Annotated in this window: 52 protein-coding genes and 1 pseudogene (2 of these 53 running past the window's edge); 26 read left to right on the top strand and 27 right to left on the bottom strand. The window is 33.3% G+C overall.

Annotation, left to right across the window (positions count from 1 at the left end):
• On the bottom strand, positions 1-1,465 hold the 5' portion of the coding sequence (locus JE46_RS05710; protein WP_031454298.1) for a TonB-dependent receptor plug domain-containing protein. Its footprint begins 1,379 nt before the window's first position; 1,465 of the gene's 2,844 nt are visible here — the first part of the coding sequence; its start codon is at positions 1,463-1,465; its stop codon lies beyond the left edge, outside the window.
• 533 nt (positions 1,466-1,998) lie between these two features.
• Here JE46_RS05710 and metK point away from each other — a divergent pair.
• A complete protein-coding gene (gene metK / locus JE46_RS05705; protein ID WP_031454297.1) occupies positions 1,999-3,249 on the top strand; it encodes a methionine adenosyltransferase in 1,251 nt (416 codons plus the stop codon).
• Positions 3,250-3,367: 118 nt separating this feature from the next.
• Here the strand turns inward: metK and JE46_RS05700 are convergent, their stop codons facing one another.
• The 3 genes from JE46_RS05700 to JE46_RS05690 form a co-directional block, all read right to left on the bottom strand.
• Positions 3,368-4,840, bottom strand: coding sequence for a M28 family metallopeptidase (locus JE46_RS05700; RefSeq protein ID WP_031454296.1), 1,473 nt, complete (start codon positions 4,838-4,840; stop codon positions 3,368-3,370).
• Between the two features lie 265 nt (positions 4,841-5,105).
• Entirely contained in the window at positions 5,106-7,793 is a 2,688-nt protein-coding gene (locus JE46_RS05695; protein ID WP_031454295.1) for a carboxypeptidase-like regulatory domain-containing protein, read from the bottom strand.
• 43 nt (positions 7,794-7,836) lie between these two features.
• A complete protein-coding gene (locus JE46_RS05690) occupies positions 7,837-8,733 on the bottom strand; it encodes a GLPGLI family protein (RefSeq protein ID WP_031454294.1) in 897 nt (298 codons plus the stop codon).
• Between the two features lie 231 nt (positions 8,734-8,964).
• Here JE46_RS05690 and JE46_RS05685 point away from each other — a divergent pair, with 231 nt between their 5' ends.
• Complete coding sequence (locus tag JE46_RS05685) at positions 8,965-9,780, top strand: hypothetical protein (protein WP_031454293.1); 816 nt, start codon at positions 8,965-8,967, stop codon at positions 9,778-9,780.
• On the top strand, positions 9,780-10,394 hold the full coding sequence (locus tag JE46_RS05680; RefSeq protein ID WP_031454292.1) for a deoxynucleoside kinase: 615 nt from the start codon (positions 9,780-9,782) through the stop codon (positions 10,392-10,394). Before JE46_RS05685 ends, JE46_RS05680 begins: the two co-directional genes overlap by 1 nt.
• 60 nt (positions 10,395-10,454) lie before the next feature.
• Here JE46_RS05680 and JE46_RS05675 read toward each other — a convergent pair whose 3' ends face one another.
• The 10 genes and pseudogenes from JE46_RS05675 to JE46_RS05635 all read right to left on the bottom strand — a co-directional run bounded on the left by JE46_RS05675 (position 10,455) and on the right by JE46_RS05635 (position 24,360).
• Complete coding sequence (locus JE46_RS05675) at positions 10,455-11,633, bottom strand: DUF2931 family protein (RefSeq protein WP_083480859.1); 1,179 nt, start codon at positions 11,631-11,633, stop codon at positions 10,455-10,457.
• A gap of 10 nt (positions 11,634-11,643) precedes the next feature.
• Positions 11,644-12,840, bottom strand: coding sequence for a DUF2931 family protein (locus JE46_RS05670; protein ID WP_167343419.1), 1,197 nt, complete (start codon positions 12,838-12,840; stop codon positions 11,644-11,646).
• Positions 12,797-14,731 carry a phospholipase effector Tle1 domain-containing protein gene (locus JE46_RS05665; protein ID WP_031454289.1) on the bottom strand — a complete coding sequence of 645 codons (1,935 nt, stop codon included), beginning with the start codon at positions 14,729-14,731 and terminating at the stop codon, positions 12,797-12,799. Before JE46_RS05665 ends, JE46_RS05670 begins: the two co-directional genes overlap by 44 nt.
• A 1-nt stretch (position 14,732) precedes the next feature.
• Positions 14,733-15,377: pseudogene (locus tag JE46_RS24785) on the bottom strand (phage baseplate assembly protein V); the annotation flags it as partial.
• A gap of 41 nt (positions 15,378-15,418) precedes the next feature.
• A complete protein-coding gene (locus JE46_RS24665) occupies positions 15,419-16,375 on the bottom strand; it encodes a contractile injection system protein, VgrG/Pvc8 family (protein WP_317041401.1) in 957 nt (318 codons plus the stop codon).
• Positions 16,376-16,628: 253 nt separating this feature from the next.
• Positions 16,629-19,178: a sodium-translocating pyrophosphatase gene (locus JE46_RS05655; RefSeq protein ID WP_031454288.1), complete on the bottom strand. Its 2,550-nt coding sequence runs from the start codon at positions 19,176-19,178 to the stop codon at positions 16,629-16,631.
• A gap of 109 nt (positions 19,179-19,287) precedes the next feature.
• Positions 19,288-19,818, bottom strand: a complete 531-nt coding sequence (locus tag JE46_RS05650; RefSeq protein WP_031454287.1) for an inorganic diphosphatase — start codon at positions 19,816-19,818, stop codon at positions 19,288-19,290.
• Between the two features lie 133 nt (positions 19,819-19,951).
• Positions 19,952-20,551, bottom strand: a complete 600-nt coding sequence (locus JE46_RS05645; protein ID WP_031454286.1) for a DNA-3-methyladenine glycosylase family protein — start codon at positions 20,549-20,551, stop codon at positions 19,952-19,954.
• Between the two features lie 260 nt (positions 20,552-20,811).
• The gene (locus JE46_RS05640; protein WP_031454285.1) at positions 20,812-23,313 is read right to left on the bottom strand and encodes a DUF5686 family protein; all 2,502 of its coding nucleotides are present in this window, start codon (positions 23,311-23,313) and stop codon (positions 20,812-20,814) included.
• Between the two features lie 69 nt (positions 23,314-23,382).
• Positions 23,383-24,360, bottom strand: coding sequence for a pyruvate dehydrogenase complex E1 component subunit beta (locus JE46_RS05635; protein ID WP_031454284.1), 978 nt, complete (start codon positions 24,358-24,360; stop codon positions 23,383-23,385).
• A gap of 536 nt (positions 24,361-24,896) precedes the next feature.
• Between JE46_RS05635 and JE46_RS05630 the strand changes: the two genes are divergently transcribed.
• From JE46_RS05630 to JE46_RS05615, 4 genes are all read left to right on the top strand, one after another.
• Positions 24,897-25,643 (top strand): electron transfer flavoprotein subunit beta/FixA family protein, encoded by a 747-nt coding sequence (locus tag JE46_RS05630; protein ID WP_031454283.1) that lies wholly within the window; start codon positions 24,897-24,899, stop codon positions 25,641-25,643.
• A gap of 133 nt (positions 25,644-25,776) precedes the next feature.
• The gene (locus JE46_RS05625) at positions 25,777-26,745 is read left to right on the top strand and encodes an electron transfer flavoprotein subunit alpha/FixB family protein (protein WP_031454282.1); all 969 of its coding nucleotides are present in this window, start codon (positions 25,777-25,779) and stop codon (positions 26,743-26,745) included.
• Between the two features lie 162 nt (positions 26,746-26,907).
• The gene (locus JE46_RS05620) at positions 26,908-27,531 is read left to right on the top strand and encodes a bifunctional nuclease family protein (protein ID WP_031454281.1); all 624 of its coding nucleotides are present in this window, start codon (positions 26,908-26,910) and stop codon (positions 27,529-27,531) included.
• A 118-nt stretch (positions 27,532-27,649) separates the two neighbouring features.
• The gene (locus tag JE46_RS05615; protein ID WP_031454280.1) at positions 27,650-28,501 is read left to right on the top strand and encodes a thymidylate synthase; all 852 of its coding nucleotides are present in this window, start codon (positions 27,650-27,652) and stop codon (positions 28,499-28,501) included.
• 38 nt (positions 28,502-28,539) lie between these two features.
• Here JE46_RS05615 and JE46_RS05610 read toward each other — a convergent pair whose 3' ends face one another.
• Positions 28,540-28,836 (bottom strand): isoamylase early set domain-containing protein, encoded by a 297-nt coding sequence (locus JE46_RS05610; protein ID WP_031454279.1) that lies wholly within the window; start codon positions 28,834-28,836, stop codon positions 28,540-28,542.
• A gap of 238 nt (positions 28,837-29,074) precedes the next feature.
• Between JE46_RS05610 and JE46_RS05605 the strand changes: the two genes are divergently transcribed.
• The 4 genes from JE46_RS05605 (at position 29,075) to porT (ending at position 31,911) form a co-directional block, all read left to right on the top strand.
• Entirely contained in the window at positions 29,075-29,419 is a 345-nt protein-coding gene (locus JE46_RS05605) for a 2TM domain-containing protein (RefSeq protein WP_031454278.1), read from the top strand.
• Between the two features lie 12 nt (positions 29,420-29,431).
• The gene (locus JE46_RS05600; RefSeq protein ID WP_031454277.1) at positions 29,432-29,914 is read left to right on the top strand and encodes a dihydrofolate reductase; all 483 of its coding nucleotides are present in this window, start codon (positions 29,432-29,434) and stop codon (positions 29,912-29,914) included.
• A 547-nt stretch (positions 29,915-30,461) separates the two neighbouring features.
• Positions 30,462-31,193 (top strand): bifunctional demethylmenaquinone methyltransferase/2-methoxy-6-polyprenyl-1,4-benzoquinol methylase UbiE, encoded by a 732-nt coding sequence (gene ubiE / locus JE46_RS05590; protein ID WP_031454275.1) that lies wholly within the window; start codon positions 30,462-30,464, stop codon positions 31,191-31,193.
• Position 31,194: 1 nt separating this feature from the next.
• Positions 31,195-31,911 carry a type IX secretion/gliding motility protein PorT/SprT gene (porT, locus tag JE46_RS05585; protein ID WP_031454274.1) on the top strand — a complete coding sequence of 239 codons (717 nt, stop codon included), beginning with the start codon at positions 31,195-31,197 and terminating at the stop codon, positions 31,909-31,911.
• Between the two features lie 9 nt (positions 31,912-31,920).
• Here the strand turns inward: porT and JE46_RS05580 are convergent, their stop codons facing one another.
• A complete protein-coding gene (locus JE46_RS05580; RefSeq protein WP_031454273.1) occupies positions 31,921-32,649 on the bottom strand; it encodes a TrmH family RNA methyltransferase in 729 nt (242 codons plus the stop codon).
• 37 nt (positions 32,650-32,686) lie between these two features.
• Here JE46_RS05580 and tamL point away from each other — a divergent pair, with 37 nt between their 5' ends.
• From tamL to JE46_RS05560, 4 genes are all read left to right on the top strand, one after another.
• Complete coding sequence (gene tamL / locus JE46_RS05575; protein WP_031454272.1) at positions 32,687-35,242, top strand: translocation and assembly module lipoprotein TamL; 2,556 nt, start codon at positions 32,687-32,689, stop codon at positions 35,240-35,242.
• Positions 35,243-35,301: 59 nt separating this feature from the next.
• A complete protein-coding gene (gene fbaA, locus JE46_RS05570) occupies positions 35,302-36,369 on the top strand; it encodes a class II fructose-bisphosphate aldolase (RefSeq protein WP_031454271.1) in 1,068 nt (355 codons plus the stop codon).
• A gap of 109 nt (positions 36,370-36,478) precedes the next feature.
• Complete coding sequence (accD, locus tag JE46_RS05565) at positions 36,479-37,333, top strand: acetyl-CoA carboxylase, carboxyltransferase subunit beta (RefSeq protein ID WP_031454270.1); 855 nt, start codon at positions 36,479-36,481, stop codon at positions 37,331-37,333.
• A gap of 82 nt (positions 37,334-37,415) precedes the next feature.
• Entirely contained in the window at positions 37,416-38,081 is a 666-nt protein-coding gene (locus JE46_RS05560) for a hypothetical protein (protein ID WP_031454269.1), read from the top strand.
• A gap of 24 nt (positions 38,082-38,105) precedes the next feature.
• Here the strand turns inward: JE46_RS05560 and JE46_RS05555 are convergent, their stop codons facing one another.
• Complete coding sequence (locus tag JE46_RS05555; RefSeq protein WP_031454268.1) at positions 38,106-39,353, bottom strand: ABC transporter permease; 1,248 nt, start codon at positions 39,351-39,353, stop codon at positions 38,106-38,108.
• A 165-nt stretch (positions 39,354-39,518) separates the two neighbouring features.
• On the opposite strand from JE46_RS05555, the gene purH reads away from it, so the two are divergent.
• From purH to rodA, 6 genes are all read left to right on the top strand, one after another.
• Complete coding sequence (purH, locus tag JE46_RS05550) at positions 39,519-41,045, top strand: bifunctional phosphoribosylaminoimidazolecarboxamide formyltransferase/IMP cyclohydrolase (RefSeq protein WP_031454267.1); 1,527 nt, start codon at positions 39,519-39,521, stop codon at positions 41,043-41,045.
• A 55-nt stretch (positions 41,046-41,100) separates the two neighbouring features.
• A complete protein-coding gene (locus JE46_RS05545) occupies positions 41,101-42,129 on the top strand; it encodes a rod shape-determining protein (protein ID WP_031454266.1) in 1,029 nt (342 codons plus the stop codon).
• 107 nt (positions 42,130-42,236) lie between these two features.
• Positions 42,237-43,067 (top strand): rod shape-determining protein MreC, encoded by an 831-nt coding sequence (mreC, locus tag JE46_RS05540; RefSeq protein ID WP_031454265.1) that lies wholly within the window; start codon positions 42,237-42,239, stop codon positions 43,065-43,067.
• Positions 43,060-43,566, top strand: coding sequence for a rod shape-determining protein MreD (locus JE46_RS24475; RefSeq protein ID WP_083480847.1), 507 nt, complete (start codon positions 43,060-43,062; stop codon positions 43,564-43,566). Before mreC ends, JE46_RS24475 begins: the two co-directional genes overlap by 8 nt.
• Positions 43,563-45,539 (top strand): penicillin-binding protein 2, encoded by a 1,977-nt coding sequence (gene mrdA, locus JE46_RS05535; protein WP_031454264.1) that lies wholly within the window; start codon positions 43,563-43,565, stop codon positions 45,537-45,539. Before JE46_RS24475 ends, mrdA begins: the two co-directional genes overlap by 4 nt.
• A gap of 18 nt (positions 45,540-45,557) precedes the next feature.
• A complete protein-coding gene (rodA, locus tag JE46_RS05530) occupies positions 45,558-46,793 on the top strand; it encodes a rod shape-determining protein RodA (RefSeq protein WP_031454263.1) in 1,236 nt (411 codons plus the stop codon).
• A gap of 44 nt (positions 46,794-46,837) precedes the next feature.
• Here the strand turns inward: rodA and JE46_RS05525 are convergent, their stop codons facing one another.
• The 6 genes from JE46_RS05525 to hemW all read right to left on the bottom strand — a co-directional run bounded on the left by JE46_RS05525 (position 46,838) and on the right by hemW (position 50,837).
• Positions 46,838-47,551, bottom strand: coding sequence for a PH domain-containing protein (locus JE46_RS05525; RefSeq protein WP_031454262.1), 714 nt, complete (start codon positions 47,549-47,551; stop codon positions 46,838-46,840).
• A gap of 105 nt (positions 47,552-47,656) precedes the next feature.
• Positions 47,657-48,025, bottom strand: coding sequence for an MmcQ/YjbR family DNA-binding protein (locus JE46_RS05520; protein ID WP_031454261.1), 369 nt, complete (start codon positions 48,023-48,025; stop codon positions 47,657-47,659).
• A gap of 6 nt (positions 48,026-48,031) precedes the next feature.
• Complete coding sequence (locus JE46_RS05515) at positions 48,032-48,382, bottom strand: DUF4260 domain-containing protein (protein ID WP_031454260.1); 351 nt, start codon at positions 48,380-48,382, stop codon at positions 48,032-48,034.
• Positions 48,382-48,786 carry a GNAT family N-acetyltransferase gene (locus JE46_RS05510; RefSeq protein ID WP_031454259.1) on the bottom strand — a complete coding sequence of 135 codons (405 nt, stop codon included), beginning with the start codon at positions 48,784-48,786 and terminating at the stop codon, positions 48,382-48,384. Before JE46_RS05510 ends, JE46_RS05515 begins: the two co-directional genes overlap by 1 nt.
• Positions 48,787-48,902: 116 nt before the next feature.
• Positions 48,903-49,679, bottom strand: coding sequence for a cyclase family protein (locus JE46_RS05505; protein ID WP_031454258.1), 777 nt, complete (start codon positions 49,677-49,679; stop codon positions 48,903-48,905).
• Positions 49,680-49,700: 21 nt separating this feature from the next.
• A complete protein-coding gene (hemW, locus tag JE46_RS05500) occupies positions 49,701-50,837 on the bottom strand; it encodes a radical SAM family heme chaperone HemW (RefSeq protein WP_031454257.1) in 1,137 nt (378 codons plus the stop codon).
• Positions 50,838-50,918: 81 nt separating this feature from the next.
• Here hemW and JE46_RS05495 point away from each other — a divergent pair, with 81 nt between their 5' ends.
• Positions 50,919-51,467 (top strand): DUF6252 family protein, encoded by a 549-nt coding sequence (locus JE46_RS05495; protein ID WP_031454256.1) that lies wholly within the window; start codon positions 50,919-50,921, stop codon positions 51,465-51,467.
• Between the two features lie 47 nt (positions 51,468-51,514).
• On the opposite strand, the gene ruvC is transcribed toward JE46_RS05495, so the two are convergent.
• Entirely contained in the window at positions 51,515-52,069 is a 555-nt protein-coding gene (ruvC, locus tag JE46_RS05490; protein WP_031454255.1) for a crossover junction endodeoxyribonuclease RuvC, read from the bottom strand.
• Between the two features lie 146 nt (positions 52,070-52,215).
• Here ruvC and JE46_RS05485 point away from each other — a divergent pair, with 146 nt between their 5' ends.
• Positions 52,216-53,160 (top strand): lysylphosphatidylglycerol synthase domain-containing protein, encoded by a 945-nt coding sequence (locus JE46_RS05485; RefSeq protein WP_031454254.1) that lies wholly within the window; start codon positions 52,216-52,218, stop codon positions 53,158-53,160.
• On the top strand, positions 53,157-54,260 hold the full coding sequence (locus JE46_RS05480; protein WP_031454253.1) for a glycosyltransferase family 2 protein: 1,104 nt from the start codon (positions 53,157-53,159) through the stop codon (positions 54,258-54,260). Before JE46_RS05485 ends, JE46_RS05480 begins: the two co-directional genes overlap by 4 nt.
• A 104-nt stretch (positions 54,261-54,364) precedes the next feature.
• On the opposite strand, the gene JE46_RS05475 is transcribed toward JE46_RS05480, so the two are convergent.
• Complete coding sequence (locus JE46_RS05475) at positions 54,365-54,850, bottom strand: hypothetical protein (protein ID WP_031454252.1); 486 nt, start codon at positions 54,848-54,850, stop codon at positions 54,365-54,367.
• Between the two features lie 347 nt (positions 54,851-55,197).
• On the opposite strand from JE46_RS05475, the gene JE46_RS05470 reads away from it, so the two are divergent.
• Together JE46_RS05470 and JE46_RS05465 are read left to right on the top strand one after the other, a co-directional pair.
• Complete coding sequence (locus JE46_RS05470; RefSeq protein ID WP_031454251.1) at positions 55,198-55,698, top strand: DUF456 domain-containing protein; 501 nt, start codon at positions 55,198-55,200, stop codon at positions 55,696-55,698.
• Between the two features lie 278 nt (positions 55,699-55,976).
• Positions 55,977-56,564: a DUF937 domain-containing protein gene (locus JE46_RS05465; RefSeq protein WP_031454250.1), complete on the top strand. Its 588-nt coding sequence runs from the start codon at positions 55,977-55,979 to the stop codon at positions 56,562-56,564.
• 15 nt (positions 56,565-56,579) lie between these two features.
• On the opposite strand, the gene JE46_RS05460 is transcribed toward JE46_RS05465, so the two are convergent.
• Both JE46_RS05460 and JE46_RS05455 read right to left on the bottom strand, forming a co-directional pair.
• Positions 56,580-57,260: a DedA family protein gene (locus JE46_RS05460; protein ID WP_031454249.1), complete on the bottom strand. Its 681-nt coding sequence runs from the start codon at positions 57,258-57,260 to the stop codon at positions 56,580-56,582.
• Between the two features lie 137 nt (positions 57,261-57,397).
• Positions 57,398-57,671, bottom strand: partial view of a heavy-metal-associated domain-containing protein gene (locus JE46_RS05455; RefSeq protein ID WP_031454248.1) — the 3' portion only. 68 nt of this gene lie beyond the right edge of the window; only the last 274 of its 342 coding nucleotides appear in the window; its start codon lies off the right edge, out of view; it ends in the stop codon at positions 57,398-57,400.

Genomic DNA, 57,671 nt, shown 5'->3' with positions numbered 1-57,671 from the left:
ATTCTCCTCCAAAAGCTACATTTAATCCCGCCAGGACATCATATTTTCTACTAAAATCTAAATTTGTCGTACTTTGTAAAAAAGAAACTTTTCCAGCATCAAAACTTGTTGGAGAATTTACTCCCAAAGTCGCATTTATGGTATTATTTACATCATACTGAAAAGAATTTGTTCCCAGATTAGTACTCAAATCTGTATCAAAACCAAATATTTCTGTAGTAATTCCAAGTGCAGCCGAAGCATCTGTTATTTTAGATTCAATTTCCGGCAAAAAGCCATTTTGATAAACTTGCGTAAAAGTACTTCCACCATTTGGCAATCTGTTAAAAGCATACGACTGACCATTTCTATAAGAGAATCCACCAAAAGAATACAAGGAAGTATTTTCTGTTAATGAATATTTGGCATTATAATAAGCTTGTCCAGAAACCAGTTCTGACTGTCCCACACTCATGTTGTAATCACTTCTTTCCTGACCTCTATAGGCTAGCTCATTATTAGTTACATCAAAACTTAACGCTGATTGTAACTGCGTGATTGTAGTTGCTGATGCAATAGCATTTTGTTGCGCAGTTGTAAAATAACTTACCTCTGGTGCATATTGCTGCAGAGTACTAATAATTTGTGCCGAATTTGGAGTATTACTAATATTACTGAACAACGAATTGATTTCAACGCCATTTTGCGCTGCTCTGTTTTCGACAGCATTGTATGCGTTAAAAATATTGTTGTTTCTAATTCCTGCCCTGCTGGTTGCCTGTCTGGTTACAGCACTACCTGTTATATTTAGAAAACTTCCTTCTTTGCCCAAAGAAGTTCCGTAATTTAAATCCACCTGTAACGTTTCTCCATCAGCACCACCCTTAAAATTATTCGATCCTGACGACAAATTAGCCCCATATTGAATGTTCCCTGAAATATAATTGGCATTCTTTTTAAGTACGATATTAATAACCCCTGCAATCGCATCAGAACCATATTGTGCCGCAGCACCATCTCGTAAAACCTCGATTCTTTCGATAGCAAAAGACGGAATTGCATTTAAATCCGTTCCAACAGATCCCCTTCCCGGTGAACCGTTTATGTTTACCAAAGCACTTGTATGTCTGCGTTTTCCATTTACTAAAATCAAAACCTGATCTGGGCCTAATCCTCTTAATTGCGCAGGATCAACGTGATCTGTAGCATCTGCAGTAGAAGTTGCATTACTCGTAAAAGAAGGTGCAACATAATTTAAAATTTGAGTTATACTGGTTTGCGGAGCTCCTTTTGTTATTTCAGAGATATTAAAGACATCTACAGGAACAGGTACATCTGTTTTTACCCTATTTTTACTTCTCGATCCCACAATAGTAACTTCAGATAATTCATTATTTTTTAAACTATCCTGCTCCTTAGTATTTTCCTGAGCATAAAGTCCTGAAAATGTCACAAGACCTAAAACGATTAATACATTTTTCTTCATTTCTTTTTTACTGATTAATTAGGGTTTTGGTTTTAATAAAAATCTTACACGTTTCATTTTTGAACAAAAAAAACCTCTGCGGTTTGCAGAGGTTCTATTTAATATATTTTTGAAAAATAATTACAACAGCGTCTCTGCGGAAAACTCCGGCATCTTACAAGACATCATATTGCAAACTATAAATTTCATTTCTTTGTTATTTTAACGAGGCAAAGTTGCAAACTATTTTTTAATCGACCAAACAAAAAAGAAAATAATTTCTATTACCCTATCAATTTAATATGATACTGTTAAATTTCTCTTCAAAAAAATAAAAAAAGTTGAACTTTAATTTGCAAATCAAAATGGTTTCATACCTTTGCACGCGAAAACAGAGGAAAAATTTGAACTGATTGCAACCTCTTCATAATGAAATGGTTCGTTATGGATACTGAAAAATTGATTTCGGTAGTAAAAAATGCTAAAGCAGAAACTCTTCTTTAGCATTTTTCAGCAATTATTTTCCTCGCTTAATTTTAATTTAATACATTATTATGGCTTATTTATTTACGTCAGAATCTGTTAGTGAAGGGCATCCAGACAAAGTTGCAGATCAAATTTCGGATGCATTAATTGATAATTTTCTGGCATTTGACGCTGACTCAAAAGTAGCTTGTGAAACATTGGTTACAACTGGTCAGGTGATTTTAGCAGGTGAAGTAAAATCGAATACTTATCTTGATGTACAACAAATTGCACGTGAGGTAATCCGTAAAATCGGATATACTAAAAGTGAATATATGTTTGAAGCAAACTCTTGTGGAATTTTATCAGCGATTCACGAACAATCTGCAGATATTAATCAGGGAGTAGACAGAGCTAAGCCAGAAGAGCAAGGAGCAGGAGATCAGGGAATGATGTTTGGTTACGCTACAAACGAAACTGAAAACTACATGCCTTTGGCTCTTGATTTATCTCATAAATTATTGCAGGAGTTAGCGATTTTAAGACGTGAAAACAACGAAATCACGTATTTACGTCCAGATGCAAAATCTCAGGTTACTTTAGAATACAGTGATGATAACAAACCAACTCGTATTGATGCGATTGTTATCTCAACTCAACATGATGATTTTGATGAAGAAGCTACGATGTTAGCGAAAATCAAAAAAGATATTATCGAAATTTTGATTCCAAGAATTATTGCTAAAAACCCAACGCACGCACATTTATTCAACGATAAAATCAACTACCATATTAACCCAACAGGAAAATTCGTTATTGGAGGACCTCATGGAGATACTGGTTTAACGGGAAGAAAAATTATCGTTGATACTTATGGTGGAAAAGGTGCTCACGGTGGTGGTGCATTCTCCGGAAAAGACCCAAGTAAAGTTGACAGAAGTGCTGCTTATGCTACACGTCATATCGCTAAAAACTTAGTTGCTGCAGGTGTTGCCGACGAAATCTTAGTTCAGGTTTCTTATGCAATTGGAGTTGCTCAGCCAATGGGTATTTTCATTGAAACTTACGGAACTTCAAAAGTAAACTTAACGAATGGTGAAATCGCTAAAAAAGTAGAAGCTATTTTTGATATGCGTCCTTACTTTATCGAGCAACGTTTAAAATTAAGAAACCCTATCTATAGCGAAACTGCCGCTTACGGACACATGGGACGTAAACCGGAAACTGTAACTAAAACTTTCTCTGCTCCGGGCGGAAACGAAAAAACAGTTACCGTAGAATTGTTTACATGGGAAAAACTTGATTTTGTTGATCAGGTAAAAGCTGCATTTGGACTCTAATTTAGAACATTAGACTAACTTAGATTGTTAGATTTTTGACAACTACTTTATTCTTAAATATACAAAAACCCGATTTCTTGATTTGAAATCGGGTTTTTTATTTTATCAAAAAGTGTTTTTATCTTTCTAATTTGACATTTGGTAATGTTTTAGGACGATTGGCATCGTTTGATAAAATCCATCCTGTTCGGTACATCCACTCTGTCATTTTACGCAGTTTTACATAATCAATATTTTCAGATTCGTCCATTGGAGTATGATATTCGCTATGTAAAACACTTGTAAAGAACACAGCTGGAATCCCTTTGCGGGCATAAGGCAAATGATCTGAACGGAAGTAAAAATACTCCGGATGTTCCGGTCGGTCCCAAAGTTTATCCAAATCAAATTTTGGTCCTTCCTCATTTGCTTTTTTTGCAATTGCTACCAAATCGGATGAATTTTCATGAGGTGAACTTGACCCTAATAATGCTGCCTGATTTACATTGTTTCTTCCAATCATATCACCATTTAAAACAGCGATAATATCTTTTTCAGGAACAGTTGGATGCGATGCATACCAGCTGGAACCTAACAAACCTCTCTCTTCAGAACCATGAAAAACAAACAAAGCTGTTCTTTTCCCCGGTTGTTTTTTATACGCTCTTGCAATTGCCAGCATCGCCACACAAGTACTTGCATTATCATCGGCACCATTGTAAATCGAATCCTGTCCGTATTTTTGCCTTACACCGTCATGATCCTGATGTCCGCTAAAAAGTACATACTCATTTTTAAGCTTCGCATCTGTTCCTTCAATTTTTCCAACCACATTTACAGATGGATATTTATACGTTTCAGAAACCACTTCTGTAGATAATAAATCTTTAGTGGTTTTTAAATATTCTAACTGATCCTTATGCAGCCAAAATGCAGGCATTCTTGGAGGCACTGGTATTTTATCCCTGAAACCTTCAATCCCATAAACCCCTCTTGTCATCTGCGGTTCGACTTGTGACCAGCTTTGTTCTCCTAAATCATCAGCTACAAGTATAAGTGCTGCAGCCCCTTTTGAAAGTAATAAATCATAATATTTTTGCTTCACCAGACCTGGGTAACGTCTGTCAAAAAGAGAAATTTCATCTGAAATACCTTCTTTAGAAGCTAAGATAACAACAGCTTTTCCTTTAATATCAGCTTTTTGTATTTCAGCATTAGTGGCTGCTCCTAAATAAAGCAATGGAGCCTCAACCTTACTATTTGTTGTTTCAGCTACTAAAACCTCACTCCATAATTTATAAGATTTCTGACCAATTTTAAACTTTGTATTTGCTGTAACCTGATGCCTGTACAAATCAAAAAACTGAAAATACGTTCCGTCATCACCTGCGGGAGCCATTCCGGCTTCTTTGGCTTTGTTGGCCAGCCACATCGATACTTTAAGTTCATCTAAAGTTCCTGCTTCACGACCATTAAAATGATCGCCGGCCATTTGGTACATATCAGTTCTGAGATCTTTTTCTGTAATTGCAGAAACTAATGGCTTTTTAATTGCCTGTGAAAACATCACACTGCCGGAAGCAATTAAAAGGAAGATTAATTTATTTTTCATATTCTTTAATTTAATATCCCAAACTTAGTAATTTATAAAGATAAAAAACCGATTTATGGTCAAAAAATTGCTAAAAATGTAACAATTAAACTAAGAACAACATTTTTATTTTATAAGATTAAGGTGATGATAAAAATAAAAAAATGAGATTCAAAAAAAGCCTTTGAATAGTAATTTCCAAAGGCTCTTTCTATTGAAAAGGAAGCTTCGACTCCGCTCAGCCTGACACTTTAATTTCATTAACGCTATTATTTTTAATAAAATACTACAAATTATACTTCATCGAAAAAATAATATATCGTGGCTGAACCGTATATTGAGAAACTCGTGTAGAAAACTGTGAGAAGTTGTCATCGTTAAGATTTCTGGTATTTAGCAAATTGGTGGCCGCTATTTTATACTCCCATTGACTGTTCTTTTTTTGATAAATTAAACTGGCACTTAAAAAATCATATTCGTTATCAACAGACTTGTTTCCGTTGTAATAATGATAGAATTCGTATTCTGAAACAAATGAAAAGCTGTCTAAGAAATAATAATCTAATTTTGCAAACGGTTTATCGGTATAAAAAGTTGAGCCGCTGTATTTGTTGATCAGCATATTATAACCAAACTCAATATTGGGCATATTTTTATAATTTGTAGAAGCTTTTACGGTATAACTTTGCGTAAAACTCTCTGTTGTTGCCGGTTCTCCATTTTGTCTATTATTGAATTTTGACCAATTAAGGTTTGCACTTGCCGAAGCTTTGTAATTCTTTAAAAATGAACGGCCATAACTTCCCAATCCTGAAAAAGTTTCATCTGCCAAATTAGAATTATAAGGGTTTGACTCCTGATTGATTCCGATAAATTTTGCTTCGGTTTTAATAGCATCTACTTTTCTGGTATAGGTTGCATTTGCAAAAATGTTCTCAAAATTGAACATATTATATTTAAAATAACGAAGTGAATGCACCTGTGAAGTAGCATTTTCTAATGAGCGATCTCCGCGGAACAAACTGCTGTAATCTGACAAAACATAACCTTCAGCCAATTGATTGATATCTGTAAAATCATTCGTCAGGGAAAAATTATAGGTCAGGGTTTCTGATTTTTTGATTTGATACAGAGCAAAGAAATCCGGCAATACTTTTGTGAAATTCTGCGAATAATCTGTACCTGATTGTGTGTTTGTCATTGTATACGAATGCAGGCTGACACCGGGTGTCAAGGTAAATTTACCAGCCAGAATCTTATAATGGAGTCCCAAAAAAGTATCATTAAAATTATAGTTTACATCATTATTATTAGTCGAACCGTTCAGGTCATTTTTATCTCCGTTATCCAGAATCTGAAAAATATGCGAGTTGAAATTTTGGTATGAATATGTATTTCCTAATGTTATATTGATGTTGCTTTTGGGTGTTACCATGTAATAGTAATCCAGTTTGGCATCCACTTTATTAGTTTTTACAAAACGATCCTGATTTAGATCATTTCTTTGCTGACCTGGAGTATAACCTAACAAATTAAAAGGCTGTGTACGTAGATTAGCATTATAAAAAGGATTTTCATCCTGATATAAATGCTGCATTTCAAAAGCAAAAATATTTTTGTCGCTTTGCGTATAATACAAACTCAAATTTTGATTTATAGAAGTAGGATTTTGTTTTTTAGCTGTAAAAATAGTTTCTGAACCTGCAATATTATTAACTACCTGTTCACGCAGCAAATCTGTATCTTCATTCTGTTTTGTCAGCTTAGTTAAAATATCATAATCGAATTGAAATTTATCATTCGGTTTATAAGTCGAGCTTAATTTAAAAAGCCCCAGATTATTTTTTTGATGAGTCTCTTCATCCCTTTTCTGCTGATCTCCAGAACCTAAATAGGTAGTTTGGGATTTGGTTTCTAAATCGGTTTTTGAAGTTGAAAGAATTCCGAAACCGCTTATATTCCATGCTTTATTAACCGAATAAGCAAAATTGGTAGCTCCAAACTTCGTTTCAATTTCCTTTGCCCTGTTATTCCTTAAAAGTGATATTCCTACGTCATTCGAAGAAATATTAAAATTGCTTCCACCCTTTTTCATCATATTTTTAAATCCGCCTGTGAATTTAAAATAATCCTGGGCTGTCATTGGCAATTCTCCAATGTTATTAAAATTTGTAATTAGATTAATACTGTATTTTGGACTGTAATAAAACAATTTCGGATTGATAACGTAACGGCTGTCAAGCTCTGCAACACCAATCCCTGCAGTGACATCACCAAACCAGAAGTTCTTTTTTCCTTCTTTCAGCTTAATGTTCATCGCCACATTGTCCTGATCATTTTCAAGACCTTTTAAAGCGCTGACCTCGTTATAATTTCTTAAAACCTGAATTTTATCTATTGCATCGGCAGGAATATTTTTAACACCTAATTTGGTATCCCCGTCAAAAAAATCTTTACCTTCTACCATTAATTTGCTAACCTTTTTCCCTTCTACTTCAATCTCGCCATCGGCATTTACCTCAACTCCCGGCAATTTTTTCAGCACATCTTCCAGTTTTCTTTCTGTTCCGGATTTAAAAGAATCTGCATTATATACAATGGTATCACCCTTTATAGAAACCGGCATTTCACGGACAATCTCAACTCCTTCAAGCTCGATCCCTACATCATCCATGACAATGTTCTGAGCTATATTTTCGGTTTTAGTTGTGATTTGAATTTCTTTCGATTTCATACCGAGGTAACTAATCTTTACGAGATATGCGGTATTGGGTTTCAAAGTCAATTGAAACTTTCCTTTATCGTTCGTGATACCATAAGAATCCATTGCTTTTGTGGCTGAATTAACCGCCATAATATTGGCCATTTCCAAAGGATTTTTTTGCCCGTCCTGAATAAAACCATCAAAACGAACACTTTGGGAAAAGCAGATAGAAGTAAATAAAAAAACGAAAAAACAGAGAATTTTATACATTAAAAAAATGATTAGGATAAATAAATTTTAAGATTTAGACGTTTTATCTCCCCATTGGCGGCGGTCCTCCGGCACGTCCACGATTCATTTCTCTAAACTCTTTCATTTTTTTTACTACTGTTTCATCATATTCTTTCTGAGAAATTTCTTTTCCTTTTGTTGGTTCTTTTATGTCAGCCTTTTCTTTGGCATTCAAGACTATTTTTGAACATAAAATGGTTGTCGTTCCATCATTAACCTCTAAAATCAGACCAGGTAGTCCCCAATAATTCTCAGGACCCTGATTAATTGGAATTTCTGGCGAATACCAGGCTGTTACAACTATTTCCTTTGGAATTTCAAAATTGTCTTCGAAGTTGGTTTTCTTATCTGTAGATTCTTTTTTATCATTCTTATCATTCACCTCTTTATCGTCTTCCTTTTTAGGTTTCAAATTTCTAAAATCGGTTTTACTAGCTTCTTTTACTGCAGTTGCTTTATAACAATTATAACCTCCAATTTGTTTGGTTTCAGATTCTAATTTCCAGTTTAATTTTGGCAGCGAATCTTTGACCAAAAATTCTTTTCCCATAAACTCTTTATCTACTGTATAGGTCTTATTTTTTACATCTTTATAAAAAGTTCCTCCACCGCCCATCATTGAGCTTATCATCATTCTCATTCCACTGCCTTGTTGTCCCGGAGCCTCTAATTTTTCTTCTTCTTTATAAATAGACGCCGCTTTATTGAAGTTTAAAATAAATGTCTTTTCCAGCATTTTTTTCATCCTTTCTTCCATGTTTTTTTGCATTTCGGGGGTAATGTCACGATTGCCGCGCATTCCTTCAAATTTTGGCGCCTGGGTTTTTGACTCGTAAACGGCCATTCCCTGAAAATCTTTCTGAGCCTGTACCTGACTAAAAGCAAGTACTAAAAGCAAATAATATGATAATTTTTTCATTGTTCTTTTTTAAAATTGGGTAAATCCGATAAAACTTACATTCAAATGTATTACTATTTTTAAAATGCAGAAAATTAAATATATCAATACTGATAAGGTATAGACAAAATTGCCTATTAATTAGACTATTAGATTCCGGAAACGTTTAAAATCAAATATTGCCTAAAAATCAATTTTAAACCTCCTAATACTGTAGTTTTTTGTAATTTGGCTTTCAGAAAACCAATTGAAATGAGAAAAACTGCACGCAAAATTTTATGTATACTTTTTATTGCCTGTAATTTCTCTTTTGTCTTAGCTCAAAATCAGAAGATAGCCTCAACACCGGATTCACATTTTACTATTGATGCTGACGTTTTTTTAGGCTATGATTCTTTTGGATTTTCGTACCAGATTAAAGACAATGTTTTTAGCAAAATAAAAGGAAAGGAAATCTTTGAGTACAAAAATGTTTCGTTGGGGAAAATCACCAGAGCAGATATCGTGAATCCGCTTAAAATAGTTTTGTATTACGAGGATTTTAACAGTGTCGTTTTGCTGGACAATCAGTTGAATAAAATTACAGAAATCAATTTTTCTCAAAATAATATTCCTATCGTGGTTACGGCAATTGGCATGTCAACCCAAAATCAATTATGGGTTTTTAATTCGCTGAATCAGCAAATTGGCCTTTTTGATTATTTAAAAAACGAATACAAAACAGTCTCAACTCCTTTAACGGAAAATATCCAATTTTACCAAACCGATTTTAATACTTTTTATTGGATTGATGAAAAAAACAATTGGTTCTCCTGTGATATATTTGGCAAAACAAGCTCTTTAGGAAAAGTTTCTGACTTTGATAAAATACTGATTTTAAGCCCTAAGCAATACATTTTTAGCAAAGCTGGTTTGTTGTATTTTAAAGACATTCATAAGGATGGATCTGAAACCGTTTCTGAAATTGGAATTCCTGAAAAATCATTAAACAAATTCTATTACAAAGACCAAATTTTATCTATTTTTACAGCCAAAGAAATTACCAATTATAAAATCGTAATACCGTAATGCACATAGCAATAGCAGGAAATATAGGCGCAGGAAAAACAACTTTAACTAAATTACTGGCCAAGCATTTTAAATGGGAACCCCATTATGAAGATGTTGTTGACAACCCGTATCTGGATGATTTTTACCATCAGATGGAACGCTGGTCATTTAATTTGCAGATTTATTTCTTAAACAGCAGATTCCGTCAGGTGCAGCAAATTCGTGAAAGCGGAAAAAAAATCATTCAGGACAGAACGATTTACGAAGATGCTTATATTTTTGCTCCCAACTTGTATTCTATGGGTTTAATGACAAGCCGTGATTTTGAAAATTATACATCCTTATTTGAATTAATGGAATCGTTGGTTAAAGCTCCTGATTTATTGATTTATTTAAGAAGTTCTATACCAAATTTGGTGGGACAGATTCACAAACGCGGACGCGATTACGAAAACTCTATTTCAATTGATTACTTAAGCCGACTGAACGAAAGATACGAAGCCTGGGTTCAGACGTACACAAAAGGGAAACTATTGATTATTGATGTTGATAATATTAATTTTGTTGACAACCCTGAAGATTTAGGAAACATCATTAATAGAATTGATGCTGAACTGAATGGATTGTTTTAGAATATATTCTTTAAAAACATAAAATGCCTCTGAAATTTTGGAGGCATTTTTATGTTCATTTTATTGTTCTTGCCAATAATCAACATCCGGTGTATTTAATGGCTCTTTGCCTTTCTCCCATTTAGGAAATATAAAGTCTTTGGGAATAGAATATTGAGAAACTAAAAACTCTCTTGTTTTTGTATTTAGCTTTGCAGCTCTAAAACGCATAATCTCAGTTTTGTTTTTGGGACTTTGAAACCATACCCGACCAAAACTACTATTAACGTTATCTGATTTTACCTTATCCATCCCAACAACCAATAAAGTCTGATTACCGTATTGCTTTTGAAAAGCCAATAATTTTTTATCTAAATTATTAGGCAATACAATTTTTGCCTGATACCAATCTTGCTGATCATGCGATATCCATTGTAAAAAAAGCTCAACTGGAAGTTTTTTATTTAAATTAATATCTTGAAATTTATAATCACCATACCAAGGAATGTATTGTAAATCACCTGTTGAATACACCAAGCTTCCTTCTTTAGTATAACCTGTAATTGCCATTCCTATATTCTGCTTATCAATTTCTTCAGTACTAAATCCAATATCATAATTATACTCTTTTTCACCAGTCTCCCAAATTTTATATGGAATACCATGAAAATACTGATATACATTTGTCTCTGAATTAATGAATTCTTTTGATTTATAAAGTTCATCCATAATTTTCTGCTGCTCCTTGCTTCCTTCATTATAAACTCCTTTATTTTTAGCCTTAAATCTAATAATTTCAGTTATTATAGACCCGGATTTCATCCAGATTGTAACATTACCTCCGGGTGCAGTACCAGCAACCAAAGTGGAATATTCTTCATTTTGACCAGTATAAGGATCCTTGGTTCCTTTATTGAACAATAGCAACATTTTTTTTCTTGGCAGTCTAAACCCTCCTTTATACAGAAGATGATCAACACCACATTTCCAACGTACAAAAACACTATCTGGTACTGGTTTAAAAACATCCCCTCCAGTAAAACCACCACTTGTGATTCCCCACCCATTTCCTGCACCAGTGGAAGCTCCTGCAACACTTTTTCCCTGATACAAAAACTCTACAAAAGGAGCAGAGGGGTAAAATTTTGGTGCGGAAATTCCAGCATTCCATCTAAATTTTTCTTCTTCTCGTGCTTTATCTTTGGGAGACTGACAGCTTATAAATAAACCTAACAGTAAAATAAAATTAACGATTCTCATAAATTTTTCTTTATTGCTCTTGCCAATAATCAACATCTGGTGTATTTAATGGCTCTTTGCCTTTCTCCCATTTAGGAAATATAAAATCTTTTGGTAATATATATTCCGGGGATAGTTGCTTTTCTATTTTGTAATCATATCTTCCAAGTTTAAAGACCATAATTTTTTTTTCTACATTTTTACCATTTAATGATAATGTACCAAATACAGCATCTTTATGTTCATCTTTTTCAATACGTATAAGTAATCTTTTAAAAATTCCTGATTTTAAAAGATTTTCTAAATTTTGGGGCAAAATTATTTTACCACTATACCATTGTCTGTTTTTATAGTTTTTTTCATAAGTGTACCAGCTAATATCTAATTGAACAGGAGATTTATGCTTTTTTTCTACAATATTTTTTGTTCTTATTTCTTTTTCGCCCCAAGGAACAAATGAATCAGATTTGTCTAATGAAAACCAAGAGCCATCTTTTGCATTAAATGTCAAATGATAACCATAAGATTCTTCTCTACTGCTAAACCCAATATCATAGTTATACTCTTTTTCACCAGTTTCCCAAATTTTATATGGCACGCCATGAAAACTTATATACTTTAAAATATCTTTGGCTTCATATCCTTTCGAAGACCAAAGAGAAACGGAATGAGCATCATATCGTCCATCTTGGCTTATTTTTTTAGCTTTGAATTTTACAATTTCTGTATTTATCCCACTTGCCTGCATCCAAATTGTCACATTACCACCAGGTGCCATACCTGCAACCAAAACTGCATAATCTTCCTTTCTTCCACTAAATGGGTCTATAATCCCTTTGCTGAATAATTCAAGCATCTTCTTTCTAGGCAATTTAAAACCTCCTTCGTAATTTATTAAATCAAAACCACAACGCCATTTTACAAAAACACTATCGGGAACTGGTTTAAATTTAGCTCCTCCTGTATAGCCTCCACTTGTTATTCCCCAACCTTGAGCTGACGCAATGCTAGCAGAAGCACCACCAATCCCTTTCCCTTTATATAAATATTCTACAAATGGAGCTCCATAAGTATAATTCTTTGGTGCAGAAATACCAGCATTCCAATTAAACTTATCCTGGTCTTTTGCTTTATCTTTGGGGGATTGGCAACTTGCCAATAAACCAAGTAGTAAAAAAATAAAACTAACGATTCTCATAAATTTTTCTTTTATAACTGATATTTCCATTTTCATCTTTTGAATATGCTACAGGATGGTTTATAAAACCGTAGTTTCCTAATAAATAATGATCCCCGGTTTTAGAATAAAGGGCATCCAGACCACCATAATGAGCCGATAAATGTACATACTTATTGCAAATATGACTATACATTTCGACAGGAAGATTATAAACCTCATTAGCTTGTTTTTTGCTTATATCAATCATTTTTGCTAAATAGTCTTTTAGCACAGTGTCATTTTCTGGGATTTCATGTTCAAAACTATTAGGTATATCATTAGGACTCAATTCATAATTTTCATAAAATGGAACGCCATTATCAATTGCTTTCTGAAGCATTACATACATAGGCACTAAACTGTATTTATTTGAAATTACCCGCTCATCGGTTATCATATAATGGTCTGATATTTTTCTTTCGCTAAGCATGTGTTTTTTGGTCGGATCGTACATCCATTCTTTTGGAGATACGTAATCTCCAGGTCTTTGTACCTCATTGCTTTCTATTACAGGAAACCCATCATCAAACAATGGCTCTGCTGTTACCTCCTGATAGTGATCGTAGGTATTAACGATATTAATTTCTGCTTTATCTTTAGAAAAATAACGGCTTGTATAAAATTCCTTTACTTTTTGTTTTTCTGCTAAGATCGTAGTATTATCAACAGGAACATCAAAATAATCGACCACTGTTTTATATTTATCAAGACTTGCATAGCCGCCTCCAATATCAGAATGAGCTCCCAGCATGTACAACGTATAACCTGCATCTGTAGGAGTGAGTGCAAAATTTTCTCTCCACTCGTTTTGAGCCACAATATGAAATACTTTTTTTATGCCCAAACCTGTCAGACTTGTTTTTATCGTTTGTAACATCGCTTGCCCTATACTAGTCACGATTCCGATTCCCGGAATAACCGAAAGTTTGTATCCTAAATTGTCCCTGACCACCATATCACCCACTACAGTATCAAAAACACCTAAAAACCGAATCTCTATTTCGTATGTTTTACCTGCCGGCACGAATCCGTTGTCTTTTAAGTGCTGCCCAAGCAATCCTCCTGCATGTCTTCTTAATATGATTTTTCCCGAAGGCATTGGATACTTATCATAAGGGTCATTGACCATTTCATTTTCATACACTTCCTTTTTCTTCACTTCATTACAAAAATGCCTGGCTGCTGCTGCGCCCCGGCTAAAACCAAAAACATCAAAAACTATTTTATTAATTTTTTTGGTTTTAGGGATAGCACTAAATTGTAATTTAATCAATTTTTCAATACCTTCTTCTACACGTCCGATTATGCCCCAGTCATGCCGCCCAAACGCTGAACCCAAAATATCATCTTCTTCATCTTTTTTGGTACCTATCCCTTCTACATATTGTTTTAGAATTACATAATCTCCATATTCTGGATGACCTCCATTTTCAGATGTTTTATCTCTTTCAAAATTCTTTTTTTCTTTATACAAATCAAAAAGTTTTGCAATATTAGAATACGGATTCCAGTAGCTGTCTCTATCTAACACTTTTACTTTAACATTAACTTCTTTATTATTTTTATCCTTAACGGTTTTTACAAATTTAAAACTGGAAGGAATCGTGTCTGCTTTATAAAACTTATCATTAGAATCGACTTTAGAATAATATGTTTTTTCAGAATTATACCGGTTGTTTCCTGTCCCATCAAAAAACATCCCTATATAAACATTTACAGAGTCGTCACTTTCGACGTAATTTGTCGTTAATTTTTCTGGCTTTACATCTAATTTAACACCGTCCTGATCTGCAAATGTTTTTATTTTTTTTGCATTTGTAATAATGCTTCCATTAGAATAAAAAGTGATTTTCCCATCGGAAGTAATTTGTGTTTTACCACTTACATTTCTCTCCTTCATACTAATAGAAATTACTAGGTTCTGAACTATTATGAATGATCTGTTTTTGTGAATGTTTTGTAAATTCTTCCACTGAAGAAATAACAACATCTTTATCACCATTAAATATGAGTTCCTTGACTGTATGAGATTCTAAATTACCTTCTACTCTTTCTATAAAATTACCCGCAATTGTGCTGTTTTTATTTCCCGTAACGACTTCTGTCTTTATGCCTCCAATTGTTTCAATGGCATCTACACCCACAGTTTCGGTTTTGTTAACACCTACCGAAGTTGATAAATTATTAGAAACATTAATATCCATATCAGTACAATTAAAAGAAATTCTATTTGGTGCATTAACATTGATGTTGCCTTTTCCATCCATTTGATAAGTATTTCCACTAGGATCTTCTATTAAAATGCTGCCTTCTGCATCATTAAAAACCATTTTAGTACCTGAACGGGTATGAATTACTTTTTGATCATTACCACCCGAACTATAACCGGAACTTTCTATGCCGTTGTAATGTGTTCCTAAAACATACGGATTCTGTGCATTGCTCCCTTCAAAACCTACTAAAACCTCTTCACCAATTTCCGGAATAAAGTAAAATCCTTTTCCTGAACCTGAATGTGGCTGTATCATACGAAGCCATTCACTTGAATTGTTTCCGCCTGCCCAGTTGAACTGTACTTTTACACGTCCTAATCCTTCCGGATCTTTTTTTGGTTTACGATGCTGAAAACCTGTCCAAGTCCTAACGGAAAATAAGAGGTTCCGCTGTAATACACACTATTGGCGTCGCTACCTGCAGTTTGCAGTTTGACCATTTCTTCGATTTCTTCACTGCTTTGGGCATTGGTCGTGTAAGCTCCATTATTCAAATCGTTTTGGGTAACGGTTCCCTGGTTATGACCTACAACAGCAGAGAAGCTGTCTTTACTTCCTGAGGATGTTCTTGCTGAGGAATTACGAATATTGGCAGCTCCATTGTAATCATACCCTCCTAAAGAAATTTTATGGGAAGCCATATTGGTCTGGATTTTAAAACCATGCAGCGAAGATCCGTTGATGAGTTTTATTTTACTGGTTTTGGTTTGTCCGAACTGCATTCGCATTCCGTCAAAATAAAACCATTGCCCGTAACGTCTGGCCAATCGTTTTAAGAAATCAAAATTGGTTTCATTATATTGAGCCATATATTTGAACTCCTGAAGATAGGTAGATTTTATAGCATCTCTTTCGTAAAACTCTCCAGGACCTTCTGCTAAAATATCCAATACGATATTATCCATCCCTCTTTGCTGGTAGGTTCTTGATTTTTTCATGTCATCCAGAACGATAGTATGGCTAATACCTTTTACATGCAATCCTTCGGCGCTGCCATGAAGATCTATAGAAGATAATTCTGTAATGATTCCTTTGCTCATCAACCGGATTCCGGTAAGGCTTTTGAAGGTAAAGATAACTTCATCTCCAAGATATGTTCGCAAAGCCTTTGCCTGATCTGCCGGATTTATAATCGCTTTGCCTGTATATTGCCATACAAAAGAAAAATGATGGTGATCTGCCATCTTTTGGGACAGTTCTAAATTATGATAAACTACATTTTGGGTAAAGCTCCCTATGCTGATATGTACCTGTTCTGAAAAATGTCCCATAAGTTATTTGGTGATATATTAAGTAAGAATTTATTTCCAAAAACAACCCTTAAAGTTAATTATCCAAATATATTTCCTTATAATTTATACGGTTTTTTTTACATATTAAAGCTACAGCTATAAAGCCTAATTTATACTGCAAAAAAAAAACGCTGTAAAACAAAAATCTTACAGCGTTGACAGTTCTATGAATTCAAACTTTATATTAGTATGCTCAATAATTTTCTATAATCATTTATATTTCAAAGTTTTTTTATTTGGCAGCTTCAATTTTTGCTTTTACCTCCGCTTCACTTCCTTCAAAAACTTCAGTAGTTGTTTTGCCATTTTCTGTTTTTGTTAAAGTTCCTGTGGTAACTCCGTTTACGGTAGCCAAATTAACTTCAACACGTTTTTTATCATATTTACTGGTATCAAAACAATCTGTTTTTTGATGAACGTATTTTCCGTTTGCATCAAAATGAGCCAGGCATTTTGCTGTTTCTTCTTCAGAGCAGCCTTTTTCTTTACACATTTTAATACATTCTGCTTTGGTCATGCCAGACATATCTCCACATTTAGACACTCCACCTGCATGCATTTCCATTTTACAGCAGGAACCTTTTGCGGCAATATCTGACGAAGCATGTCCGTCACCTAAAATTGGTGCAATCACCAATCCTATCAGACAAGTCAGTTTAATTAAAATATTCATTGAAGGCCCAGAAGTGTCTTTAAACGGATCTCCAACAGTATCTCCGGTTACTGCTGCTTTATGAGCATCAGAACCTTTATAAGTCATTTCGCCGTTGATCATTACTCCGGCTTCAAAAGATTTTTTCGCATTATCCCAGGCACCTCCTGCGTTGTTCTGAAAAACAGCCCAAAGTACTCCTGAAACGGTAACTCCGGCCATATACCCTCCTAACATTTCAGCAATTAACTGATTATTGTCTATATAAACCAATTTTCCTAAAAGTACAATAGCAATTGGAAAACCAATTGTTAAAATCCCTGGAAGCATCATTTCGCGTAAAGCGGCTTTTGTAGAAATTTCAACACATTTTCCATATTCCGGTTTTCCGGTTCCTTCCATAATACCCGGAATTTCCTTAAACTGGCGACGCACTTCGTACACCATATCCATCGCTGCTTTTCCAACAGAGTTCATCGCTAATGCCGAGAAAACAACCGGAATCATTCCTCCGACAAATAACATCGCTAAAACCGGCGCTTTGAAAATATTGATTCCGTCAATTCCCGTAAAAGTAACATATGCTGCAAATAAGGCTAATGAAGTCAAAGCCGCAGAAGCAATCGCAAATCCTTTTCCTGTTGCAGCAGTTGTGTTTCCTACTGAATCTAAAATATCTGTTCTGGTGCGAACTTCTTTTGGCAATTCGCTCATTTCTGCAATTCCTCCCGCATTGTCTGAAATTGGTCCGAAAGCATCAATTGCCAATTGCATGGCTGTTGTTGCCATCATTGCAGATGCCGCTAAAGCAACTCCGTAAAATCCAGCCAAAGCATACGAAATCCAGATCGCCGCAGCAAACAAAATTACGGTTGGAAAAGTAGAAATCATTCCTGTTGCCAAACCTGCAATTACATTAGTTCCGGCTCCGGTAGATGATTTCTGAACAATCGCTAATACTGGTTTTGTCCCTAATCCTGTATAATATTCTGTTACGGATGAAATTGCTCCACCAACCACTAATCCGACTAAAGTAGCGTAGAAAACACGCAATGATGAAATATCTTTTGATCCTTCTCCAAAGAAAGTCATCTGCATTGTTTCAGGAAGCATGTGTTTTACTAAAAAGAAACAAGCTACTGCAGTTAAAACAATAGAAATCCAGTTTCCTATATTTAACGCTTTTTGAACTTGCGCTTCTTTAGCATTATCATCTGAAATTTTGACTAATGTCGTTCCAATAATGGAGAACAAAATTCCGAAACCGGCAATCGCCATCGGAAGTAAAATTGGACCAATTCCGCCAAAAGCATCATTGATACTTCCACCCATATCTTTTATCACATAATTCCCCAAAACCATTGCTGCCAAAACAGTCGCCACATAAGATCCAAACAAATCGGCTCCCATACCGGCAACATCTCCAACATTATCACCAACATTGTCTGCAATTGTTGCCGGATTACGAGGATCATCTTCCGGAATTCCTGCTTCAACTTTACCAACTAAATCAGCCCCAACATCGGCTGCTTTTGTGTAGATTCCGCCTCCAACTCTGGCAAATAATGCAATTGATTCTGCACCAAGTGAAAATCCTGCTAAGGTTTCAAGAACTACGGTCATTGTTTCGGTGTCTTTCCAGACTCCGCCAGAAAAAAGATTAAAGAATATTATGAAAAAGGTGGTTAAGCCTAAAACTGCCAAACCTGCAACTCCAAGTCCCATTACGGTTCCGCCTCCAAAAGAAACTTTCAACGCCTGTGGTAAACTTGTTCTGGCTGCCTGAGTGGTTCTAACGTTTGTTTTGGTTGCGATTTTCATCCCGATGTTACCTGCATAAGCTGAAAATAATGCTCCAAAAATAAATGCAACTACGATTAATAAATGTGTTTTTACACCTGGAATAAAAGTAATTCCTGCCAAAGCTAAGCTTGCAATAATTACGAAGATGGTCAATAGTTTATATTCGGCTTTTAAGAAGGCTAAGGCTCCTTCGTAAATGTGATCTGAGATTTCTTTCATCTTACCATCGCCGGCATCTTGTTTTAAAACCCAACTCCTTTTTATTCCCATGAAAAGTAATCCTAAAACTGCCATTGCAATAGGCAGGTAAATCATAAATGCATTCATATTTTATTGGTTTTGGTTAATAGTCAACAAACTAACTCTAACGAATTTAAAAAAAAAAGCAATACTCTTAACGAAGTATTGCTTTTTTTACAAAATATGATGCCTTAAATTATTTAATACTAAATAATCCTTCCGGTTTATTTTCAATTTGATTAAAACGCTCTGTACATTCTTTAATAATAGCGAATGCTTCGTTTACGTCTCCCCATCCTTCTACATCTACTTTTTTGTTTTCAAGGTCTTTGTAAACCTGGAAGAAATGCTCGATTTCTTTCAATAAGTGTCCGTTAATATCAGAAAGGTCGTTTAATGAATTCCAGATTGGATCAGAAACCGGCACACAGATAATTTTTTCATCCGGACCTTTATCATCTGCCATGTGGAAAACTCCAATTGGCTTAACTTCTATCACACATCCAGGGAAAGTTGGTTCGTTGATCAAAACCAATACATCAAGAGGGTCACCGTCAAGAGCTAAAGTTTCAGGAATAAATCCGTAATCTGCAGGGTACATCATCGAAGAGAATAACATTCTGTCGAAACGCATTCTTTTGATTTCAAAATCGTACTCATATTTATTTCTGCTTCCTCTTGGTATTTCGATTAATACATCGAAAGTTGTTAGTTTGTCTGCGGTCATTTTTACTTTTTATTATTTCTATAATTTCGATTGCAAAAGTAACCCAAAGAATCCTTTTTTACAATGAAAAAAATACATTAATCTATATACTTTATTCATTAATTAATATACTTTCCTTTTATATAACAGATAGTTAATATGTAATCTTGCGATTTCGCTTATTTAAGTAATAATGCCAAAGCAAATAAGTCGCATAAGACCTGTACGGGCTCCACTGTTCAGTGTGGATTTCCATCTCCTCTTTGTCATGAATATTCAATAATTCTTTGATCGTATTTATGACTGCAATATCACCAAGCGGAATCAAATCCGGCTCCTGAAGACAAAACATTAAATAGATATCGATTGTCCAGTTTCCTATGCCTTTTAATTTAATGAGTTCTTCCCGAACTTCTTTTGCCGATTTTGACGCGAGGCTTTCGATAGCTAATTTTTTATCCAAAACTGCTTCTGAAAGAATCTTGATATATTTTGTTTTTTGACGGCTTACCCCAAGCATTCTAAACTCTTCGTCTGCCAAAACCGACATTGTTTCGGGATTGCAAATTGTATAATTTTTAATTTTTAAGAAGGTTGCTTTCGCCGAATCTATAGAAACCTGTTGTTCGAGAATTAATAAAACTAAAGTTTCAAAACCCTGAGGTCTTTTAGGAATTGTTGGCAATCCATATTTCTCTATGATTTGCTGAAATATTGGATTTTTAGTTAATAAATAATCAATAGCTTCTTGCATAACGTGATTTTTTTAGCCCCGATAGTAGAGGAAATCCTTTTATTTTTTCTTTAAAAAATAAAAGATTACTTCACTTAAATCTTATTTTAATCGGAATTCAGTCAACTTCATTTGAAACGGATAGCGGGATTAGCTTCTAAAATTAAATAAAAAAAGAATCTCGCAAAGGCGCAGAGACGCAAAGAATTTAAAAACTTAGCGACTTGGCGTCTTTGCGAGATTATTAAAAGTTTGAACTTTACTTAATCTTATTAAAATCTTTAAAAATAGAATCCAAAAGATCCTTTTACTGCAAATTTAGCAGCATCCGGCATATTCAAATAATTACCTCTCCATGAAAAATCAATTCTGAAAACTTTAAAGATATTTCCAATTCCGGCATTATATTCCCAATATACTTTTTCCGGAGCATTATAAGGTAATCCTGACGCGTTTAAAGCACGATTTTCATCAGAAATTGTTCCATGAACGGCTCTGACACCTATAAACTCTCTCCAGTTCAGTTTTCTCATAAATGGAATACGGGCAAACAATCTTCCTCCAAAATCATGATTCCATTGCAATGTTGTGTACTGATCCGTTACAAATTCATAGAAATTCAGGTTGCTAAATGTATTTTCGATTGTAAAATACGTTTGGTTCCCCGGAATTACACTCATTAATCCTAACGGAATGGCACCAAAAGTTTTTCCAGTTTCAAGGGTAATATTTGTTCTTCCTAATGGTCCTATAATAATGGGCTGTCTATAAAATAACTGTACTTTTTCATAAGCAAAATCACTATTCATAACTCCTTTAAGTCCATAACTGAAATTCACAAAGAAATGACTGAAAGGACTATCAACAAGATCACGCTCTACCCCATAACCAATGGTTTTACGATTTGGCATAAATTCGAACTGGATATTGGCCTCAGTTTGTGTCACTTTATTTTCAATCACACCAGACGGATCTGAAGCAGACGGCAGAACCTTATAATAGTCCAGACTAAATGTCTGAGATGCCGATTCTAACGTTCTATACGAAAAACCTGCTGAAACAATAAAGTTTTTCTTAGCCTCCATTTCAACAGAAACGTTACTCAAATTAATATTGGTTAGTTTTCCGTTGCTTCCTGTTGTAAACAAAGCCGAAGAAGCAAAACTTCTTCCTAAAACATCATTTGTAGTGGTTAAACTCGCGCCTATTTGTTCAATATCGCGCCTGTTTCCGCCAGAAATAATTACCCGGTTTTTCTTATCAACCATCCATTTTCCTGAAACACCATATTTGAACTTATTATCATCAAAACCATAGGCAGTGTAGGCTTGTATACGCCAAGGATCATTTGGTCCAAAATAGGTTCTTCCTCCAACTCTTAATCGTAAACCTTCGACTTCATTATAACCAAAGGTTGAAAAGATAGGTCCGTAATCAAAGTTTTTAAATTCGACATAACCACTTCCTAAAATCGAAACTAAACTATAAAGCTGTTTAAATTTCTTGACTGTCTGTAAAGTATCGAGCATTTTATAAATACCCTGCTCATCCTTGTTTAGCTTTTCAAAACGATTTTCTTCCCAAAATTCATCCGGTCGTTGATAAACAGCGTTGTCTATAAAATTGACTTCTTCTTTATAAAATTTTTCCGGTTTTTGAATGTTGAATTTATGATTGCGATACAAAGTCGTTCGTTTTCCATAAACTCCTTTTGATTTTTCCTTTTTGTTTAAAGCAAAATCAGACATCATATAGTCACGGGTTAAGAGAAAAACAGAGTCGTTCTCAACTTCAAATTCCTGTTCAATGTAGATATCTTTTACCCAGTTAATATTGGCACTTTTGGTAACACCCATATTAATTTTCTTGATAGCAAAAGTGGTATCGTTTACCCAGAAATCTCCCTTAAACGTTAATTCGTTTTTACGTCTTGGATAAAAAACAATATTATAACACCATTTTTTATCTATAAAAGCACTGTCTTTCAGTACGTAATTATAAACATCTATTCCCGTTTTCGAAAGTGGGCTTGTAAAACTCTTATCGAAAAATTTAAGATGATTGTCGTAAATATTATAGTCAGAATAAAGATCTTTTACAAAAGACAAAATCTGCTGATTCCCATTGAATCCGGACATTTTGTTTCCTGTAATATTTTCCTTAACTTTTTTTAATTTATTATCCCCGTAAACATCATAAACAGATTCGTTGATGAAAATTGGTAAATAGGTTTTTCCGGTAACATCAGAAGTATCCACATGCTTGAAAACGAACTCCATTCCTTTAAAAAGTTTATTTTTCATAAAAGCACTATCAATAGTGTTCATGTCAAATTCGACTTTTTCGTACTTCTGCATTTGATATTGATTGAATTGGTAGAGACCGTTTTTACGTTTCCTTTCCCATATTTTTCTCAAAATATCCAATGCCGGATTATTCTTTTTTGATGTTTTCCCTGTAAAAATTACAACTTCACTAAGTGCTTCGGGCTCGTTTAAAACAATCTTAAAATCATAGTTTACAGCTTTTTCTAAAGGAATTTCTTTATCTGAAAATCCTGCCGAAGTAACCAGTAAAGCAGTATAAGTATTTGGCGATTCTAAATAAAAACGACCATCTTCATTTGAAACGATACCCGTATTTGAGCCCTTAAAAACAACATTTGCAAACGGAATAGGCTGATTGGATTTGTCCATAACAATTCCACTCACTTTAGTTTGCGCTAAAACATTATTTGCAAAAGCAAATACAAAAAACAGACTAAGGAAAATTATTCTTTTCATATTACGGCAAAAAAAAACTTCATCAATGAACTATGACTGATGAAGTTTTTATGAATTTTGTATGTATTATTATTTGTACATTACTTTTTTCACTGCTTTTACTACATCAGCTGCATTTGGCAGCCAGTCTTTTAGTAAAACAGGAGAATAAGGTGCTGGTGTATCAGCTGTTGTAATACGCTGAATTGGCGCATCAAGAAAGTCAAAAGCCTGTTCTTGTACAATATAGGTGATTTCAGATGAAATGCTGGCAAATGGCCAGGCTTCTTCTAAGATAACCAAACGATTTGTTTTTTTAACTGATTTTAAGATCGCTTCATTGTCCATTGGACGAACGGTTCTTAAATCGATGATCTCACAAGAGATTCCTTCTTTGGCTAATTCATCAGCAGCAATAAAAGCTTCTTTGATAATTTTTCCAAAAGAAACAATCGTAACATCTTTTCCTTCACGTTTAACATCGGCAACTCCTAACGGAATTGTATATTCTCCGTCCGGCACTTCTCCTTTATCACCATACATTTGCTCAGATTCCATGAAGATTACAGGATCATTATCACGGATAGCTGATTTCAAAAGTCCTTTAGCATCGTAAGGTGTCGAAGGAACTACAACTTTAAGTCCCGGAGTGTTAGCAAACCAGTTTTCTAAAGCCTGAGAGTGAGTTGCTCCTAATTGACCTGCAGAAGCAGTTGGTCCACGAAAAACGATAGGCACATTAAATTGTCCACCTGTCATTTGACGCATTTTAGCAGCATTATTTATAATTTGATCAATACCAACTAAACAGAAGTTGAAAGTCATATATTCTACAATTGGTCGGTTACCATTCATTGCAGAACCTACTGCAATTCCTGTAAAACCAAGTTCAGCAATTGGAGTATCAATTACTCTTTTTTCGCCAAATTCAGCAAGCATCCCTTTTGAAGCTTTGTATGCTCCGTTATATTCTGCAACTTCTTCGCCCATTAAATATATGGATTCATCGTGACGCATTTCTTCGCTCATCGCTTCGCAAATGGCCTCTCTAAATTGTATTGTTCTCATAGTTGTATATTATGTTCTTTTTTTCTGATGAGCAAAAATAAATATTTTAAATAACTTAAAAGCATAAATTAAGTCTAAAAAAAAGGAAGATTCTGCATTAATTATAGTTTACTGCTGTTTTCAACCTAAAAAGTACCTTTTCCTTAATTACGAAATCGATTTCTTTATAAAGATTATTCAAATAATTATTTTTTTCAGACAAACTTATTATAATTTGTTGGATTCTTCAATGCTAAAAGTTTCTTTTAAGTAGTGCAATCAAAAGAAGCAGGCTATAATTATACAAAGTTTTAAAAAACGGAAATTACTTTTTAAAAATCACAACTATTTGAAAATTTAATATTTGCAATAAAAATCTTTCTAAACGGCACTTTTAAATCATTCTAAAATAATGTTTTTAATCTAACACTCTTTATATTTTCCGGTCTTAAGCGAAATCGTAATAGTTTTTAAAAATATTATGCGTGCATAGTATAATTATTCCAAATTAAATTCTAAATTTGTAAAAGCATATTATAAATTCAAAATATATACTTATGAAAATACTAGTTTGCATCAGCCATGTGCCTGATACTACTTCAAAAATCAACTTCTCCAATGGCGACTCAGAATTTGATACCAATGGTGTACAATATGTAATTAATCCTAATGACGAGTTTGGTTTAACACGTGCAATTTGGTTTCAGGAACAACAAGGAGCTAACGTAACCGTTGTAAATGTAGGAGGTCCTGATACTGAACCAACTTTACGCAAAGCTTTGGCAATAGGTGCAAACGAAGCGATTCGTGTAAATGCAAATCCTACTGACGGATTTTTTGTTGCAAAACAATTAGCCGAAGTAATCAAAAATGGCGGATACGACTTAGTAATTGCCGGAAAAGAATCTTTAGATTATAATGGCGGAATGGTTCCCGGAATGATTGCCGGAATTTTAGGTTCAAACTTCTTAAATTCCTGCACAAGTTTGACTGTTGATGGTAATAACGTAAAAGCAGTTCGTGAAATCGACGGTGGAAAAGAAACAGTAAGCACTACTCTTCCATTAATCATTGGAGGACAAAAAGGCCTTGTTGAAGAAAAAGATCTTCGTATTCCTAACATGAGAGGAATTATGACAGCAAGAACAAAAGCCCTTACGATTCTTGAGCCTGTTGATGCACCGATAAACACTAAGGCAGTGAAATTTGAAAAACCAGCTCCTAAATCAGCAGTAAAATTAGTTCCTGCAGATAACTTAGATGAGCTAATCAATTTATTACACAACGAAACGAAAGTAATCTAACCGTCAAAAAGTCGAAAGTCAAAAGTCGAAAGTCAAAAGTCGAAAGTCAAAAGTCGAAAGTCAAAAGGGGAAATCAATAATATTTATCTTTATGACTTTACACTTTTAAACTTTATAACTAAAAATAAAAATTATGTCAATATTAATATATGCAGAATCTGCAGAAGGAAAATTTAAAAAAGTAGCTTTTGAATTAGCTTCTTATGCTAAAAAAGTAGCTGAGTCATTAGGCACTACTGTTACGGCTTTGGCTGTAAACATGAGTGATGTTAGCGAATTAGCTAAATACGGGGTTGATAAAGTTTTAAAAGTAAACAATGAGAAATTAGCTGGCTTTACAGCGAAAGCTTACGCTGATGTAATTAAACAGGCAGCTCAAAAAGAAGGGACTAAATTAGTTTTGCTTTCTTCAACAACAGACAGTATTTATCTTTCATCATTGGTAGCCGTTTCTTTAGAAGCCGGTTTTGCTTCAAATGTGGTTGGATTACCAGTTAGTACAGCTCCTTTTCAGGTAAAAAGAAATGCTTTTTCAAACAAAGCTTTCAACATAACAGAAATTAGCACAGATATTAAGGTTCTTGGACTTGCTAAAAACTCTTACGGAATTTTTGAAAGTACAGGATCTGCAACAGAAGAAGATTTTAATCCTACAATCGGAGATAATGATTTTGGTGTAAAAGTAGAATCTGTCGAAAAAGTAAGCGGTAAAGTATCTATCGCTGATGCTGACATTGTAGTTTCTGGTGGACGCGGATTAAAAGGTCCTGAAAACTGGGGATTAATCGAAGATTTAGCTGCTGTATTGGGAGCTGCAACAGCATGCTCTAAACCAGTTTCTGATTTAGGATGGAGACCTCACAGTGAACACGTTGGACAAACAGGCAAGCCAGTTGCCACAAATTTATATATTGCCGTTGGAATTTCAGGAGCTATCCAGCATATCGCAGGTATCAACTCATCAAAAGTAAAAGTGGTTATAAATAGTGATCCCGAAGCTCCTTTCTTTAAAGTAGCAGATTATGGTATAGTAGGAGACGCATTTGAAATCGTGCCAAATTTAATTGAGAAATTAAAAGCTTTTAAAGCACAGCATTCATAATTTAAAAATCTCTATAAAAATATAGCCACCTAAAAACAAGATAATTGTATCTTTGCTTTAGGTGGCTTTTTTGTTCCATATTTTTTGATTAAAATTGCACCTTTATTTCGAATCAAAAAAAGTATTAAAATGAGGTACTAAGTGCCTTTTTTACAAACATATATGAGTCTAGTAAAACTATCAATAAAAGGAATTTCATACAGTCAAACTCAAAATGGCGCTTATGCCTTAATTTTGAACGAAGTCGATGGCGAAAGAAAATTACCAATTGTTATTGGTGCTTTTGAAGCCCAGTCAATCGCTATTGCATTAGAAAAAGAAATTAAACCTCCTCGCCCATTAACACATGATTTATTCAAAAATTTCGCTGAAAGATTTGATATCGTTGTAAAACAAGTCATTATTCACAAATTAGTTGACGGCGTTTTTTATTCAAGTTTAATTTGCGAAAGAGATAAAATCGAAGAAATTATTGATGCAAGAACATCTGATGCAATTGCTTTGGCATTGAGGTTTAGCGCTCCGATTTTTACTTATAAAAATATTTTAGATAAAGCAGGAATTTATTTGAAATCGAATACTGCTGACGCTGATCAGGGTTCTCAGGAACTTGACGATGTACTTTCTAATCCTGAAACTTTTGGGCATGAAGAAGAAACCAATCAATCCGGAGATGTTTATGCTAAACACAGTTTACAAGAGCTAAACGAACTTTTAGATCAGGCTGTTTCTCAGGAAGATTATGAAAAAGCAGCAAAAATAAGAGACGAAATTTCAAGAAGATAATTTTAAGGCTATAAGCCATAAGCTTTAGGCAATAAGCTTAAAGCACAAAACATAAAAAAACAAGCTAAAAGCAATTAGGAAAAAGCCTAAAGCTTATGGCTTAAAGCTTAAAGCAATCATGAAACAATACTTAGACCTGGTAAAACACGTTTTAGAAAACGGCAATCAAAAAGGTGACCGAACCGGAACCGGAACTAAAAGCGTCTTTGGCTACCAGATGCGTTTTGATTTAAGCGAAGGCTTTCCAATGGTCACAACCAAAAAATTACACTTAAAGTCAATTATTTATGAATTGCTTTGGTTTTTAAAAGGAGATACCAATATCAAATACCTACAGGAAAACGGAGTGAAAATATGGGATGCCTGGGCAGACTCAAATGGTGATTTAGGACCGGTTTACGGGCATCAATGGCGCAATTGGAACAGCGAGGAAATCGATCAGATTTCTGAGTTAATTACCGAGTTGAAAACAAATCCAAACAGCCGAAGAATGTTAGTTTCGGCATGGAATCCATCAGTTCTTCCGGATACTAAAAAATCATTTGAGGAAAATGTAGCAAACAATAAAGCTGCCTTACCTCCCTGCCATGCCTTTTTTCAGTTTTATGTAAGCAGTCCGGATCTCGAAAAAGGTGAAACAAAAGGAAAATTATCCTGTCAATTGTACCAACGAAGTGCTGATATCTTTTTAGGCGTTCCTTTTAATATTGCTTCTTATGCTTTATTGACCATGATGATTGCTCAGGTTTGCGATTTAGAATATGGTGAATTTATTCATACTTTTGGTGACGCCCACATTTACAACAATCATTTTGAACAACTGGAATTGCAATTAACACGTGAACCAAAACCATTACCAAAAATGATTTTAAATCCTGAGATTAAAAACATCTTTGATTTTGATTATAATGATTTTACACTTTTAGATTACGAACCACACGCGGGAATAAAAGGAAGTGTTGCTGTATAGTTTTATAAAAAAATCCGCTTAAATTTAAGCGGATTTTTTTATAAAACTAAAACACTATTTTCACTTCCTGCAAAATCATTCCATCTGTATGAATCTGCTTCAGGATCATTCACATACAATCCATCAATTACATACTTAAACTCATAAATAGCATCTTTTACCAAGTCATAAGTAGCTTTAAAAGTTCCGTTTTTTAGTTTACTCAAAGTTCCTTCCTCTATGTTCCAGTTATTAAAATCTCCAACTACAGCCACAGAATTAGCATCTTTCGCTTCAATTGCAAATGTTACTTTACAAACTGGTTTAGTTTTTACAAATTGCTTTTTTAAAGACATAACAGTTTCATTTTTAGGTTTATACCTCAAAGTTCGCAAATTCAGTTCAGTAAACAATGCCTATCGATATGATTTATCATTCTGGCAATTAGAAACATTTTTTTTACAATATCCCTATTTTAAAGCCTTAAAATTTTTGAATTCGGATTTATCGCCAATTTTGAAGCAAATATTATTTATTGAAAATAGTGAGTTCTCAAAATAAATTATAACTTTATATTCTAATTTTTAATAATTTATGGAAAAAGAAGTGCACGAACAATACGAATATGCCCGTAAAAGAATTAGACAAAAAAAAGTATTATATTTTCATTTTGTACTTTTTCTGTTAGGAAGTTTATTCTTATTTGTTGCTGATGTTTTTTTTGGATTACGTATTGGTGAAGAAAAAAATTGGTGTATTTGGATCATTACATTATGGTTTTTTATTTTTATTTTGCACTTCATAAAAATTTACATAACCGATAGATTTATGAATAAAAAATGGGAAAGAGAGCAAATCGAACGCTTAGTTTCACTTCAGCAAAAGAGAATCAATCAATTAGAATCTTCCATAAGTGAAACTCCTGAAAATAATATTTAGTTTTAATATACTATGCTTATAATGATAGCGGCCGTTGCCGAAAACAATGCCTTGGGAAAAAAAAACAAATTAGTTTGGCATCTCCCAAATGATTTTAAAAGATTCAAATCTCTTACGACCAATCACCATATTATAATGGGGAGAAAAACTTTTGAAAGTTTCCCGAAACCGTTACCAAACAGGACACATATTGTAATATCCCGTCAGGAAAATTACAACCCCGGAGGTTGTATTGTGGTTGACAGTATTGAAAAAGCCATTGCACTATGCCCAGAAAATGAAGATTCATATATTATAGGAGGAGGAGAAATTTATACTTTAGGATTACAGTATGCTGATATAATAGAAATAACACGCGTACATCATACTTTTGACGCTGATGCCTTTTTTCCTAAATTTAATGAACGGGAATGGCAATTGGTAGAATCCGAAGAAAACTTCAAAGATGACACCCATCTTTATGACTATACGTATGAAACGTATATCAGAAAATAAAAAAACATCCTCAATTTCTTGAGGATGTTTTTATTTAAATCCAATGATTAGAGCAATGACCTACTCCTGAAACAATATTTGATAACATAAAATAAAAATTACAAATATTAAAAATACTCCGGAAAGGAATATGATAACATTTGATATTTTTTGAGAGTACATCTCAAAAAAACCCTTAATACCAAATACCACGAAGGTACTAAAGGCAAAGAAAATTAAAATTTCCAAAAACAAATTTAATCCTAAGAACGTATTTTGCACTTTAAATATAATACTGCTCTCAAAAACAGTACTTTCAAAACAGCTTACAAGAACAAATGAGATGCTAAGCGCAAAGAGCACCCATTTGATTTGGGTCATTGTATCTCTATTTATCATTGAAAAAATATTAACATTTTTACAGATGCTAAATTGACCAATAAATACGTTACCTACAATACCCACTTTTAGTGATTTTATAACCAAGTCTGAAAAAACATTTTCTATCCTAATTGAGAAACACAATTGCAGTTAAATACTTTATGTTATATTTGCGTAAATAAAAAAAATGTCTGAAAAAATAACTCCGTACAAAAACTCAACATTAGGCAAAAAAGAACAAGTTGCACAAATGTTTGACACTATATCAGGAAATTACGATAATTTAAATCGTGTAATTTCGTTTGGAATAGATGTAAAATGGCGTAAAAAAGTTTTAAAAATAGTTTCTGATTCAAAACCAAAAATCATACTTGACATTGCTACCGGAACCGGAGATCTGGCTATTTTGATGGCACAAAGTAATGCCGAAAAAATTATTGGCCTAGATATTTCAGCCGGAATGCTGGAAGTTGGAAGAAAAAAAGTAGAAGAAAAAAAACTTTCAAACAGAATTGAATTAGTCTTAGCCGATTCTGAAAATATACCTTTTGAGGATAATTATTTTGATGCCATAACTGTTGGCTTTGGTGTTCGAAATTTTGAGAATTTAGAAAAAGGCTTTGCCGAAATTTTAAGAGTTTTAAAACCAGATGGTGTATTTGTAATTTTAGAAACTTCAGTTCCTGTTAAAACACCTTATAAACAAGGATATCGTTTTTACACCAAAAATATACTTCCAATTATCGGAAAATTATTCTCCAAAGATAATTCAGCTTATGGATATTTATCAGAATCTGCAGCTGTTTTTCCTTATGGAGAAGCTTTGAACAATATTTTGAGAAAAATTGGGTTTATAGATGTTGTGGCAATACCGCAAACTTTTGGTGTAGCAACCATATATTCTGCTTCTAAAAAATAGTATGAAAAAAACAGTAATCTTAATTTTATTAGTATTATCGACACAGGGATATTCTCAATTTGCTAAAAGCATGTTTAGCAAAGACCCTATTATTAACCTGGAAAACTGGCAAAAACAACGCCTATACTTTGGGTATTATTTAGGTTTTAACAGCTTTGATTTCAAATTTGATTACAAAGAAGTTGTACAGGATATTCAGGTAAAAAAAACAACAGGGTTTAATGTTGGCGTTGTCGCAGATTTAAGATTGCAGGAATACATCAATTTACGTTTTGAACCAGGTTTGTACTACACAAAACGAGATTTACATTTTGCTAATTTCACTTCAGAAAATGATTATTTAAGAGAAGTTAACAGTACTTACATTCATTTTCCTTTGTTATTGAAGTTTTCAGCTTTACGTACCGGAAATATACGCCCGTTTTTAACTGGAGGACTTTCTACGACTTTAAATTTATCCAGTAATTCAAAATCCAAAGATGATAATTTCGAAGGTACATTTAGAGCTAAAACTTGGAGTTCAGCTTATGAAATTGGCTTCGGTATAGATATCTTCTCAGAATATTTTATTTTTTCGCCATCTATCAGAGGTATGTTTGGCATAACGGATGAATTAATCAGGGACAATAAAACACCTGAAAATCCAAATAGTCCCTGGACAGACAACATAGATTCTATGAAATCGAGAGCAATTTTAATAAATTTTACTTTTCATTAAAACAAAAACCTAACTATTTCGTTTAAACTCACTAAGAACAATAGCGGTGGCGGTGGCTACATTTAAACTTTCGGTTTTTTGTAGTGTCCCAAATCTGGGAATTGTGAGTCGGCTTGTTACCATTTTTTCAATCTCTGCTGAAATACCATTGGCTTCATTACCCATAATAATGATTCCGTTTTGAGACAATACAGATTGATAAATATTTTCACCATTCATAAAAGTTCCAAAAACAGGCAATTTTGCGTTTGTTATAAAAGATTTCAAATCAACATAATTAACATTTACTCTTGTAATAGACCCCATTGTGGCCTGAACTACTTTAGGATTGTAAATATCAACTGTCTCTTTTGAGCAAATAATTTGTTGAATTCCAAACCAGTCGCAAAGCCTTAAAATGGTTCCTAAATTTCCCGGATCACGTATATCGTCTAAAGCTACAATTAAGCCTGAGTCGATTATAGGATTTTCGGCAGGAATTTTGAATACAGCCAAACATGTATTTGGAGTTGACAAAGCACTTATTTTCTTAAGTTCTTGTTCAGTAACAGAAACACGTTTTGAAAACGGAACTGTTTCAAAATCATTTTGTGTGGTAAATAAATGCTCTAATTCAAAATTGGATTGCAACAATTCCTGAATTACTTTTATTCCTTCAGCAAAAAATAATTGATTAGCAAAACGTTGCTTTTTTTGATGTAAACCTGATATAAGTTTTATTTGGTTTTTACTAATCATAAAATAATGTACTTTTGAATTAAATATTTAAAAACACTTGAAAAAGATTTTTACAAAAATAACAGCATTTATTCTAATAGCAATATTTATTTGCGCTTGTAATGCTGTGAAAAGAGTCCCAAACGGAAAAAGCTTACTTACAAAAAATGATATTATTGTAAATGGCAAATCTACAAATGATGAAACCGCTTCGAATCAAATGTATCAAAAACCTAATAGTAATTTATTAGGATATAAGCTGCGATTAAATCTATATAACCTGGCGAAATTAAATCCCGATTCTTCCTATCAGGCAAAATTTAAAAACAACCCTGGCAAATACGAACGTCAGTCGAAAATATTATCTGCTAAGCAAGTTGATCGTCTTGGCCAATCTTTTTTGTACAAAGGAATTCATGAGTTCTTAAAAAAAACCGGTGAAGCTCCTGTAATTATTGATACCTCAAAAACTAAAAAAACTTTACTTCGCTTAAAATCTTATTATTTTAACAACGGATATTTTAATGTAGCAACGAATTACAACATAGACAGCGTAGGTTATAAAAAGGCAAAAATCAACTACAATATTACAACCGGACCTGTTTATACATTAGACTCTATCAGAACCCGTATTAGCACTCCGGCTTTAGATTCATTATATCTAAAAAATCCTGAGCCTTCTGTTTTAAAATCAGGAAATCAATTTAAAACAAGTGATTTTGAAGAAGAAAAAAATCGTATTACTACCTATTTTAGAAATCACGGTGCCTACTTTTTTCAACCCACTTATGTGACTTTCGACGTTGACACTATTGGTAAAAAAAACAAAGCAGATATAAATCTAATTATTAAAAACAACAGCATACAAGAAAAGGATTCCAGCAGAACAGAACCTTTTAAATTGTATAAAATAAGTGACGTTAATATTTATACTGATTATTCTCCCGCACGTGCAAAAAGCCAAATTAAGGACAGCACTACCTACAACAACTTTAATTTGTATAGTTATGACAAATTAAAATACAAACCCCGCGCTATTACAGATGCGATTTTTATTACCAAGGGCGGTACTTATGCTGATTTTAGAACTACTCTTTCAACACGTTATTTAAACAATCTGAAAATTTTCAATTATCCATCGATACAATACGAAGTTGACAAACGGGATTCTACATCACAATCATTAATTGCAAAAGTTTATTTAACGCCAAGAAAAAAATACAGTTTTGGAGCTACTTTAGATTTAACCCATTCCAATATCCAGGATTTTGGAATTGGAGCCAGTGTTTCAGAAACAATTCGAAATGTCTTTAACAGAGCTGAAACCTTAGAAATTTCTGCGCGTGCAAATATAGGCTCATCAAAAGACATGGCGAATCCTAATGATAATTTCTTTAATGTTTCTGAATATGGAGTTGACATGAAACTTAATTTTCCGAGAATTTTAATGCCTTTTGGCACTGAAAAGATTATTCCAAAAAGCATGATTCCATCTACATCAATAGCGGCTGGTTTTTCTAAACAAAGAAACATAGGACTGGACAAAGAAAGTTTCACCGGAGGCCTATCCTATCTTTGGTCTCCAAAAAGATATAATTCTGCAAAATTAGACTTACTAAATGCACAATATGTTCGTAACCTAAACCCTGCTAATTATTTTAGGGTTTATACTTCTTCTTATGATGAGCTAAATAAAATTGCTAAAATTTACAACACCAATTCTTCGTATGTTGAAAATGGAAATTTACTTATAAATTATGGTTCGACAGGCTTCACGAATGATGTATTATCGGGTACTATTCCTGCATTACAACCTGGTGTAAATGATTATGAAAACATAAAAAGCATTGAAGAAAGAAGAGTTCGACTTACCGAAAATGATTTTATTTTAGCCACCAGTTATACGTTTACCAAAACAACCAAAAAGGATTTAGCAGATAATACCTTTTATCAATTTAAAACCAAAATAGAATCTGCAGGTACTTTGTTATCGGCTATTTCAAATGTGGCAAGTTTACCAAAAAATTCAAATGGCGATTACGAGATCTTTAATCTCGCATATTCAGAATATCTAAAAACTGAATTTGACTACATCAAGCACTGGGATTTTGGAAAAGAAAAAGTATTGGCTGTGAGAAGCTTTTTTGGAATAGCAATTCCTTTTGGAAACTCAGATTACATTCCTTTTTCGCGAAGTTATTATTCCGGAGGATCAAATGACAATCGTGCATGGCAACCTTATGCATTGGGCCCCGGAAGTACAAATGCCGTAAATGATTTTAATGAAGCCAATATGAAAATCGCTCTTAGTGGCGAATTTAGGTTCAAAATTTTCGGAGATGTAAAAGGAGCCATTTTTGCAGACGCCGGAAATATCTGGAATGTTCTCGATAATGTAACTGATGAAAAAGCAAAATTCTCCAGCTTAAACGATTTCGAAGAAATTGCTTTAGGATCTGGATTTGGTTTACGGTACGATTTAAGCTTTTTTGTTATTCGTTTAGATTTAGGCTTTAAGACCTATAATCCCTCGCATGACAAGGGAGACAGATGGTTTAAAGAATACAATTTTGGGCACTCGGTTTTAAATTTTGGGATAAATTATCCTTTCTAATGCTAATTAATTCTTATTTTTGCAACCTAAAAACCTAAAAACAACTAAAAAAAATTACAATGGCACACAATATTAAACCAGGAGTGGCTACAGGAGATCAAGTACAGGAAATCTTTAATTATGCAAAAGAAAAAGGTTTTGCACTTCCTGCAGTAAACGTAACAGGCTCAAGTACAATCAATGGAGTTCTTGAAACTGCTGCAAAACTTAACGCACCGGTTATCATTCAATTTTCAAATGGAGGAGCACAATTCAACGCTGGAAAAGGATTATCTAATGCAGGTGAAAAAGCAGCAATAGCTGGTGGAATCGCAGGAGCAAAACACATTCATACTTTAGCAGAAGCCTACGGTGCAACTGTAATTTTACATACTGACCACTGCGCAAAAAAATTATTGCCTTGGATTGATGGTTTATTGGATGCTTCTGAAAAACATTTTGCAGAAACAGGAAAACCATTATTCAGTTCTCACATGATCGATTTGTCTGAGGAGCCAATCGAAGAGAACATTGAAATCTGTAAAGAGTATTTGGCAAGAATGAGCAAAATGGGAATGACATTAGAAATCGAGCTTGGTATTACAGGTGGTGAAGAAGATGGTGTTGACAACTCTGATGTAGACAGCTCAAAATTATATACGCAGCCAGAAGAAGTTGCTTATGCTTACGAAGAATTATCTAAAATAAGCCCTAAATTTACAATTGCTGCTGCTTTTGGAAATGTTCACGGTGTTTACAAACCAGGAAACGTAAAATTGACTCCAAAAATCTTAAAAAATTCTCAGGATTTCGTTCAAAACAAATTCAACACTGGTCATAATCCGGTAGATTTCGTTTTCCACGGAGGTTCAGGTTCTACACTTGAAGAAATCAGAGAAGGAATTAGCTACGGAGTTATCAAAATGAACATCGATACAGATTTACAATTTGCATACACTGAAGGAATTCGTGATTATATGGTTAAAAATCTTGAGTATTTGAAATCTCAAATCGGTAACCCTGAAGGTGCAGATGTTCCAAACAAAAAATATTATGACCCAAGAAGATGGGTTCGTGAAAGCGAAGTGACATTCAACGCAAGACTTGAGCAAGCTTTTGCAGATTTGAATAACGTAAATACACTTTAAATTTTAGATTTCCAGATTCCGGTTTTCTAAAACAGAAGCCCGGAATCTTGATTTTAAATCAGTTTTTGAAAATCTAAACTTTAAAATCTACATTCTTAAAATTAAAAAAATGGCTTGGTTTAAAAGACAGGAAAAAGGGATTACGACTGCTACAGAAGATAAGATGGACGTTCCGAAAGGTTTGTGGTACAAATCTCCTACCGGAAAAATTATTGACGCTGATGAATTAGCGAGAAACTTATTCGTAAGTCCTGAAGATGATTTTCACGTTAGAATTGGAAGCGCAATCTATTTTGAAATTTTATTCGACAACAATGAATTTGTTGAGCTGGATAAAAACATGACATCAAAAGACCCTTTGCATTTTGTGGATACAAAAAAATATGCAGAGCGTTTGAAAGATGTAATGGAAAAAACGCATCTTAAAGACGCTGTTCGTACTGGAGTAGGAAAATCGAAAGGAAAAGAACTTGTAATCTGCTGTATGGATTTCGCTTTTATCGGTGGATCTATGGGAGCAGTTGTAGGTGAAAAAATCGCAAGAGGTATTGATCATGCAATCAAAAACAAATTACCTTTTGTAATGATTTCTAAGTCTGGCGGAGCCCGTATGATGGAAGCTGCTTATTCTTTAATGCAATTGGCAAAAACTTCTGTAAAATTAGCACAGCTTGCCGAAGCTGGCTTACCATACATTTCTTTATGTACCGATCCAACTACTGGTGGAACAACTGCTTCTTACGCTATGCTGGGAGATATTAATATTTCTGAACCGGGTGCTTTAATTGGTTTTGCAGGACCTCGCGTGGTTCGTGATACTACAGGAAAAGATTTACCGGAAGGTTTCCAAACTGCTGAATTCCTTTTAGAACATGGTTTCCTTGATTTTATTACACCTAGAAAAGATTTAAAAGATAAGATCAACTTATATATTGATTTGATTCAGAATAATAGTATTAGATAGTTTTTCAAACTTCCTAACATATAAAATCCCATTTGCTTCGGCTGATGGGATTTTTTTATATCTTTAATTTAAATCTTAGTTTATGAAAAGAGCTTTTATTGGGTTTATAATTTGTTTATTTATTTTGAATTGTGGTAAGAAAGAAAGCCCTAAGCACAATACGCCTTATATAATTTCGGAAAAAGATATTAAACCGGAAAAATTAAAAGAAACAAAAAACAAACATAATAACATCCAGCACCCACCACCTCCACCACCACCTATTCCAGGTTGGTTAACTTATGGAACAAATACTTTTATTATTGATTCTGATTCCAAAATATATTACTTCCAGGGAGAAAAAATAGGATTCATTTGTGGTACTGGTTCCCAAAACGATACAATTCCACACTTTATAAATTTACAGCCTAAAGATTTAATTGAAATCCCAAGTAACAGCATATCCGATTTTGTAAAACTGAATTATAAAGATGATTTTCGAAATCTCACTTTTGTTTCATCAAAATTAGACACTTTAAAGTCTGAAAGTTTTTTCAATTTAATTAACGCTTTAGAATCTTCTTTAAAAGATCGCGATTTTTATTACATAGGAAGAACTACTCAAGAAGAAGACACTGTTCTTAAATACAAGAAAACTAATAAATATTATTCATCGGAAAATATTAAATGGGATAAAAAAAGAATTACATTTCCTGAACAAGTTAAATTTATAAAACCTCCAATTCGAATCAAAAACTTAAAGAATTAACAATTATTTCATAACTCTTTTACATTACATTCCTGTACGAATAGCTTCAACAGGATCTAAATTTGCAGCTGAAATTGCCGGCAATATTCCAGAAATTAATCCAATAAGGGCAGCCAGAGTTGTCCCTAAAATTATATTTCCAAAACTTAAGACAAATTCAAAATCCAGTACTTTTGTTAAAATAAGTGCAATTCCCCAAACCATCAGTAAACCGATAATACCTCCAATCACGGAAAGAATTATGGCTTCGAATAAAAACTGAAATAAAATGAATCGGTTTTTAGCACCCAGTGATTTTTGTATTCCAATTAAATTGGTTCTTTCTTTTACGGATACAAACATGATATTCGCAATTCCAAATCCTCCAACTAAAAGCGAAAATCCGCTGATAATCCATCCTACAACATTCATCTGACCCAAAATTCCATCAATAAAATCGGTAAATCCGGAAAGTACATTGATAAAGAAATTATCCATCTCCCCTGCTTTCATTCCGCGAATTGCTCTTAGTTTTTGTGCGACTTCAGCTTTGTAAGCATCCATATCGATACCCTTAACCGGCTTTAAAACAATTACAGGTGTCATTGCATCACTGTCTCCGTACATTCGACGTAAAAAATTAGCCGGAAAATAAACCGAAGTATCATTGCTGTCTCCAAAAAATCCCGCTCCTTGTTTTGTCATTACACCAATAACAGTAAAGCGCTGTCCGTACAAACGAATATTTTTCCCTACAGGATCACTTTCTCCAAAAAGTCCATTAGCAATATCATAACCTAAAACAATTACAGGAGTTCCGGAATTTGATTCAGATTCATTATAAAATCTTCCTTTGTCAAAACTCAATCCGTCAATATCAACCATTTCGAAAGAAGAAGGGATCATATTTACATCTGCGACAGTTTTCGAATCGTATTTTAAACTTTCACGATTTACAAAAAGCTGATACCCTACCTGATCTGTATTATTAAGAGAATTTTTAAGAGCGATATACTCATCATATTTTACATTTGGAAACTGCTCTCTCTTCCATTGTGGAATTTCAGATGGACCAAAGTTATATTTCATTAAATAAATCGTATTTTTATCTAAACTGCTCAAATCTTTAGAAATTTTTCTATCTAAAGAATCCACAGCAGCAAGTACAGCAATGATCGAAAAAATACCAATTGTCACGCCTAATAATGACAATAAAGTTCGTAACTTATTATTTCGCAAAGCATTAATTGCAAAACTCAGACTTTCTTTTAATAACCTAAGATAAAGTAGCATATTTTGGTTTTTTCCGATAAAGTAAAATTCAATAAATTTAAATCAAAAACCTAACAAAAGGTAACTAACTCATCAGTAGATTTTTTTAAGAGAATGTTACAAGAATTCCTTTAAATATATTATCAAAAAAAACTACTTTTGCAGTCTGAAAATTATAACTACACAATGAGCACAACTAAAACAATACAATCAGCATTAATATCTGTTTTTTCGAAAGATGGATTAGAGCCAATCGTTAGAAAATTACACGAACAAAACGTTACTCTTTACTCGACTGGCGGAACTGAAGATTTCATTAAAAACCTTGGTATTCCGGTAGTTCCTGTTGAAGATATCACTTCATTCCCTGAAATTCTTGGTGGAAGAGTAAAAACGTTGCATCCGAAAATTTTTGGCGGAATATTAAATCGTCAGGACAATGAAAGTGACGTTCAGCAAATGAAAGAATTTGACATTCCACAGATTGATTTGGTAATTGTTGATTTATATCCTTTTGAAAAAACGGTTGCTTCAGGTGCAAGCGAACAAGATATTATTGAAAAAATTGATATTGGCGGAATTTCATTAATCCGTGCCGGTGCAAAAAACTTTAAAGATACTGTAATCGTAGCTTCAGTAAACGAATATAGATTACTTTTAGATTTGATTACAGAACAAAATGGAGCAACAACTCTTGAAAACAGAAGATTGTTGGCAACAAAAGCTTTCCATGTTTCTTCTCATTACGATGGAGCAATTTTTAATTATTTCAACACAGACGAAACGATCTATAAAGAAAGTATCGCTGACGGACAAGTTTTAAGATATGGCGAAAACCCACACCAAAAAGGATTTTTCTTTGGAGATTTTGATGCTATGTTCAAAAAAGTTCACGGTAAAGAATTGTCATATAATAATTTATTAGATGTTGATGCTGCTGTTAACTTAATTTCTGAATTTAAAACTGATGGGCCAACATTTGCTATTTTAAAACATAATAATGCTTGTGGTTTAGCTTCAAGAAAAACAATCAGTGAAGCTTATTTAGCAGCTTTGGCTTGTGACCCAACTTCTGCTTTTGGAGGAGTTTTGATTGCTAACACGAAAATTGATTTAGCTACAGCTCAGGAAATTAATAAATTATTCTGCGAAGTTGTAATAGCTCCTGCATATGATGATGAAGCAATTACAGTTCTACAAGAAAAGAAAAACAGAATCATATTAGTTCAAAATGAAGTTGAATTACCTTCAAGACAAGTAAGAACATGTCTTAATGGTTTGTTAATTCAGGACAGAAATAATATTACAGATACTAAAGAGCATTTAAAAACCGTTACAATTACAGAACCTACTGCTTCAGAAATTGAGGATTTAATATTTGCTTCCAAAATTTGTAAAAACACCAAATCGAATACGATAGTTTTTGCAAAAAACGGAACATTAATTTCGTCAGGAACAGGTCAGACTTCAAGAGTTGATGCTTTGGTTCAGGCAGTTGATAAAGCAAAAGCTTTTGGATTTGATTTAACGGGAGCTTCTATGGCAAGCGATGCATTTTTCCCTTTTCCGGATTGTGTTGAATTAGCCAAAAAAGCAGGAATAACAGCAGTAATTCAGCCAGGTGGCTCAATAAAAGATGAATTAAGCATAAATTATTGCAACGAAAATAATCTTGCAATGGTATTTACAGGAACACGTCATTTTAAACATTAATTTGTTTAACTTTGTTCGATAATTATTTATAACATTTTAAACCCCTAACAAACTTATGGGATTTTTTGATTTCATGACCGAGGATATTGCGATAGACCTTGGTACCGCAAACACTTTAATCATTCATAATGATAAAGTTGTTATTGATAGCCCATCTATCGTTGCACGCGATAGAATTTCTGGCAAAATCATTGCTGTTGGTAAAGAAGCCAACATGATGCAAGGTAAAACGCATGAAAACATCAAGACCATAAGGCCTTTGAAGGATGGTGTAATTGCCGATTTTGATGCTTCAGAAAAAATGATCAATATGTTCATTAAAAGTATTCCGGCATTAAAGAAAAGAATGTTTACTCCTGCTTTACGAATGGTAGTATGTATTCCTTCCGGTATTACTGAAGTTGAGATGCGTGCTGTAAAAGAATCTTGTGAAAGAGTAAACGGAAAAGAAGTTTATTTGATTCACGAGCCAATGGCAGCAGCAATTGGTATTGGTATCGATATCATGCAGCCAAAAGGAAACATGATTGTAGATATAGGTGGTGGTACAACTGAAATTGCAGTTATCGCTTTAGGTGGAATTGTATGTGACAAATCTGTAAAAATTGCGGGTGACGTTTTCACAAATGACATTGTTTATTATATGCGTACCCAGCACAACCTTTTTGTTGGAGAAAGTACCGCAGAGAAGATAAAAATTCAAATTGGAGCTGCTATTGAAGATTTAGAAAGTCCTCCAGAAGACATGTCAGTTCAGGGTAGAGATTTACTTACCGGTAAACCAAAACAAGTTGATGTATCTTACCGCGAAATTGCCAAAGCATTAGACAAATCAATTCAGCGTATCGAAGATGCTGTAATGGAAACTTTATCTCAAACGCCTCCTGAATTAGCTGCTGATATTTACAACACTGGTATTTATTTAGCTGGTGGAGGATCAATGTTAAGAGGTCTTGATAAACGTATTTCACAAAAAACAGATTTACCTGTTTACATCGCCGAAGATCCATTAAGAGCAGTTGTTCGCGGAACAGGAATGGCACTTAAAAACATTGCAAAATTTAAAAGTATCTTAATCAAGTAAGATAAAAATAACAATCAAAATATTTTTATTAGAGTCAAATTGAATCATTTGACTCTAATAAAATTTGAACCCAAAGCATATCCTGAAACAAAATAACCGAACAAGAAATGCAGCAAATTTTTAATTTCATTATAAGAAACAGTAATCGATTGCTGTTTTTGCTGCTTTTAGGTATTTCGTTGGCACTCACAATCCAATCTCACTCTTTTCACAGAAGCAGAATGATCAGTTCTGCTAACTTTATTAGCGGCGGCGTTTATGAAAAAATAAACAATGTAAATGAGTATTTGAATTTGAGAACTGAAAATGACGAACTGGTACTTGAAAACGCAAGATTAAAAAGTCTTTTATTTAACAAAGAAGATACCACCAAAGCACCAATGATTGATAGCATTAGAGGTGTTAAACCAGCTGATATCATTGTTTCGAAAGTAATTCATAATTCATACAGTACACATGAAAACTATATTACTTTGAATTCCGGATCAAACGAAGGAGTCAAACAAGATATGGGGGTAATAAATAGTTTAGGCATTATTGGTATTGTAGACAATACTTCACCAAATTACTCAACCGTGATTAGCATTCTGAATATGAAATCACAAATTAATGCAAAACTAAAAAAATCAAATCATTTTGGTTCTCTAACCTGGGATGGAAAAAGCACAGGTACTGTACAATTAACCGATGTTCCCAGACTGGCTTCTGTTAGAAAAGGAGATACTATTGTTACAGGTGGGCAATCTGTAATTTTCCCTGAAAACATTAATATTGGCGTAGTTGATAAATATTATACCAACACAAAAACTACATTCTACACCATTGATGTCAAATTATTTAACGACATGACTAATTTAGGACATGTTTATATAATTAAAAGTAAGGGAAGGGAAGAACTTATTAATTTAGAAAACAAAAACAAGGAAAAAGATGAATAGCACATTGTTAGTCAATATTTTTCGATTTATTATGTTACTCGCAATTCAGATTGTTATTTTTAATAATATGAATTTCCTGGGATACATAAGTCCTTTCCCGTATATTCTATATATCATTTTATATCCAGTAAACAGTAACAGAACCGGTTTAATAATTTCCAGTTTTTTATTAGGCCTTACTATGGACATGTTCTGTAATTCAGGTGGAATTCACGCCGCTTCATGCGTAATTTTATCGTATTACAGACCTTATATTTTTAAGTTTTCCTTCGGATTAAGTTATGAATATCAAACTATAAAACTAAATGAGTCATTGACACCTGAACGATTTTCATTCATTTTGGTTTCTGTTTTACTACACCATATAGTATTATTTATTCTGCTGGCCTTTGAATTTAAATTCATCTTGGATATTTCACTCAGAACCCTATTCAGTTCTGTTTTCACGATACTTATTTCTATCATAATTATATATCTTATTAAGCCAAATAAACGATGAGAAAAGTCCTGCTGCCCACTTTAATTATTATTGCAGCATCTTTGCTAGTGATCAGGATATTTTATTTGCAGGTTATTGATGATTCTTTCAAATTGAAATCAGAAAATAATGCTATTAAAATAAAATATGATTATCCTGAACGTGGCTATATTTACGACAGATATGGAAAACTGCTTGTTGCAAATCAGTCTTCTTATGATATCATGGTAATTCCGAGAGATATTAAAGACGATCTTAATATTGCTGAATTCTGTGAGTTATTACATATTACAAAAGAAGATTACGAAAAAAGAATAGCAAAAGCAAGGGTTTACAGCCCTAGATTACCATCTGTTTTTTTAGCACAACTTAATAAATCAGAATTTGCCGCTTTTCAGGAGAAAATAAGAAAATATGAGGGCTTCTATTTTCAAAAACGTTCTTTACGTGATTATGAAGTAGATTATGGTGCCAATATTTTTGGCTTTATCACACAGGTAGACGAAAGACTGATTGCAAAAAACCCTTATTACAATAGTGGCGATTTAATTGGTAAACAAGGTGTTGAACAAAGTTACGAAGAAATCCTGAGAGGTATTAAAGGCGTAAAATATATCCAAAAAGACAAGTATAATCGAGAAATTGGTTCCTATAAGGATGGGAAGTACGATACTATTGCGGTACAAGGAGAAGATATTAATTTAACTATTGATGCTGAACTTCAAAAATACGGCGAAGAATTAATGATCAATAAACGAGGTGGTATTGTTGCTCTTGAACCTAAAACAGGTGAAATTCTGGCACTTGTTACCGCTCCTTCATATGATCCAGGTATTTTAGTTGGAAGGCAGCGTTCTAAAAACTATACGCTGTTATATCATGATTCTATAGCAAAACCTTTATATGACAGAGGACTGTTAGCAGAGTATCCGCCAGGCTCACCTTTTAAAATCTTAACCGGCTTAGTTGCATTACAAGAAGGCGTAATCAATGAGCAGACTACTTTTATGTGTCATCACGGTTTTAGCTACGGAAGAGGACGTTTTATGAAATGCCATGGTTTTGGACCGCATCAATTACATAATGGTATCTATAATTCATGTAATACCTATTTTGCCCAATCTTACATGCTTACCATTAACAAATACAATAATCCAGCAAAGGCAGTGGATGTTTGGAGCGATCACGTTAAAAGTTTTGGACTTGGTCAGTTTATGGGCTATGATTTGCCAACCGGTAAAAGAGGAAATATTCCTACTTCAAAAACGTATAAAAAAATATATCCTAATGGAGGCTGGCGAAGCACTACGATTGTATCAAATGCAATTGGTCAGGGGGAAGTTTTGATGACTCCAATTCAATTAGCAAATATGATGGCAACCGTTGCCAATCAGGGATATTATTATACGCCTCACATTATCAAAAAAATAGAGGGCAAAAAGATTGACGCAAAATTTACTACTAAACACGTAACAACCATTGATAAAAAATATTTCCCCCCTGTTATTAGTGGACTGTTCGATGTTTATAATCTAGGTACTGCTCATGGTTTAAATGTGCCCGGAATTGATATTTGTGGAAAAACGGGTACAGCTGAAAATTATGCCAAAATAAACGGTAAAAGAGAAAAACTTAAAGATCACTCTATTTTTGTGGCTTTTGCACCTAAAGATAATCCGAAAATAGCCATTGCCATTATGATTGAAAATGGAGGATTTGGAGCAACAGTAGCAGGTCCAATTGCGAGTTTAATGATTGAAAAATATTTAAAAAGAAAAATTTCAAGAACCGATTTAGAAGTTAGGGTTTTAAACAAAAGTTTACAAAGTGAATATGCAAAATTAGGCGGCCTTTCAGAAGTTATTAAGAAAGATCTAAGAACAAAGGACTCTATTGCAAATGTCATTAAGCTAGATATACAAAGAAAAGATTCTATCGCAAAAAGCAAAAAAATAATTTCAAAAACTAAAGTAGATTCTATCAAACGAAATTAATAAGGACTTCCATTTCAAATGAAAAATCAAAGCGTAAAAAATAATATTGATTGGATAAGTGTTATTATCTACAGTGTTCTGGTTATTCTGGGTTGGCTAAATATATATTCATCTTCCCTTTCTTCTACAGAAGGCACTTATGAGAAGCAGTTAATATTTATCGCCTGTACTATCCCATTAATTTTCATTGTTTTGTTTGTTGATGGAAAATTCTATGAAAAATATGCCAGTATTATTTTTGGGGTTTCACTATTATCATTGGCCGGATTATTTCTCTTTGGAAAAACAATTGCCGGACAAAGATGCTGGTATGCCATAGGAAGTTTTACACTTCAGCCTTCAGAATTTGCAAAAGCAGCTACATCATTGGCATTGGCTAAATATCTAAGCGACACACAGATTAATTTGAAAGAAACTAATCGCCAAATTCAGGCACTTGCCATAATATTTCTGCCTGTAATTTTGATTTTACCACAACCAGATCCCGGGAGCGCTTTAATTTACAGTATTTTCATCATTGTATTATATCGGGAAGGTCTTCCATCCTGGTATGTGTGGACAGGTTTTATCACTATCCTTTTATTTGTATTAACACTCATTTTAGAACCTTACGTTGTTATTTTACTTGCATTGGCGGTACTTATTATTATATATTTTAAAGGACGGACAGTTGATCGAAACATTATATTAAGCAGCATACTTCTGGCTATTATTTCGGCTTTTGTTTTTTCTGTAAATTATGTTTTTGAGCATGTGTTTAAACAACATCACAGAGACCGTTTCAACATATTATTAGGAAAAACGGTTGATATGAAAGGTATTGGATACAATACTAATCAATCTGAAATTGCTATTGGATCTGGTGGGTGGCTTGGAAAAGGGTTTTTAGAAGGAACCCAAACAAAAGGTGGTTTTGTCCCTGAACAGCACACAGATTATATATTTACAACTGTGGGTGAAGAATGGGGTTTTGCCGGTTCTTTTATTGTTATTGCCTTATTTGCCGGATTACTTTTAAGAATTATTTATTTAGCCGAAAGGCAAAAAACAAAATTCAGCAGGGTATACGGATATTGTGTTGCAGGAATTTTATTCATTCACTTTTTTGTAAACATTGCCATGGTAGTCGGTATTTTTCCAACAATTGGAGTTCCTCTGCCTTTCTTTTCTTATGGTGGCTCCGGACTATGGGGATTTACGATTTTACTTTTTATATTCTTAAAAATGGATGCCAATAAAGTCAATGAATGGTAACCAAAAAAATAAAAAAATCCGAAGCCTAAACTTCGGATTTTTCATTACATATAACTTAAAATTTCTTTTTTATAAGCATCATACTCTCCCTGCAGAATCAAGCCATTATCCAATAACTTTTTATAATTCTGTAATTTATCAAAAAGTTCTTCTTTTGACAAATCACTTAGTTTGCGTTCCCCAGTTGAAGCAGGAATTGGCTGGATTGTCTCAAAAGTTTCATACGGAGTTGTTGCCGGAATAATTTCTGCAAAATTTGACACTTCTTCTGTTTCAACCTCTTCAATATCATCTTCAACAATGCTTTCGCTTTCTACTTCTGGCTTTGCATTTTCAAAAACCGGCGCTTCAATAGTTACCGGATTTTTTAGCAAATCTAATTGTTCTTTTGCGTAAGTATATATTTTTCTAGCCTGAATTTTTGGGATATAATCTATCGAAATCGAGAAATCAGTATTTGTGTTAAATGAGAATTCTGAGCCCAGAATATTTTCTTTTACAAAAGCACCAGCTATATTGTCCCAGGTATAATCTGTAAAATCCATCGAAAGCCCTAAATTTTTAGGCTCACAAATAATAATTCTTTTATTCGTTAATACAATACTGTCAGGAAAAACAGTAATTGCTGGTTTTTTTTGAACCGCGATATACCCTACTTCTTCTCCCTTCATTAATAAATCACTGAGTTTTGAAGTAATTTTTTCAATTGCTTTCGGATCTTGTTCTTCGTTCAGAAATTTTTTAAATTGTTCTTTCATATTCTATAAACTACTAAGTTGCAAATTAATTGAGTGTTATGTTTTTGACATTCCTTACAAATGTAATGCCTAATTTTCTAATTGCTCCGCCCGTTCGGTAAAATTTTACTCCGGGTCGATAATTTCATTCTGAATTTTCTTTGTCAAACTTTTGAAAACCAATTCGTACGAATGATCAATAAGTTCTTTAACAAAAGATGTCGGTAAATTTCCGTTTAATGCAATCGTATTCCAATGCACTTTGCTCATGTGAAATCCCGGTTTAATTTCGTCATATTCTGCCCTGAGTTCCTGCGCACGTTCCGGATCACATTTCAAATTAGCTGAAGCTTCATTCTTTTCCCATTGTGATAAAGAAGATAAGGCAAACATTTTTCCGCCAACCTTAAACACCAGAGTATCTTCATCAAAAGGAAAATGTTCTGTTACGCCTTTTTTAGAAAGGCAATATTCGTAATATGTTTCTAAATTCATGATTGCTTATTTACCAATTTCACCTAAATGAGTGTATTTAAAACCTTTTTCATATTTGAGACCATAACCAAAAATCCGATCCATTGCAGAATGTGAAAGTAAAATAATTCCGGCTAATTGCAAGTCTTCAATTTTAAAATACGAACCTAAAATATAAAATAAAACTGCAATTCCTTTATGATGAAATACATTATAAAAAAATGCTCCGCTTTTGTTTCCCAATATATAACCCAGCATCGATATATCAGGAACTAAAATTAAAACTAAAAACCACCACCATTCAAAACTTAAAAGACTAAACAAGTAGACTCCCAGAGCAAATAAAGCAGTTTCCTCTAATTTAATAATTGTATTCATCATAATATTTTTTCCATCATTTTTTCAGGATGACTTAGTTTAGCAAATCCGAATTTCTCATATAAAAAATGCGCATCTGTTGTTGCAAGACGCCAGATTTTAATATCTTTCAGCAACGGCTCATTCATCATATTCTTAATTAAAATCGATGAATATCCCTTTCGACGATGCTCTTCCGTAATAAAAACATCCATTACATATCCAAAAACAACATAATCTGTAATTACTCTTGCAAAACCAATTTGTTTGCCATCCAAATAAATTCCAAAACAAACCGAAGCATCAATTGTAGTCTGTACTTCTTCTATTGTTCTTCCGGCAGCCCAGTAAATATCTTTTAGAAAATTTTGAATGAACAAAATATCAAGTTTGCTTTTATCTGTAGAAACGGTAATCTGATTCATATTTTTGGAACATTCTATTCTTTTAAACAATTTTTTTAAGCTGTTTCGTATTCATTACATTTTCATTTCTTTATCGTTTTTAATTGGCTGAAAAAAAACGAAGAGCACTACTAAAGTTACAGTTGAAAGTTTGAAATAGCATACAAAACAGGCTTGCTGGGACTTGCATCATTTTCAAAAGAAGCAATTTGCAGATTGAGCAAATAGTCCCCATCCTGAATTTCGTTTGGTACAAAAATCATTTCTGTAATTGTCGCATCTAAACGCGCATCGCTGTTTAAATTATGTGTATCCTTAACATTCCAAAAAGCTTTGTGTGCCAATAATTTCCCTTCATCATGCTCACGATCAACACTTGGCAAGTCAATTAACAAATGCTGAATTTCGCTTTCGCGGATAAAAATCGCGGCTTCTTCAGACAAATAGGGAGGACTTGTATTTGAATACTTTCTTGATTTTTTATCTTTTAGATTGGGAAGCGTTCTGATGATAATCGCTTCTGTTTTTGAAAAACCCGAAACATTCATAACTTTTGAAATCTGCTCTTTCGTAATCACAAAATCTTCTCCCATTTTTTCAGGCTCAACAGTAATTAATCTCGCAAAAAAGAAAAACTTTTTTAAAGACTGATTTATACTGTAAAAATCTTTGGTAATATGTCCCAGACATTCTGTATGTGTACCGTGCCCATGCGGGTTAAAAAAGATATTATTGAAGTTGGTAGATGATTTCCCTTCAGAAACTTTCCCAATCCAGTCACCAAAAACTACTGGTTCAATAGCTGGTTTTTCGATGTACCACGCAATTGGATTTTCCTCAGTATTTGTTAACGGAATAGAAATATCAATAGGCTTTGATAAGTCGATTTCAAAATTGCTGATTTTTGCTATCATATTGTTTAACCGCAAGGTTTATTATTCTTCCAAATTTAAGTAAAAGAGATCACTTGCTATTCCATCGGTTAAGAATTTTCCTTTAGCTGTAGGTTGCAAAATATTATTTTCAATCGAAACCAAGTCATCATTTAAAAATTTCTTGCTTTGTTTTTGCAAATAATTCAAATAATCCAAGCCAAATTCATTCTCTATTCGATCTAATGAAACACCCCAAATAGTTCGTAAACCTGTCATAATATATTCATTATAACGATCTGAAACGGTTAGAATTTCAGTTTCTATAGGCAAAACATTTTCCTGAATAGATTTTAAGTACAACGAATTATTGGCGACATTCCAGCCTCTTTTTTTTCCATCATAGCTATGCGCCGAAGGGCCTATTCCTATGTATTTTTTTCCTAACCAGTAAGCCGAATTGTTTTTGGAGAAATAATTTTCTTTTCCAAAATTCGATAACTCGTAGTGAATGAAACCATTGTTTTGAAGTATTTCAACCAAAATCATAAAATGATTTGAAGCTGCTTCATCTTGCGGTTCAGCAATTTTTCCGGTTTGAATTAATTTGCTCAAAGCTGTTTTCGGTTCAACCGTCAGAGCGTAACTCGAAATATGCGGAATGCCAAAATCCAAAGCAGTCTGAATATTCTGTTTCCACATTTTGTCGCTCATTCCAGGGATTCCGTAAATCAAATCGAGCGAAATGTTCTCGAAGTATTTTGTCGCTTCTTCCAGACATTTTTTGGCTTCCGCCGAATTATGAGCACGATTCATCATCTTCAAATCGTCTTCATAGAAAGACTGAATTCCAATACTGAGACGATTTACAGGACTTTTAGACAATTCTAAAATTCGTTCTGAAGACAAATCATCAGGATTTGCCTCAAGTGTAATTTCAGGTTTTTTGGTGACTTTGTAATTCCTGTAAACTTCTGAAATCAAAAAGTTGATTTCTTCATTACTTAAAACAGATGGTGTTCCTCCTCCAAAATATATCGTTTCTACAATCTCATTTTCAAACTCATTTTTACGCATGGCAATTTCTTTAGACAATGCCAAAACCATATCGTCTTTCTTTTTCATTGAAGTCGAAAAATGAAAGTCGCAATAATGGCAAGCTTGTTTGCAAAAAGGGATATGAATGTAAATTCCAGACATAAAATTATTATTTAATAAACTGAATATTCTTAATAAAGTATAAAATATTTATTAGTTTTGGCCAAATCTATAAATTATATCATGAAAAAAATTACTCAGTTGCTTCTTATTTTACCATTTTTATTATTTTCTTGTTCTTCAGATGATAGTTCAGAAAATAATGAGCCAAATCCTGGTACATCACCTGAATTTGCTATGACTGCTACAATTAACGGAAAGTCATTTAAAGCAAATAATCCTTTCGGGACAAACTTGTATTCTTCAACTAATATCTGGTCTTATTATCCTAAAGCAGACTTTGTGATGCTTCAAGGAAGACAAGGAGGTATTTTGGGTAATCCAGAAATCAATATTTGGTTAAAAAGAACAGATATTAAGGTTGGAACTTACAAATTTACTACAGATCAAGACAATCCAATTAGTCATGCAATCGACTTAACAGACAGCGAAACAAATGAATTGGAGTATACAAAAGAAGGTTCGATTACTATAACCGAAATTAACTCACAAAAGAAAGTTGTAAAAGGGAAATTTAATTTCACAACTTCTTCAACTTACACAGATCAAAAAGACACAAATTATACTGTTACAGATGGTACATTTAATTATCAGTACGAGGATATAAAATAATATTTACAATTTTTACACATTAGCCAGATTGATTAAAATTAATCTGGCTACTTTCTAATTTTATCCTCATTCTGTTTCACAAAAGCATCCCAGCCCGAATAACTTTTTCCGGCGACAACTTTTCCTGAATTGAAATGATGGCAGACCGCTGCTGCCAAACCATCAGTTGAGTCGAGATTTTTGGGTAATTCTTTTAAGCCTAAAAGTTGCTGGAGCATTTTGGCAACCTGCTCTTTACTGGCATTTCCGTTTCCGGTAATGGCCATTTTTATTTTTTTAGGTTCGTATTCCGTAATTGGAATATCTCTTGAAAGCCCAGCTGCCATTGCAACACCTTGTGCACGTCCTAATTTCAGCATAGACTGAACGTTTTTTCCAAAGAAAGGCGCTTCTATCGCAATTTCATCGGGATGATGCGTTTCAATTAATTCGATAGTTCTTTCAAAGATGATTTTTAATTTTTGGTAATGATTGTCGTATTTAGAAAGCTGCAATTCGTTCAACTGCAGAAATTCCATTTTTTTATTGGTGACTTTAATCAGTCCAAAACCCATAATCGTGGTTCCAGGATCAATACCTAATATGATGCGTTCTTTTGTCAAGAGATTTTTGTTTGGGTTACACAAAGTTCCTCTAAGTTAACACAGAGATTCACAAAGTTTTTTTAGTTTTCTCTGTGTGTCTTTGTGATTGCTTTGTGAATCTTTGTGAAATAGCTTTTTCGCAATAGTTTTCTTTACTTTGCGGTATGATTTCAATTCCTCACAAAGCTAAGCAATTCCTTGTTCTTGTGGCCAAACTTTTGATTGTTGGCAGTGCATTTTATTTTATTTACGATCAGCTGGCGAACAATGATAAACTGGACTGGCAGAAGTTCATTACCTTGTTTCGAAAAAATCAGTCGGTTTTGGGAGTTGGATTTATCTTGCTTTTAAGTGTTTTAAACCGCTATTTTGAAATTTTAAAATGGCAGAATTTAGCCAAAGTCATTTACCCAATATCTTTAGGAGAAGCCACAAAACAGGTTCTTGCGGCTTTAACCGCCGGAATTTTTACCCCAAACGGAGTTGGAGAATATGCCGGAAAAGCGTTGTATTACCCAAAATCTGAAGCTAAAAAAGTGGTTTTTCTGAACTTAATATGCAACGGGATACAAATGATTCTCACTATTATTTTTGGCATTTTTGGTCTGTTGTATTTCAATGCGCTGTACAATGTCATTACCACGAAAACAGTATTGATTTTATTTGGCGGATTTTTGGTGATCCTGATTCTATTGTTTTCAATAAAAAAGATAAAAGTCAAAGGATATTCAATTGAAAAACTAATTCATAAGATCAATGAGATTCCAAAACATATTCATCAGAAAAATATCTTTTTAGGTATTTGCCGTTATCTGGTTTTCTCACACCAATATTACTTTTTGTTTCTCGCTTTTGAAGTTCATTTACCCTATTTGACCTTATTGGCGGCCATCACTTCTGTCTATTTTTTGGCTTCTTCATTACCTACTTTTCAGTTTTTAGATTTTGCGGTAAAAGGCAGCGTTGCAATCTATTTCTTCGGAATTTTAGGTGTAAACGAATGGATTGTGGTTTTCATTAGTACACTCATGTGGCTTTTAAACGTGGTTCTTCCAGTAGTTTTAGGAAGTTATTATGTATTGAATTTTAAAACCAAAACAGCAGCATGAGTCTGATATTGTTCGTCATATTAAAAATTTATGTGATAACAATCGGCTTGCTGATTTATGGTTTTTTAAAAGTCAAAAAATATCAAAAATCAAATTTAGGACCCAAAACAAGTTTTACGATTATAGTTCCGTTTCGCAATGAAGCAGAAAATTTGCCCATACTTTTAGAAAGCTTTTCAAATCTTAATTATCCTGAAGATTTATTTAACGTGATTTTGGTTGATGATAGTTCTGATGAAAAGTTTCAGGTTTCAGGTTTCAGGTTTCAGGTTTCTGTGATTAACAATATTCGGGTTTCAAAATCTCCAAAAAAAGATGCGATTACAACTGCAATGCAGCATGTAAAAACCGATTGGGTAATTACAACCGATGCCGATTGTATTGTCTCTGAAAACTGGCTTTTGGCATTCGACAACTACATTCAGGAAAATGAAATCTCGATGCTTGCAGGAGCTGTAACGTATGAATGTAAAAACTCTTTTTTAGATCATTTTCAGCAATTAGATTTAACCAGTCTGCAAGGAGCTACAATTGGCAGCTTTGGACTTAGCCGGGCTTTTATGTGCAATGGTGCCAATTTTGCTTACACGAAATCATTGTTTGAAAAGCTAAACGGATTTGAAGGAAACGATAAAATTGCCAGTGGAGATGATGTTTTTTTATTGCAAAAAGCGATTGAGAGATTTCCAAAAGAAATTCATTATTTAAAAGCTAAAGAAGCTATTGTTCTCACAAAACCAACTGAAACCTGGAAAAGTTTATTTTATCAACGAGTACGATGGGCGGGAAAAACAAGTTCATATCAAAGTCTCTTTGGAAAGTTATTGGGACTGGCTGTCTTTCTTGGTAATTTGAGTTTTGTACTCGGATTTTTCTTTGTTTGTTTTGGGATTTGGTCCTATCCGGTTTTTGTTGTGTTTGCTTTTTTAAAATTTGTGACAGACTTTGTCTTACTTTATGTTACCAATCTTTTTTTGACTAAAGGAAAAATAAAAAGTTTGCTTTTGAGCAGTTTACTTTATCCTTTTTTTAGTACAACAGTGGCTTTGTACAGTTTGTTTGGTTCTTATGAATGGAAAGACCGCCGTTTTAAAATATAATTTTATTAGAATCCCGATGCCCTAGCCCAGATGGAAGCGACATCCTTTTTGTTTTTTCTTTAAAAACAAAAAGATACAGCGGACAGCAGGAATAGCTTCTTAGTTTATTTACTATCTTTTTCCTTGAGAATTACAGGTAAAATAAATTGTGATTTTACCGGAATTCCGCGTTTAATAGCAGGATTTACTTTTGGAAAATCGATCAATCGGGCACGAAGAATACTGTCTATTTTTATCGTATCATAAGTGGCTGAATCTTTAGGGAATTGCGGTTCAAATTTCAGGGTAGCATTAGGAAAAACAGTTACTTTGACTTCAATGGTATCTAATTCGGGATACAAAATTGAGAGTGTGTCGATGTCTAATTTTTCCTGAATAAGCTGTGACATGATTTCGAAAAAACATTGTTGACGCTGTTTTTTATCGTTAATCTTCTCACAATCTGCAACTGATGGATATTCGTCAACTTCTTGCCAGTTGATTGATTTTAATTCTTTTTGAAGTAATTCTTTTTCAGACGGAACCTGCTTGTCAAAATATTGACAAGAACTGAAAAATATAAAAAATAATAAAAGAAAATACGGCTTCAAGATTTTGATGTTGAATTGAACTATAAGGTATAAAAATACAATTATTTTTTTTGAGAACCTTCGTATTCCAGATATTCTTCATAGTTTTTATGATGAGTATTCTTTACTTGTACCCCACTATCTTTTCGTTCAAGAGACAAATAGACAATTAGGTTAAATAATTTTAAGTTCTATTTTTATTAATATTCTAAAAAGCATATTAAATTTTTTATCAAAAAATTTAAAACTTTTTTCTTGTTACATTTATATAGTGTACTTTTCTTTTAGCGGATTAATTACAGATTGCTTTCCCTTTATAGATAGATTGGAATATTATCTGAAAATAAAAAAATTAATTACAAAACATTATGGATCTACTATTGGTTTTACTTGGTTTTATATGTATGCTTATCGGAATTATGGGTAGCTTTTTACCTGTATTACCAGGCTTATTGAGTTGTTGGGTTGGATTATTATTGCTCTATTTAACAAAAGCAGTCGAAAATAACTATTGGGTTTTAGGAATCACTTTTATAATCATGGTAATAATCACAATTTTAGATTATATAATTCCTGCAAAAGGAACAAAACATTTTGGAGGCAGTTCTTACGGTGTTTGGGGAACTAATATAGGCTTAATAGTCGGCATTCTTGCACCCATACCTTTTGGAGTAATTATAGGACCTTTTGCAGGTGCATTTATAGGAGAAATACTGTATGATTCAAAAAATCATAAAAGGGCATTTAAGGCAGCAACAGGTTCGTTGATTGGGTTTTTAGCATCCAGTTTTATAAATTTTTTATTATGTGTAATTTATATGGGGCTGTTTCTTAATGTAATCTGGCAGAACAGAAGTTTCCTTTTTTAAACGTATAATTTACATTTAAGTTTTTTCTTATATTTTAAAACTTTACATCTAAAAAATAAAAATATTTTTAAATAATTATTACTTTATTTTAATAAGTAGCCTTTATATTTATTGATATTATCAATAAATGTTAATTAAACTACAAAAAAGGCAAAACAAAATATTTAACTTATTTTTTGGATATGTTAATTTATTTTATATTTTTATCACTATAAACGACAAAATACCACATTTAATCGGTTATTGACAGCATTTATTAATTAATCCAGTATACAATTATGACCCCAAATCTACAAATTGAACTACGCCGCTTTATCTCGTCCAATGTTATCTCAAAACTGAACAAATTTTACTTCGAAAATGATGCTTTATTAATTAAGGCTATCGACGTTTCGTTAGGAACTGTGTTAATGGGATGCTACAACAATTTTGATGAGAAAATATTAGAAGAAATGACTGAACTTGTTCAGGACTCAGCATTTTACAAAGAAGTCGATTTTGCTTCTTCCCGAATTTTATCTGTAGACGAAAATTACAAATTAGAAGGAAATCAACTCTTAGAACAGATTTTCACCAGTAAAAAAGCCAGAATTACCGAAATGATTTCGAATGAAGTTGGCATCAAAAGTGAAACAGCACGTGAAGTGCTGAATTTTTCTACTTTACTCGTTATTTCTTATCTGAAGTTTAATGCGGAAGTAACCACAAGTTTAAAATTACTTTTAGATGAACAAAAAAGAGATATACTGAACAGTATACCTCCTGGAATAAAAATTATTTTAGGATTTTCTTGTTATGAAACTGTAGAAGAAAAAAATAATTCGCGTTTTGCAAGATCAATTTTTAATCTATTTGGAAACATTTAATTTTATAAACTAAAATTAAATTTTCTCAATTGGTCTTTTCTTCAAAAGCTTCAATAAAACAGGGAATGTAGAAATAATTACAATGATTATGATAATGTATTCAATATGATGTTTCAGGTCAATTCCTTGTTTTAAAAACACTCCATATAGGTAATGGCCTGCGAATATCAATATAAAAGACCATAAAAAGGAACTCAAAATATTATAGAACATAAATTTCTTCTTATCCATAGAAACTATACCTGCCACAATTGGAGCAAATGTTCTGAAAATTGGTAAAAACCTTGCATAAATTATAGCCTTACCTCCATACTTTTCGAAGAAATCTTTCGATTGTAAGAGGTATTTCTTTTTGAACCAGAAACTGTCTTCTTTCTTAAACAAATAATATCCGCTTTTGGCACCAAACCAATAACCGGTCATATTTCCTAAAACACCCATGATTGCTACCAAAAACGATAGTAAAAAGACGTTTAGGAAATCATTCGGAATAAAAATCATATTTTCAATCAGTTCCCCACTATAAATTCCTGCTAAAAACAACAAACTGTCTCCAGGTAGAAAAAAACCCGCAAACAATCCTGTTTCTGCAAAAACAATAAACAATACAATATACAAACCTATTTGAATTCCGCCTATGCTTAAATTAATATAAAACTCAGGATTTATTAATTGAGACCAGTCAAAATTATTCATATACTATGGGGGTTTATTATTGAAATTATAAGGCTGTGAAATTAACAATAATTTAGTTTAACCACAATAAATTACGGTATTTTAAACATAAATTAACTATTAAAAAGCCCAGGCTTTAAACCCCGGGCCGTGAATAATTATTCTCTCTCGTATTTACAACAAGTGTGTAAATTATCATAATCTTTTTGAGTTGCTTTTACCTCTTTTGTATCGTGGCCTACCTTTGCAACTGCATTGTTTAAATCTGCTGTTGATGATTTCTCTTCATTTAAAATCACCGTCAGCTGATGTGAACTGATATCCCAATTGGCAGTTTTTACACCCGGCACACTAAATGCTGCTTTTTCAATTCGTTTTTTACATTGTTCGCAATTACCATTTACCTCTGTAGTGTATTTTAAATTTTTATTT

Source organism: Flavobacterium chungangense LMG 26729 (assembly GCF_000735715.2).
Lineage (GTDB): Bacteria > Bacteroidota > Bacteroidia > Flavobacteriales > Flavobacteriaceae > Flavobacterium > Flavobacterium chungangense.
Note: the sequence above shows the minus strand (reverse complement) of the source record. Positions and strands in the feature narration are given on the sequence as shown.

What these genes read in the sequence shown, in the direction of transcription:
- metK (WP_031454297.1), top strand. Translation starts at nt 1,999, where the DNA reads ATGGCTTATTTATTTACGTCAGAATCTGTTAGTGAAGGGCATCCAGAC.
- JE46_RS05700 (WP_031454296.1), bottom strand. Translation starts at nt 4,840, where the DNA reads ATGAAAAATAAATTAATCTTCCTTTTAATTGCTTCCGGCAGTGTGATG.
- JE46_RS05695 (WP_031454295.1), bottom strand. Translation starts at nt 7,793, where the DNA reads ATGTATAAAATTCTCTGTTTTTTCGTTTTTTTATTTACTTCTATCTGC.
- JE46_RS05690 (WP_031454294.1), bottom strand. Translation starts at nt 8,733, where the DNA reads ATGAAAAAATTATCATATTATTTGCTTTTAGTACTTGCTTTTAGTCAG.
- JE46_RS05685 (WP_031454293.1), top strand. Translation starts at nt 8,965, where the DNA reads ATGAGAAAAACTGCACGCAAAATTTTATGTATACTTTTTATTGCCTGT.
- JE46_RS05680 (WP_031454292.1), top strand. Translation starts at nt 9,780, where the DNA reads ATGCACATAGCAATAGCAGGAAATATAGGCGCAGGAAAAACAACTTTA.
- JE46_RS05675 (WP_083480859.1), bottom strand. Translation starts at nt 11,633, where the DNA reads ATGAGAATCGTTAATTTTATTTTACTGTTAGGTTTATTTATAAGCTGT.
- JE46_RS05670 (WP_167343419.1), bottom strand. Translation starts at nt 12,840, where the DNA reads ATGGAAATATCAGTTATAAAAGAAAAATTTATGAGAATCGTTAGTTTT.
- JE46_RS05665 (WP_031454289.1), bottom strand. Translation starts at nt 14,731, where the DNA reads ATGAAGGAGAGAAATGTAAGTGGTAAAACACAAATTACTTCCGATGGG.
- JE46_RS24665 (WP_317041401.1), bottom strand. Translation starts at nt 16,375, where the DNA reads ATGGGACATTTTTCAGAACAGGTACATATCAGCATAGGGAGCTTTACC.
- JE46_RS05655 (WP_031454288.1), bottom strand. Translation starts at nt 19,178, where the DNA reads ATGAATGCATTTATGATTTACCTGCCTATTGCAATGGCAGTTTTAGGA.
- JE46_RS05650 (WP_031454287.1), bottom strand. Translation starts at nt 19,818, where the DNA reads ATGACCGCAGACAAACTAACAACTTTCGATGTATTAATCGAAATACCA.
- JE46_RS05645 (WP_031454286.1), bottom strand. Translation starts at nt 20,551, where the DNA reads ATGCAAGAAGCTATTGATTATTTATTAACTAAAAATCCAATATTTCAG.
- JE46_RS05640 (WP_031454285.1), bottom strand. Translation starts at nt 23,313, where the DNA reads ATGAAAAGAATAATTTTCCTTAGTCTGTTTTTTGTATTTGCTTTTGCA.
- JE46_RS05635 (WP_031454284.1), bottom strand. Translation starts at nt 24,360, where the DNA reads ATGAGAACAATACAATTTAGAGAGGCCATTTGCGAAGCGATGAGCGAA.
- JE46_RS05630 (WP_031454283.1), top strand. Translation starts at nt 24,897, where the DNA reads ATGAAAATACTAGTTTGCATCAGCCATGTGCCTGATACTACTTCAAAA.
- JE46_RS05625 (WP_031454282.1), top strand. Translation starts at nt 25,777, where the DNA reads ATGTCAATATTAATATATGCAGAATCTGCAGAAGGAAAATTTAAAAAA.
- JE46_RS05620 (WP_031454281.1), top strand. Translation starts at nt 26,908, where the DNA reads ATGAGTCTAGTAAAACTATCAATAAAAGGAATTTCATACAGTCAAACT.
- JE46_RS05615 (WP_031454280.1), top strand. Translation starts at nt 27,650, where the DNA reads ATGAAACAATACTTAGACCTGGTAAAACACGTTTTAGAAAACGGCAAT.
- JE46_RS05610 (WP_031454279.1), bottom strand. Translation starts at nt 28,836, where the DNA reads ATGTCTTTAAAAAAGCAATTTGTAAAAACTAAACCAGTTTGTAAAGTA.
- JE46_RS05605 (WP_031454278.1), top strand. Translation starts at nt 29,075, where the DNA reads ATGGAAAAAGAAGTGCACGAACAATACGAATATGCCCGTAAAAGAATT.
- JE46_RS05600 (WP_031454277.1), top strand. Translation starts at nt 29,432, where the DNA reads ATGCTTATAATGATAGCGGCCGTTGCCGAAAACAATGCCTTGGGAAAA.
- ubiE (WP_031454275.1), top strand. Translation starts at nt 30,462, where the DNA reads ATGTCTGAAAAAATAACTCCGTACAAAAACTCAACATTAGGCAAAAAA.
- porT (WP_031454274.1), top strand. Translation starts at nt 31,195, where the DNA reads ATGAAAAAAACAGTAATCTTAATTTTATTAGTATTATCGACACAGGGA.
- JE46_RS05580 (WP_031454273.1), bottom strand. Translation starts at nt 32,649, where the DNA reads ATGATTAGTAAAAACCAAATAAAACTTATATCAGGTTTACATCAAAAA.
- fbaA (WP_031454271.1), top strand. Translation starts at nt 35,302, where the DNA reads ATGGCACACAATATTAAACCAGGAGTGGCTACAGGAGATCAAGTACAG.
- accD (WP_031454270.1), top strand. Translation starts at nt 36,479, where the DNA reads ATGGCTTGGTTTAAAAGACAGGAAAAAGGGATTACGACTGCTACAGAA.
- JE46_RS05560 (WP_031454269.1), top strand. Translation starts at nt 37,416, where the DNA reads ATGAAAAGAGCTTTTATTGGGTTTATAATTTGTTTATTTATTTTGAAT.
- JE46_RS05555 (WP_031454268.1), bottom strand. Translation starts at nt 39,353, where the DNA reads ATGCTACTTTATCTTAGGTTATTAAAAGAAAGTCTGAGTTTTGCAATT.
- purH (WP_031454267.1), top strand. Translation starts at nt 39,519, where the DNA reads ATGAGCACAACTAAAACAATACAATCAGCATTAATATCTGTTTTTTCG.
- JE46_RS05545 (WP_031454266.1), top strand. Translation starts at nt 41,101, where the DNA reads ATGGGATTTTTTGATTTCATGACCGAGGATATTGCGATAGACCTTGGT.
- mreC (WP_031454265.1), top strand. Translation starts at nt 42,237, where the DNA reads ATGCAGCAAATTTTTAATTTCATTATAAGAAACAGTAATCGATTGCTG.
- JE46_RS24475 (WP_083480847.1), top strand. Translation starts at nt 43,060, where the DNA reads ATGAATAGCACATTGTTAGTCAATATTTTTCGATTTATTATGTTACTC.
- mrdA (WP_031454264.1), top strand. Translation starts at nt 43,563, where the DNA reads ATGAGAAAAGTCCTGCTGCCCACTTTAATTATTATTGCAGCATCTTTG.
- rodA (WP_031454263.1), top strand. Translation starts at nt 45,558, where the DNA reads ATGAAAAATCAAAGCGTAAAAAATAATATTGATTGGATAAGTGTTATT.
- JE46_RS05525 (WP_031454262.1), bottom strand. Translation starts at nt 47,551, where the DNA reads ATGAAAGAACAATTTAAAAAATTTCTGAACGAAGAACAAGATCCGAAA.
- JE46_RS05520 (WP_031454261.1), bottom strand. Translation starts at nt 48,025, where the DNA reads ATGAATTTAGAAACATATTACGAATATTGCCTTTCTAAAAAAGGCGTA.
- JE46_RS05515 (WP_031454260.1), bottom strand. Translation starts at nt 48,382, where the DNA reads ATGAATACAATTATTAAATTAGAGGAAACTGCTTTATTTGCTCTGGGA.
- JE46_RS05510 (WP_031454259.1), bottom strand. Translation starts at nt 48,786, where the DNA reads ATGAATCAGATTACCGTTTCTACAGATAAAAGCAAACTTGATATTTTG.
- JE46_RS05505 (WP_031454258.1), bottom strand. Translation starts at nt 49,679, where the DNA reads ATGATAGCAAAAATCAGCAATTTTGAAATCGACTTATCAAAGCCTATT.
- hemW (WP_031454257.1), bottom strand. Translation starts at nt 50,837, where the DNA reads ATGTCTGGAATTTACATTCATATCCCTTTTTGCAAACAAGCTTGCCAT.
- JE46_RS05495 (WP_031454256.1), top strand. Translation starts at nt 50,919, where the DNA reads ATGAAAAAAATTACTCAGTTGCTTCTTATTTTACCATTTTTATTATTT.
- JE46_RS05485 (WP_031454254.1), top strand. Translation starts at nt 52,216, where the DNA reads ATGATTTCAATTCCTCACAAAGCTAAGCAATTCCTTGTTCTTGTGGCC.
- JE46_RS05480 (WP_031454253.1), top strand. Translation starts at nt 53,157, where the DNA reads ATGAGTCTGATATTGTTCGTCATATTAAAAATTTATGTGATAACAATC.
- JE46_RS05470 (WP_031454251.1), top strand. Translation starts at nt 55,198, where the DNA reads ATGGATCTACTATTGGTTTTACTTGGTTTTATATGTATGCTTATCGGA.
- JE46_RS05465 (WP_031454250.1), top strand. Translation starts at nt 55,977, where the DNA reads ATGACCCCAAATCTACAAATTGAACTACGCCGCTTTATCTCGTCCAAT.
- JE46_RS05460 (WP_031454249.1), bottom strand. Translation starts at nt 57,260, where the DNA reads ATGAATAATTTTGACTGGTCTCAATTAATAAATCCTGAGTTTTATATT.